Annotated in this window: 53 protein-coding genes, 2 pseudogenes and 1 riboswitch; of the genes and pseudogenes, 44 read left to right on the plus strand and 11 right to left on the minus strand. The window is 32.4% G+C overall.

What is annotated here, in order from left to right:
- On the plus strand, positions 1-200 hold a 200-nt coding region (locus HMPREF1253_RS10500), incomplete at its 5' end, for a hypothetical protein (RefSeq protein ID WP_238318889.1).
- Between the two features lie 728 nt (positions 201-928).
- Here the strand turns inward: HMPREF1253_RS10500 and HMPREF1253_RS05845 are convergent.
- Entirely contained in the window at positions 929-2,878 is a 1,950-nt protein-coding gene (locus HMPREF1253_RS05845; RefSeq protein ID WP_023055855.1) for a YcdB/YcdC domain-containing protein, read from the minus strand.
- 100 nt (positions 2,879-2,978) lie between these two features.
- Here HMPREF1253_RS05845 and HMPREF1253_RS05850 point away from each other — a divergent pair, with 100 nt between their 5' ends.
- Complete coding sequence (locus HMPREF1253_RS05850; protein ID WP_023055875.1) at positions 2,979-4,589, plus strand: ABC-F family ATP-binding cassette domain-containing protein; 1,611 nt, start codon at positions 2,979-2,981, stop codon at positions 4,587-4,589.
- On the opposite strand, the gene HMPREF1253_RS05855 is transcribed toward HMPREF1253_RS05850, so the two are convergent.
- Together HMPREF1253_RS05855 and HMPREF1253_RS05860 are read right to left on the minus strand one after the other, a co-directional pair.
- Positions 4,578-5,168, minus strand: coding sequence for a ComF family protein (locus tag HMPREF1253_RS05855; protein WP_023055867.1), 591 nt, complete (start codon positions 5,166-5,168; stop codon positions 4,578-4,580). The genes HMPREF1253_RS05850 and HMPREF1253_RS05855 overlap by 12 nt on opposite strands.
- On the minus strand, positions 5,155-7,362 hold the full coding sequence (locus HMPREF1253_RS05860) for an ATP-dependent RecD-like DNA helicase (RefSeq protein ID WP_023055877.1): 2,208 nt from the start codon (positions 7,360-7,362) through the stop codon (positions 5,155-5,157). Before HMPREF1253_RS05860 ends, HMPREF1253_RS05855 begins: the two co-directional genes overlap by 14 nt.
- 104 nt (positions 7,363-7,466) lie before the next feature.
- Positions 7,467-7,559: riboswitch (SAM riboswitch) on the plus strand.
- Positions 7,560-7,636: 77 nt separating this feature from the next.
- Between HMPREF1253_RS05860 and metK the strand changes: the two are divergent.
- Positions 7,637-8,803, plus strand: a pseudogene (gene metK, locus HMPREF1253_RS05865) (methionine adenosyltransferase); the annotation flags it as partial.
- A 224-nt stretch (positions 8,804-9,027) separates the two neighbouring features.
- Here metK and HMPREF1253_RS05870 read toward each other — a convergent pair.
- The 5 genes from HMPREF1253_RS05870 to HMPREF1253_RS05890 are packed head-to-tail and all read right to left on the minus strand — an operon-like array spanning position 9,028 to position 12,955.
- Entirely contained in the window at positions 9,028-10,191 is a 1,164-nt protein-coding gene (locus HMPREF1253_RS05870) for a 2-oxoacid:acceptor oxidoreductase family protein (RefSeq protein ID WP_023055882.1), read from the minus strand.
- A 1-nt stretch (position 10,192) separates the two neighbouring features.
- A complete protein-coding gene (locus HMPREF1253_RS05875; RefSeq protein WP_023055869.1) occupies positions 10,193-10,957 on the minus strand; it encodes a thiamine pyrophosphate-dependent enzyme in 765 nt (254 codons plus the stop codon).
- Positions 10,954-12,018 carry a 3-methyl-2-oxobutanoate dehydrogenase subunit VorB gene (locus tag HMPREF1253_RS05880; RefSeq protein WP_023055868.1) on the minus strand — a complete coding sequence of 355 codons (1,065 nt, stop codon included), beginning with the start codon at positions 12,016-12,018 and terminating at the stop codon, positions 10,954-10,956. Before HMPREF1253_RS05880 ends, HMPREF1253_RS05875 begins: the two co-directional genes overlap by 4 nt.
- Before the next feature lie 11 nt (positions 12,019-12,029).
- Positions 12,030-12,248 carry a ferredoxin family protein gene (locus HMPREF1253_RS05885; RefSeq protein ID WP_023055842.1) on the minus strand — a complete coding sequence of 73 codons (219 nt, stop codon included), beginning with the start codon at positions 12,246-12,248 and terminating at the stop codon, positions 12,030-12,032.
- Between the two features lie 11 nt (positions 12,249-12,259).
- Complete coding sequence (locus HMPREF1253_RS05890) at positions 12,260-12,955, minus strand: hypothetical protein (protein WP_023055846.1); 696 nt, start codon at positions 12,953-12,955, stop codon at positions 12,260-12,262.
- Positions 12,956-13,427: 472 nt separating this feature from the next.
- Here HMPREF1253_RS05890 and HMPREF1253_RS05895 point away from each other — a divergent pair, with 472 nt between their 5' ends.
- Positions 13,428-13,940 (plus strand): nitroreductase family protein, encoded by a 513-nt coding sequence (locus HMPREF1253_RS05895; RefSeq protein WP_023055873.1) that lies wholly within the window; start codon positions 13,428-13,430, stop codon positions 13,938-13,940.
- Positions 13,941-14,074: 134 nt separating this feature from the next.
- Here HMPREF1253_RS05895 and HMPREF1253_RS05900 read toward each other — a convergent pair whose 3' ends face one another.
- Both HMPREF1253_RS05900 and HMPREF1253_RS09685 read right to left on the minus strand, forming a co-directional pair.
- On the minus strand, positions 14,075-15,316 hold the full coding sequence (locus tag HMPREF1253_RS05900) for an MFS transporter (RefSeq protein ID WP_023055864.1): 1,242 nt from the start codon (positions 15,314-15,316) through the stop codon (positions 14,075-14,077).
- Positions 15,309-16,103 (minus strand): zinc dependent phospholipase C family protein, encoded by a 795-nt coding sequence (locus HMPREF1253_RS09685; RefSeq protein ID WP_023055881.1) that lies wholly within the window; start codon positions 16,101-16,103, stop codon positions 15,309-15,311. The genes HMPREF1253_RS05900 and HMPREF1253_RS09685 overlap by 8 nt, the downstream gene beginning before the upstream one ends.
- Positions 16,104-16,169: 66 nt before the next feature.
- Here HMPREF1253_RS09685 and HMPREF1253_RS05910 point away from each other — a divergent pair, with 66 nt between their 5' ends.
- From HMPREF1253_RS05910 to HMPREF1253_RS06090, 37 genes and pseudogenes are all read left to right on the plus strand, one after another.
- Positions 16,170-17,513 (plus strand): aminotransferase class I/II-fold pyridoxal phosphate-dependent enzyme, encoded by a 1,344-nt coding sequence (locus HMPREF1253_RS05910; RefSeq protein ID WP_023055866.1) that lies wholly within the window; start codon positions 16,170-16,172, stop codon positions 17,511-17,513.
- Positions 17,510-17,962, plus strand: a complete 453-nt coding sequence (locus HMPREF1253_RS05915) for a metallopeptidase family protein (protein WP_023055876.1) — start codon at positions 17,510-17,512, stop codon at positions 17,960-17,962. The genes HMPREF1253_RS05910 and HMPREF1253_RS05915 overlap by 4 nt, the downstream gene beginning before the upstream one ends.
- Positions 17,959-18,819 carry a DnaJ domain-containing protein gene (locus tag HMPREF1253_RS05920; protein WP_023055853.1) on the plus strand — a complete coding sequence of 287 codons (861 nt, stop codon included), beginning with the start codon at positions 17,959-17,961 and terminating at the stop codon, positions 18,817-18,819. The genes HMPREF1253_RS05915 and HMPREF1253_RS05920 overlap by 4 nt, the downstream gene beginning before the upstream one ends.
- Positions 18,816-19,981 (plus strand): annotated as a pseudogene (locus HMPREF1253_RS05925) (iron-containing alcohol dehydrogenase). Before HMPREF1253_RS05920 ends, HMPREF1253_RS05925 begins: the two are co-directional and overlap by 4 nt.
- A 17-nt stretch (positions 19,982-19,998) precedes the next feature.
- Complete coding sequence (locus HMPREF1253_RS05930) at positions 19,999-20,601, plus strand: hypothetical protein (RefSeq protein ID WP_023055885.1); 603 nt, start codon at positions 19,999-20,001, stop codon at positions 20,599-20,601.
- 126 nt (positions 20,602-20,727) lie between these two features.
- Positions 20,728-21,846: a HipA domain-containing protein gene (locus tag HMPREF1253_RS05935; protein WP_023055883.1), complete on the plus strand. Its 1,119-nt coding sequence runs from the start codon at positions 20,728-20,730 to the stop codon at positions 21,844-21,846.
- A gap of 780 nt (positions 21,847-22,626) precedes the next feature.
- Complete coding sequence (gene rpsJ, locus HMPREF1253_RS05940; RefSeq protein ID WP_023055884.1) at positions 22,627-22,944, plus strand: 30S ribosomal protein S10; 318 nt, start codon at positions 22,627-22,629, stop codon at positions 22,942-22,944.
- A 60-nt stretch (positions 22,945-23,004) separates the two neighbouring features.
- Complete coding sequence (gene rplC / locus HMPREF1253_RS05945) at positions 23,005-23,637, plus strand: 50S ribosomal protein L3 (protein WP_023055878.1); 633 nt, start codon at positions 23,005-23,007, stop codon at positions 23,635-23,637.
- 11 nt (positions 23,638-23,648) lie between these two features.
- Positions 23,649-24,272, plus strand: a complete 624-nt coding sequence (gene rplD / locus HMPREF1253_RS05950) for a 50S ribosomal protein L4 (RefSeq protein WP_023055858.1) — start codon at positions 23,649-23,651, stop codon at positions 24,270-24,272.
- Positions 24,272-24,562, plus strand: a complete 291-nt coding sequence (rplW, locus tag HMPREF1253_RS05955; RefSeq protein ID WP_023055861.1) for a 50S ribosomal protein L23 — start codon at positions 24,272-24,274, stop codon at positions 24,560-24,562. Before rplD ends, rplW begins: the two co-directional genes overlap by 1 nt.
- A 14-nt stretch (positions 24,563-24,576) precedes the next feature.
- Complete coding sequence (gene rplB / locus HMPREF1253_RS05960; protein ID WP_023055850.1) at positions 24,577-25,407, plus strand: 50S ribosomal protein L2; 831 nt, start codon at positions 24,577-24,579, stop codon at positions 25,405-25,407.
- An 11-nt stretch (positions 25,408-25,418) separates the two neighbouring features.
- Positions 25,419-25,703, plus strand: coding sequence for a 30S ribosomal protein S19 (gene rpsS / locus HMPREF1253_RS05965; RefSeq protein WP_023055841.1), 285 nt, complete (start codon positions 25,419-25,421; stop codon positions 25,701-25,703).
- A 15-nt stretch (positions 25,704-25,718) separates the two neighbouring features.
- The gene (gene rplV, locus HMPREF1253_RS05970; RefSeq protein WP_023055843.1) at positions 25,719-26,054 is read left to right on the plus strand and encodes a 50S ribosomal protein L22; all 336 of its coding nucleotides are present in this window, start codon (positions 25,719-25,721) and stop codon (positions 26,052-26,054) included.
- Between the two features lie 11 nt (positions 26,055-26,065).
- Entirely contained in the window at positions 26,066-26,812 is a 747-nt protein-coding gene (gene rpsC / locus HMPREF1253_RS05975) for a 30S ribosomal protein S3 (RefSeq protein ID WP_023055886.1), read from the plus strand.
- 19 nt (positions 26,813-26,831) lie between these two features.
- Complete coding sequence (rplP, locus tag HMPREF1253_RS05980) at positions 26,832-27,263, plus strand: 50S ribosomal protein L16 (protein ID WP_023055840.1); 432 nt, start codon at positions 26,832-26,834, stop codon at positions 27,261-27,263.
- Positions 27,253-27,459, plus strand: coding sequence for a 50S ribosomal protein L29 (gene rpmC, locus HMPREF1253_RS05985; protein WP_036739655.1), 207 nt, complete (start codon positions 27,253-27,255; stop codon positions 27,457-27,459). The genes rplP and rpmC overlap by 11 nt, the downstream gene beginning before the upstream one ends.
- Before the next feature lie 3 nt (positions 27,460-27,462).
- Entirely contained in the window at positions 27,463-27,717 is a 255-nt protein-coding gene (rpsQ, locus tag HMPREF1253_RS05990) for a 30S ribosomal protein S17 (protein WP_023055856.1), read from the plus strand.
- 17 nt (positions 27,718-27,734) lie between these two features.
- Positions 27,735-28,103 (plus strand): 50S ribosomal protein L14, encoded by a 369-nt coding sequence (gene rplN, locus HMPREF1253_RS05995; RefSeq protein ID WP_023055872.1) that lies wholly within the window; start codon positions 27,735-27,737, stop codon positions 28,101-28,103.
- 13 nt (positions 28,104-28,116) lie between these two features.
- The gene (gene rplX / locus HMPREF1253_RS06000) at positions 28,117-28,422 is read left to right on the plus strand and encodes a 50S ribosomal protein L24 (RefSeq protein ID WP_023055848.1); all 306 of its coding nucleotides are present in this window, start codon (positions 28,117-28,119) and stop codon (positions 28,420-28,422) included.
- An 11-nt stretch (positions 28,423-28,433) separates the two neighbouring features.
- A complete protein-coding gene (rplE, locus tag HMPREF1253_RS06005; protein WP_023055839.1) occupies positions 28,434-28,976 on the plus strand; it encodes a 50S ribosomal protein L5 in 543 nt (180 codons plus the stop codon).
- An 11-nt stretch (positions 28,977-28,987) separates the two neighbouring features.
- Positions 28,988-29,173, plus strand: a complete 186-nt coding sequence (locus HMPREF1253_RS06010; RefSeq protein WP_023055847.1) for a type Z 30S ribosomal protein S14 — start codon at positions 28,988-28,990, stop codon at positions 29,171-29,173.
- Positions 29,174-29,198: 25 nt separating this feature from the next.
- Complete coding sequence (gene rpsH / locus HMPREF1253_RS06015; RefSeq protein WP_023055849.1) at positions 29,199-29,594, plus strand: 30S ribosomal protein S8; 396 nt, start codon at positions 29,199-29,201, stop codon at positions 29,592-29,594.
- 13 nt (positions 29,595-29,607) lie between these two features.
- Positions 29,608-30,144 carry a 50S ribosomal protein L6 gene (rplF, locus tag HMPREF1253_RS06020; RefSeq protein ID WP_023055870.1) on the plus strand — a complete coding sequence of 179 codons (537 nt, stop codon included), beginning with the start codon at positions 29,608-29,610 and terminating at the stop codon, positions 30,142-30,144.
- A gap of 21 nt (positions 30,145-30,165) precedes the next feature.
- Positions 30,166-30,528 (plus strand): 50S ribosomal protein L18, encoded by a 363-nt coding sequence (gene rplR / locus HMPREF1253_RS06025; protein WP_023055851.1) that lies wholly within the window; start codon positions 30,166-30,168, stop codon positions 30,526-30,528.
- A gap of 15 nt (positions 30,529-30,543) precedes the next feature.
- Complete coding sequence (rpsE, locus tag HMPREF1253_RS06030; RefSeq protein WP_023055888.1) at positions 30,544-31,050, plus strand: 30S ribosomal protein S5; 507 nt, start codon at positions 30,544-30,546, stop codon at positions 31,048-31,050.
- 10 nt (positions 31,051-31,060) lie between these two features.
- Positions 31,061-31,231 carry a 50S ribosomal protein L30 gene (gene rpmD, locus HMPREF1253_RS06035; protein ID WP_023055860.1) on the plus strand — a complete coding sequence of 57 codons (171 nt, stop codon included), beginning with the start codon at positions 31,061-31,063 and terminating at the stop codon, positions 31,229-31,231.
- Positions 31,232-31,243: 12 nt separating this feature from the next.
- Entirely contained in the window at positions 31,244-31,687 is a 444-nt protein-coding gene (gene rplO / locus HMPREF1253_RS06040; RefSeq protein ID WP_023055880.1) for a 50S ribosomal protein L15, read from the plus strand.
- Positions 31,687-32,967 carry a preprotein translocase subunit SecY gene (gene secY, locus HMPREF1253_RS06045; RefSeq protein WP_023055838.1) on the plus strand — a complete coding sequence of 427 codons (1,281 nt, stop codon included), beginning with the start codon at positions 31,687-31,689 and terminating at the stop codon, positions 32,965-32,967. Before rplO ends, secY begins: the two co-directional genes overlap by 1 nt.
- Positions 32,968-32,975: 8 nt before the next feature.
- On the plus strand, positions 32,976-33,629 hold the full coding sequence (locus tag HMPREF1253_RS06050; RefSeq protein ID WP_023055865.1) for an adenylate kinase: 654 nt from the start codon (positions 32,976-32,978) through the stop codon (positions 33,627-33,629).
- Positions 33,613-33,876 carry a KOW domain-containing RNA-binding protein gene (locus HMPREF1253_RS06055; protein ID WP_023055852.1) on the plus strand — a complete coding sequence of 88 codons (264 nt, stop codon included), beginning with the start codon at positions 33,613-33,615 and terminating at the stop codon, positions 33,874-33,876. Before HMPREF1253_RS06050 ends, HMPREF1253_RS06055 begins: the two co-directional genes overlap by 17 nt.
- 2 nt (positions 33,877-33,878) lie before the next feature.
- Positions 33,879-34,097, plus strand: a complete 219-nt coding sequence (gene infA / locus HMPREF1253_RS06060; protein ID WP_023055845.1) for a translation initiation factor IF-1 — start codon at positions 33,879-33,881, stop codon at positions 34,095-34,097.
- Positions 34,098-34,124: 27 nt separating this feature from the next.
- Positions 34,125-34,238 carry a 50S ribosomal protein L36 gene (gene rpmJ, locus HMPREF1253_RS06065; protein ID WP_004820371.1) on the plus strand — a complete coding sequence of 38 codons (114 nt, stop codon included), beginning with the start codon at positions 34,125-34,127 and terminating at the stop codon, positions 34,236-34,238.
- Between the two features lie 12 nt (positions 34,239-34,250).
- A complete protein-coding gene (gene rpsM / locus HMPREF1253_RS06070) occupies positions 34,251-34,613 on the plus strand; it encodes a 30S ribosomal protein S13 (protein WP_023055871.1) in 363 nt (120 codons plus the stop codon).
- Between the two features lie 11 nt (positions 34,614-34,624).
- The gene (rpsK, locus tag HMPREF1253_RS06075; protein ID WP_023055874.1) at positions 34,625-35,020 is read left to right on the plus strand and encodes a 30S ribosomal protein S11; all 396 of its coding nucleotides are present in this window, start codon (positions 34,625-34,627) and stop codon (positions 35,018-35,020) included.
- A 20-nt stretch (positions 35,021-35,040) separates the two neighbouring features.
- Positions 35,041-35,988 carry a DNA-directed RNA polymerase subunit alpha gene (locus HMPREF1253_RS06080; RefSeq protein WP_023055887.1) on the plus strand — a complete coding sequence of 316 codons (948 nt, stop codon included), beginning with the start codon at positions 35,041-35,043 and terminating at the stop codon, positions 35,986-35,988.
- Positions 35,989-35,998: 10 nt separating this feature from the next.
- Positions 35,999-36,340 (plus strand): 50S ribosomal protein L17, encoded by a 342-nt coding sequence (gene rplQ / locus HMPREF1253_RS06085; RefSeq protein ID WP_023055879.1) that lies wholly within the window; start codon positions 35,999-36,001, stop codon positions 36,338-36,340.
- Between the two features lie 444 nt (positions 36,341-36,784).
- Positions 36,785-42,277 (plus strand): leucine-rich repeat protein, encoded by a 5,493-nt coding sequence (locus HMPREF1253_RS06090; RefSeq protein WP_023055863.1) that lies wholly within the window; start codon positions 36,785-36,787, stop codon positions 42,275-42,277.
- 135 nt (positions 42,278-42,412) lie between these two features.
- Here the strand turns inward: HMPREF1253_RS06090 and HMPREF1253_RS06095 are convergent, their stop codons facing one another.
- Complete coding sequence (locus HMPREF1253_RS06095) at positions 42,413-43,093, minus strand: TraX family protein (RefSeq protein WP_023055854.1); 681 nt, start codon at positions 43,091-43,093, stop codon at positions 42,413-42,415.
- A gap of 197 nt (positions 43,094-43,290) precedes the next feature.
- On the opposite strand from HMPREF1253_RS06095, the gene HMPREF1253_RS06100 reads away from it, so the two are divergent.
- From HMPREF1253_RS06100 to HMPREF1253_RS06110, 3 genes are read left to right on the plus strand one after another with little or no spacing between them, the layout of a single operon-like run.
- Positions 43,291-44,514 (plus strand): pyridoxal phosphate-dependent aminotransferase, encoded by a 1,224-nt coding sequence (locus HMPREF1253_RS06100; protein WP_023055857.1) that lies wholly within the window; start codon positions 43,291-43,293, stop codon positions 44,512-44,514.
- A gap of 14 nt (positions 44,515-44,528) precedes the next feature.
- On the plus strand, positions 44,529-45,959 hold the full coding sequence (locus HMPREF1253_RS06105; RefSeq protein WP_023055859.1) for a Na+/H+ antiporter NhaC family protein: 1,431 nt from the start codon (positions 44,529-44,531) through the stop codon (positions 45,957-45,959).
- The gene (locus tag HMPREF1253_RS06110) at positions 45,956-46,621 is read left to right on the plus strand and encodes a transcriptional regulator (RefSeq protein ID WP_023055837.1); all 666 of its coding nucleotides are present in this window, start codon (positions 45,956-45,958) and stop codon (positions 46,619-46,621) included. The genes HMPREF1253_RS06105 and HMPREF1253_RS06110 overlap by 4 nt, the downstream gene beginning before the upstream one ends.
- Positions 46,622-46,642: the final 21 nt, after the last annotated feature.

Consider the following 46,642-nt stretch of genomic DNA (forward strand, 5'->3'; position numbering starts at 1 on the left):
TAGTTAGTAAAAAATTAAAAATAAAAAAAATAAAAAATAAAAAATGTAAATTTAAAATAAATTTTAAATCAAATATTTATTTTTTTCTCCCACAAAAAACACGCGGACCGGTAAACCGGTCCCTAGGCCCCACAAAATCCCACACACAAATTTATTATAATTTCATCCGAACATGGAATCCACGCCGGAATGTGGGGTAAATTTATGCGAAAGGATTCATAAGATTAGAACCTTTGCAAGGGAATGTAGGGACCAATTTATTGGTCCGGCGGCGTAAGCCGAATAATTTGAAATAAAATAGAAAAATGAAAAAAGGTAAATATATATTCAACCTCCACAGAAACAATAGGAAAGAAAAGCGTAAGCTTTTCCACCTTTAAAAAGCCTTTCGAGGGGTAAGGAGGGGGGAGCCGCGAGGGGGACGTTAGGGACAATCGCAAGTCCATTAGTCCCCATCGCGTTATGTATGTAAAATAAAAAAAGAGAAAGAAAAAATGTAGAAAAAATATAAATTGAAAAAACATAAAATAAAATAAAAATGTAAATTTAAAATAAATTTTAAATCAAATGCAGGTTTTGTTTTCCCACATTATACACGCGGACCGGTAAACCGGTCCCTACAGGATTTTCAAAGGTTGTGGCAATAAGAAGTTTGTTTAAAATGAAAGTATTTCTTAAATAATTTAAAATTAATGTTAATTAAAAATTAGAATATAATTTTAAAAATGCTCTACATAGAGCATAAAAAAATAATTTATAAAAAATATTTATTTTTTTCTCCCACATTATACACGCTGATAAATAAATTAGTCCCTAAATCCAACAAAAGTAAAAAACGGAAACCGTAAAATCCATTACTGCATTAATAATAAAAAAGAGGGCGGTTTTCCGTCCTCTTTTAAAATTATAAACATATAAAATTTAAGTATTATCTTTTAAAATTATTCATTAAATTATAAATAATATGAAGTAAATAATCGAGCTTCAAATCATCAGTGCTTATCTCATCTTTTTCAAAAAGACCTAAAGCATAGGCATTTGCCAAATAAGCAAGGTCCCCATCTTTAAAAGATTTGAATAAATCTTTGTTAAAAGCATCTAAATTTTTAATGTCTTCAAAATATATCATGCCTCTAGCTTTTAAAATATTTTTAGCTGCGACAGAAAGTTTTAAGGGTCTGTCATCTTTAAGGCCTTCAAAACTTCTGTAAAAACCTGAATTACTTACAGAAAAATTTTCGTAGGGAACAGGAATATTTTCTCCTGAAAAATCACATACCATAAGTAAAAAGACTAAATCTTTTTCAGTGGCAGTCCTAGTTACATCAGCATTTTTAATTCCTATATTAAAGTCAGCTAATTTTGCAATTTCATTTTTATATTTTGAGCTTTCAAGGTTTTCATAATTTATTTTTGCATTTTTAACCTCTAAAGTTTTAGGATTCATATAGCTTAAATCTTTAGTAAAACCATAAACCAGTTTTGGCTTATTATTTTCAAGGGTGTATATAAGACCAAAGCCAAGTTTTTCATAATAAGCTTTTAAAGCCTCATCAAGAGGTTTAATATCTTCAGGGATTTTGTCAAAGTTGCCATTAAATAAAGAGATATTATAATCTATAACTTCCTTACTTCCGTTGGCAATTGAAAGGTCAAGACCGGAGTTTAAAATCGGTATATTGTCCTTAACTTGGTAAAAATTAATTCTTGTATCCTTTGGACCGGAAGAATAATCGTAAATATTAAAATCAATAGGGGAAATCTTTGAAGAATACTTATTGTAAAAATTTTTTCCTAAATTTAAGGCAGTTTTCTTGTCGATATTTGCCTTTTTCATATTTTGGCCTTCCTTGTAGTAAGACAAAATATTTAAATTTTTTCCGTCAAGGATAAAAGATCTGTAATCAGACTTATTAGAATAATCCAAATCTATTACATATTCCTTATCCATCTTTGATAATGATGAAGATGTTAATTTAAGATTTTTAGGAACTAAATCTTTAACCACAGCTATGGCATCTTTTATTTCCCTTATTTCCTTTCTTTCCTTTAAGCCCTTTTCTTCTTCTGGACTTAAAGAATTTTTTTCACTTGTATCCATGGCTTTTTCATTTTTAGAACCTTCTTCATAGGGCATATTTCTTATATTTCTTATATTTTTTTCAGGTTTAAGAGTATCTGCATCAAGACAATCAAATTGAGAAATTCCATAGACAGGTTTAGCCTTATTTTCAGTGTAGGGACTGTAGTAAAGTCTTAGAGGATAAAGTTTATTCATTTCTTTTGCAGCGTCTTCTAAAGAATATTTAGGGTTAGGTTCAGGCATCTTAGGATATTCATAATAACCAGAAATGTTAAAAGAAAATAGGGAAAGGTCTGAAAGGTTAATTTCCATATTTATGTCTGAGTATAAAAACTTAATGTCCTTGTAATATCTTGAAAAGAATAAATTTACACGGCCGCTGTTAAGAAAATATTTAGTTGATTCAAGTTTAAAGTCCTTTAAAAGTTGAGGATTTATTTTTTCAAGGTATTCATTTGCCTTTTTTACAATCAAATCCTTATCCACATTTATGGTTTTTTTAGAGTCTTTAGCATTATAGCTAAAATAGTTTATAATATTTCCCTTGCCATCAAGAACTACTGTAATTGAGTTTTTATCTTTAAAAATCCAATTGTAGCGTTTCCTATAATTGTTTCCGTCCTTGTTTTCACTAATATTAAAAGATTCTATATTATCTTTAATATTAAAGACACTTTTAATTTTTTCAATTTCTTCAGTGTCTGACGCTTTAACTTTTTTTTGGCTTGCATAGGGATATGTAACTAGGGATGAAAATAAAAATACAAATGCCAAAAATAAAGATAATTTTTTCATAGTATCACCTCGTAAAATATTTACCCTTTATATAAATAAAATATTCATGATAAAATATTTTTTTATGATATAATTTCTAAGGAATTAAGGATGGTGAAAAATGTTAAGTGTAAATAATTTAAGTGTAATTTTTCCAGATAAAAAACTTTTTGATGATGTAAATTTAAATTTTTCTCCCGGCAACTGCTATGGAGTAATAGGGGCTAATGGAGCAGGAAAATCAACTTTTTTAAAAATTCTTGCAGGAGAAAAAGATCCTACAAGCGGCAATGTTTCCATGGATAAAAATTCCAGAATGAGTAAACTTGCTCAGGACCACTATGCTTTTGATGAATATGATGTTCTTAACACTGTAATTATGGGCAATAAAAAATTATATGATATAAAAACCGAAAAGGATGCCATATATATGAAACCGGATTTTTCAGATGAAGATGGTTTGAGAGCTGCGGCTCTTGAAGGGGAATTTATGGAAATGAACGGTTATGAAGCTGAATCTGAAGCTTCAACAATTTTACAGGGTCTTGGAATAGGAACTGATCTTCATTATAAAAATATGAGCGAACTTTTAGAATCTGAAAAGGTTAAGGTTCTTCTTGCTCAAGCTCTTTTTGGCAAGCCGGATATTTTACTTCTTGACGAGCCTACAAACGGTCTTGATATAAAGGCAGTCATCTGGCTTGAAGATTTTCTTGCGGCTTTTGAAGGCATTGTAATTATTGTAAGCCACGACAGGTATTTTTTAAATGAAGTTTGCACTCACATGGTGGATATAGATTTTGGAAAGATTACTTTATTTGTGGGAAATTACGATTTTTGGTATGATTCTTCTCAACTTGCTCTAAAGATGGCAAAGGATCAAAATAAGAAAAAAGAAGAAAAAATTAAAGAACTTCAAGAATTTATAAGACGTTTTTCTGCAAATAAGTCTAAGAGCAGACAGGCAACCAGCAGGAAAAAACTTCTTGATAAAATAACTCTTGATGATATTAAACCTTCTTCCAGGAGGTATCCTTTTGTAGGTTTTGATCTTTCAAGAGAAGTTGGAAATGAAATTTTAAATATAGAAAATCTTTCTCTAAAAAATGATGAGGGATATTTATTAAAAGATTTTTCCATGAGGGTAAATAAAGATGATAAGATTGCCTTTATAGGGAATGAACTGGCAATTACCAAGTTTTTTGAAACAATAACAAAGGCTGATGAAGATTATCAGGGAGAATTTAAGTGGGGACAAACTATAACTTACTCATATTTTCCAAAAGATAATACAAAATTTTTTGAAGATGTAAAATTAAATTTGGTAGATTTCTTAAGGCAATATTCTGAGGAACAATCGGAAATTTATTTAAGAGGCTTTTTAGGTAAGATGTTATTCTCTGGAGATGAGGTTTTAAAAGAAGCTAATGTTCTTTCTGGAGGAGAAAGGGTAAGGATGATGTTTTCAAAAATGATGCTTAAACCGGCAAATGTATTGATTTTTGATCAACCTACAAATCATCTGGATCTTGAAAGTATTGAAGCTGTAAATAACGGTCTTATAAATTATAAGTCAAATATACTTTTCACCTCTCACGACCATCAATTTATTTCAACAATAGCAAATAGAATTGTGGAAATTTTTGATGATGGAACTTATAGAGATGAGTCCATTACCTTTGAGGATTACATTGACAAGTATTATATGAAAGACCAATATTCAAGAGCATAAAACAAGAGCGTCCACTTTAAGGGCGCCTTTTTTTATTAGTTCTTTTCTTGCTTCTTTTATAGTTGAGCCTGTGGTAAAGATATCATCTATTAAAAGTATTTTTTTATTTTCTATATTTTCTGCAAAAAAGGCACCTTTTAAATTTTTTTCTCTTTGAATTTTATTTAAGCCTACCTGGTCTTTTGTAGCTTTTATTTTTTTCAAAGCTTTTTTATAGGGCATAAGGGTATTTGAACTAATATAATCTCCAATTAATTCAACTTGATTATAGCCTCTTTTAAGCCTATTTTTTTCATACATGGGTATGGGGCAGAAAAAATCATATTTTGAAATTAAATTCATGGATAAAATTTTTTCAGCCATAATATCTCCAAAAACTTTTGATAGAAAGGTTGAGTCCTTAAATTTAAAATTTATAAGGAGATTTTTTAAAAGTCCTTGGTATTTTAAAATTATATAAATTTTATAATTTTCTTCTTCCACTTCTTCATTTATAAAAGTGAGGAGGGAAAAGCAATTTTTACAAAGATAATTTTTGTAAATTTCATCTCTGCAATTTGAACACTTATATAAAACCATAAATTTTTCTCTTTTCCATTGTTTCAATTAATTTTCTGTCTAAAGATGAGTATCTTTTATTTTGATGGTTGTTTTCCACCATAGTTTTTAAATATTTTATTTCTCCTACAAGGACGACCATGCGACTTGCCCTAGTTATACCTGTATAGATTATATTTCTTGTCATAAGCATAAAGGGGGCTGAGTGGAGGGGAATTATTACTGCTGGAAATTCCGAACCTTGAGATTTGTGGACGGTGCTTGCATAAGCCAAAGTAAGCTCCGAAAAATTTTCTCTTTGGTATTCTATTTTTTTTACATCATCAAAAACAATTGTCATGGTGTCAGAGTCTGCATCGACACTTTCTATAAAGCCCAGCTCTCCATTAAAAATTCCCTGACCTTCTTCATGATAATTTTCAGTTTCGATTTTATATTGGAGATTGTAGTTATTTTTTATTTGCATAACCTTATCGCCAGGCCTAAAAATTGTGTCCATAAATTTTATCTCTTCTTTTTTATTTTGAGGATTTAAATTTTCTTGCAAGACCTTATTTAAGTTGTCAACTCCTGTAAGACCTTTTTTAGTTGGAGATAAAACTTGTATATCCTTTAAAGAATCATAGTTTTTAAAGTCGGGAAGCCTTGTTTTAACAAGATCAACTATGGTATTTAAACTTTCATTTACATTGGGGCTTTGAATGAAGAAAAAGTCCTTTGATTTATTGTCTATAAGGGGCATTTTTCCGCTGTTTATCAAGTGGGCATTTTTTACAATAAGAGAGCCTTCCTCTTGTCTAAAAATTTTATTTAAGTAGACAACATTTATTATTTTTGAATTTATTATGTCGGACAAGACATTGCCTGCGCCAACGGAGGGAAGTTGGTCTTTATCTCCCACAAGGACAAGCCTGGAATTATCCTTTACCGCCCTAAGAAGGGTGCTCATTAAAAACAAATCCACCATGGAACATTCATCAACTATAATTAAATCTCCGTCAATTTCTTCAATTTCAAAATAATCGCTATTAGGAGTGATTTCCAATAATTTATGGATAGTTGAAGCCTCTCTTAAAGTTGCTTCTTCCATTCTCTTTGCTGCACGACCGGTTGGAGCTGCAAGAACTGTTTTTAAATTTTCCTTTTCTGCCAAATCTATTATTGTTTTTAAAGTTGTTGTTTTTCCTGTGCCGGGGCCTCCTGTTATAACTGTAAGGCCTCCTGTTAAAGCTTCTTTTACTGCTTCTTTTTGATTTTCTGCAAGTTTTATATTTTTTCTTTCTTCAATTTCTTTAATAGAATTTTCAATATTATTTTTAAGTTCAAATTTTTGCAAGGAAAGTTTTGTAAGTTTTCCGGCAACATAATTTTCTTCCTTGTACATTGAGGCTTTGTAGCAATTTATTTGGTCATTTATTTTTTCAAGATAAAAATATTTACTGAATTGTAAATTTATAATTTGATCTTCAATTAAATCTTCATTAATTTCCAAAAGTTTGGAAGATTTTTTTATAAGGACATCTTTTGGTAGGTAGGTGTGGCCGTCATTAACTGCATAATTTATAGTCCATTTTAAGGCTGATATTATCCTTTCCTTGGAATCTTTTTTATAGCCTAATTTAAGGGCGATGGAGTCTGCTGTTTTAAAACCTATGCCCTTTATTTCGTCTGCAATCCTATAGGGATTTTCCCTTATTACATTTAAAGTTTCATTTGCGTATAAAGTGTAAATTTTAAAGGCAGCCGATGGACTAATTCCATACCTGTAAAGCTCATACATGACCTTAGAGGCATCTTTATTTGCTTTAAGGTATTCTGATATCTTTTCAAATTTTTTAGCGCCTATACCGTGAATCTGAAGAAGTTTTTCTGGCTCCTTATCTAAGATTAAAAGGGTTTCATCTCCAAATTTTTTATAGATGGTTTCAGCCATTCTTCTTCCTATAAAGGGGATTAAGCCTGAGGACAAATATTTTATAATGCCATCTTTTGAAGTAGGAATATGTTCATTTAAATTTTTAAAGGAAAATTGTTCGCCAAATTTTTTGTGGACAAAAAAATCTCCTTCAAAGGTATATTCTTTTCCAATTTCAATTTTTATAGCATTGCCTGTTACTGTAAGGCTTCCATCTTCTGTAGTAACTAAGGCAACAGTCCAAGCATTTTCATCATTTCTATAAATAATTTTTTCTACTAAACCGTCAATTTTTATCATGATTTCACCTATGAATATTGTATCTTATTTTTATTAAAATTTTTACTTTTAATAAATTTTGTTTGTATTAAAAAAAAACTTGTGATATTATACTTGCAGTTAATACCTTATTGAGAGTGGTGGAGTGAATGGGCACGATGAAACCCGGCAACCTGTAAGTGGTGCTAAATCCCACGGATAATTCCGGAAGATAAGGACAGCCTTAAACTTTCGGTTTAAGGTTTTTTTATTTTAGGTATTAATTTTTATAGAATATATCGGAGGAAAAAAATAGAAAAAATGGTTATTTACATCGGAGTCCGTTACAGAAGGACATCCGGACAAGGTTTGCGATCAAATTTCAGATGCAATTCTTGATGCTATAATTAGTGATGACCCGCAGGCAAGGGTTGCTTGTGAAACAATGGCATCAACAGGTATGGTAGTTATTACGGGAGAAATTTCCACAAAAACTTATGTTGATTTTACACAAATTGTAAGAGATACAGTTCGCGAGATAGGATATGACAGAGCAAAATACGGTTTTGATGCTGACACCTGCGCAGTATTATGTGCAGTTAAAGAACAATCTCAAGATATTGCTATGGGAGTTGACAGATTTAAAGAAGGAGCAAAAGATTTTGACGAGCTTGGAGCAGGGGACCAAGGAATTATGTTTGGCTATGCTTGCAAAGAAACAAAGGAACTTATGCCCCTGCCTATAAGTCTTGCGCATAAGCTTGCAAGAAAACTTACTGATGTTAGAAAGAGTGGTAAATTAGATTATTTAAGACCTGATGGAAAAACTCAAGTTACTGTGGAATACCACGACAATGTGCCTGTAAGAATAGAAAACATTGTTATTTCCAGCCAACATTCACCGGAAGTTTCAAATGAAAAAATAAAAGAAGACTTAATAAAATATGTAATTGATGAAATTGTTCCAAAAGATCTTTTAGATGAAAATACAAAGTATTTTGTAAATCCTACAGGAAGATTTGTTGTTGGAGGTCCTATGGGTGATGCGGGACTTACTGGAAGAAAAATAATTGTAGATACTTACGGTGGATACGCTCGTCATGGTGGCGGTGCTTTCAGCGGAAAAGATCCTACAAAAGTTGACAGATCTGCTTGTTATTATGCAAGATATATTGCAAAAAATATTGTTGCAGCAGGACTTGCAGATAGATGTGAAATTGGACTTGCTTACGCTATAGGCCTTGCAAGACCTACTTCAATTTATGTGGAAACTTTCGGAACTGGAAAACTTTCCGACAATGAAATTGAAGAAATTATTAAAAAGCATTTTGATCCAAGACCTGCAGCTATAATTAAAAACTTGGATCTTTTAAGACCTATCTACAAACAAGTTGCTTCTTATGGACATTTTGGTAGAGATGATTTGGATTTAACTTGGGAAAAGACTGATAAGGTTGATGAACTTAAAAAATATTTAAAATAAAAAAAAGAAAAACCGACTTTTTATAGTCGGTTTTTCTTTAAGGAAAGTAAAAAAATAAAAAATAAGAAAAATACAAAAGGATAATTTCTTTTACACATATATAATAACACAAATAAAATTAAATTGAAATAATAAAAAATTAAAAAGGTGATGAGATTATATTTTCTCATCACCTTCTTTGTACAGTGTGTAAATTTATGTTTATTAAAATAAATTACTTAATTTTAATATGGTGCAAAGGATTGATCGCTCCACCATTCACGTTTTAACATTTCATATTGTTCTTTTAATTGACCAAGTTGGAAATTTTCCCAATAAGCAAGTTCTTTGTAAAGTTTTTTTGCATCTTCAATAGCTGATTTTTCGCTTGCTTTTTCATAGAATTCTATGTTGTTTCTCTTAATGGTCATACCCAAATTGAAAATTGAAAGAGCCATTGGAGTTCTTTCTGCTTTGATTTTTGACCATTCTTCTTCTTTTTGAGTTTCAAAAGCTGATTTAATTTTATCAAAAATACCTGCTTCGTGTTTTTCAATTTGATCTTTAAGTCTCATTAAATATTCAACATGTTCATCTGCTTGATGAGCAAGAGATTCAAAAATCTTAGCTGTTTCTTGTCCACTAAATTGTGAAGCACTTACTTTAAAGTAGTTAATACCTTCAATTTCATTTAATAGAGCTTGTTTTACAATATTAAGTTCACTGGAGAATATTTTTTCTTCGTCTTCTTTATCCATTTTTCTGATGTCATTAATGTAACTGATTTCTTGTGGATTTTCTCCGCCTCTTAAGCTGTAGTTTTGTTCAGGAGTTCTGTTTACTTTTCCTTCTAAGTTACTTGCTTGAGGACTGCCAACAGCATTTTGACCTTCGCCTATTGCTTTTTCGTTTATAGGAATTAATTTCTTTTTCTTATCTCCGTAAACTTTAGTGAAAGCTGCTATAATTGAATCTTTTTCAACAAGGCCAGTAACTTTTAAGTATGCACCAAGCATAACCATGTTGGCAACTCTTGGATTACCTATTTGTCCTGCAATATCATTTACAGGAATTTTATAAATGTTTATATCTTTTCTTGTAGGTTCAGATTGAACTAAGGAAGAATTTAATAAAAGATTTCCACCTGGTTTAACATGGGATTCAAAAAGTTCAAGTGATGGTTCGTTCATTACTACTACATCATCTGCAACTGCTATAATAGGGCTTCCAACAGGGTCAGTTGAAACAACAACTGAACAGTTTGCAGCACCCCCACGCATTTCAGGGCCATAAGAAGGATACCATGATACGTGTTTACCTTCAAGCATGCCGGCATAAGAAATAAGTTGTCCCATTGCCATAACACCTTGACCACCAAAACCTGCCATTACAATTTTTCTTGTAGTCATATTATTCACCCCTTCTAAAGTTTCCAAGAGGATAATAAGGAATCATATTATCTCTTAACCATTGAAGTGCATCTACAGCTGGAAGTCCCCAGTTAGTAGGACAAGTTGAAAGAACTTCTACAATACCAAATCCTTTTCCGTCAAGTTGACATTGGAAACATTCCTTAATAGCTTTTTTAGCTTTTCTAATATTTGCAGGTGTATCAACAGATACTCTTTCTACAAATTTTGCACCGTCAATTGTTGCAAGCATTTCTGCCATTCTTATAGGCTTACCTGACCAAGCTTCATCTCTACCATAAGGAGAAGTTGTTGTTACTTGCCCTATTAAAGTTGTAGGAGCCATTTGACCTCCGGTCATACCATAAATAGCATTGTTTACAAATATTGTTGAAATTTTTTCTCCTCTATGAGCAACGTGAACTATTTCTGCAGTACCGATTGATGCTAAGTCTCCATCACCTTGGTAAGTAAATACAAATTTATCTGGATGAACTCTTTTAACACCTGTTGCTACAGCAGGAGCTCTACCGTGAGCTGCTTCATACATATCACAGTTAAAGTACTTGTATGCAAGTACGGAACATCCAACAGGACAAACTCCTATTGCTTTATCAAGTAAGTTCATTTCAACTAAACATTCAGCAACAAGCTTATGGATAATTCCGTGAGTGCAACCGGGGCAATAATGCAATGGTTCATCGGTTAAACCTTCTGAATATGCGTACATACATTTTTCATTTTCATTTAAAACCGGTTTTTTCATTTTCTTTCCTCCAAAATCTTAAGTGCTGCTTCATAAACTTCTTCAGCAGAAGGAATCATTCCTCCAAGTCTGCAGAAGAAATGAATATTTTGTCTTCCTTGAGTTCCAATTTTAACATCGTCTGTCATTTGTCCGTGATTCATTTCTACAACAAGAATGTCTTTACAAGATTCAGGTATTTTTTTGTATGAATCATAGGGGAAAGGCCAGCAAGTAATAGGTCTTATAATACCAACCTTATATCCTTTTTCCTCAAGCATAGTCATAGCAGTTTTGCAAACTCTTGCACTTGTTCCATAAGCGGAGAATAATAGGTCTAAATCTTTATCAAGACCAATTTCTTCAACTCTTACTTCATTTTCTTCAATTTTTTTATATTTTGCCATTAAATCTAAACTATGTTCTTCCATTTCTTCTGGAGAAAGATAGATAGAGTTAATAATATTTCTTTCTTTTCTTGTTCCTTGACCAGTTGCAGCCCAAGGTTTATCAGGAATATTTTCTACTCCAGATTCTTTAAACTCAACAGGTTCCATCATTTGACCTAAAACTCCGTCTCCCATAAGAACAACTGGGTTACGATATTTATCAGCAAGATCAAATCCTAAAATTACAAGGTCAACCATTTCTTGAACAGTTGAAGGAGCAAGGACTATTGTTCTGTAGTCACCGTTTCCGCCACCTCTTGTAGATTGGAAATAATCAGTTTGTGATGGTTGAATAGAACCAAGACCTGGGCCACCTCTCATCATGTTTACAACTAAACATGGAAGCTCAGCACCTGCCATATAAGAAATACCTTCTTGTTTTAAAGAGATTCCTGGAGAAGAAGAAGATGTCATAACTCTTGCTCCTGCACCTGATGCACCATAAAGCATATTAATTGCAGCTACTTCTGATTCTGCTTGTAAAAAGCAACCGTCAATTTTCGGAAGCTCTCTTGATAAATATTCGGGAATTTCTGATTGCGGTGTAATCGGATAACCGAAGAAATATTTACATCCTGCTTTAATTGCAGCTGCACCTACCGCTTCATTTCCCTTCATCAATACTTTTGTCATTTTTACACCCCTTATCCGATTTTAATAACACTAATTACTGAATCCGGACAAGTTATAGCACAATTACAGCATGCTATACAATCTTCCGGACGAGCAGCGGTTGCAGGGCTATAGCCCTTTTGATTAATTTTGTGTGGATTGATTTCAATTACATTTTTAGGACATGCCGTTACGCAAAGACCGCATCCTTTGCATCTGACTTCATTGAATTCCACTCTACCTTTTGCCATTTTTTTCCTCCTCATATCATCCAATTGTCTCTGAAATAGAGTTTTATTGGAAAGATTTCATTTTTTATAGAGCCTTCTTCAGCAAGCTTTTTAGCAACATCACTTAGAGCCACTGTGTAAACAACAGGAAGATTAAGAAGTTTTCCAACTTCCTCAACAATTTCCTGACCGTAATAAATATCATCTACACTGGTGTCTTTAAGCATATGAGTTGTGTTTATAAGACCTGTCACTTTTGTTTGTGAATGGGCCTCAGTGCTTTTAATAAAAGCTACAATGTCCGCAACATCTTTTGTTTCAGGTCTGTTCCTGTTTATAACAAAATAATGATCATAGCCTTTATCAGCGAGCAAATCTCTGTATCTGCCCAAAGAAAGGGAACCTTTAGGATTTCCTCCTATATCAAGAACGGCTTGATAATCGTCATTTTCAAGGGGCATTAATATTTGAGGGTCTATTGCAGGTATATCAAGAGTTTGTGCTTTTTTCATAGAAGAACCTAAAATTGTAATTCCATGGTCTTCAAAAAAATCAATTTTTTCTCTTAACCTGAAATACATGTTTATAGTGTCCAAATCTATGGCTGCAACCTTTGGAAAATATTTTCTTAAGAATAATGCATAGTTAATAGCAAACTCCGTCTTACCGCTTCCAAAGTGACCGGTGATTAACTTTATACGATGTCCCTTAGGCCTTATCTCTTCCATTACAATTCACCTCAAATCTACAAAAATTTTAGTGCGAAATTAAGTACTATTATGAAAAAATAATAAAAATCCATTCATAATAAAATTGTTTATAATTTTATGTTCAAAAAGTGGTATGACAACTTTCTTGTATTTTTAGCCACTTCGCACATATTTATTGTAAGTCAAATTAAAAATTTTAACAAGTATTTTTTAATTTGAAAAAAATTTGATAAGTTTGTTATTATTTAAAAAATATCAATATAAAGAATTCTTCCATTATGAAAAAAACGGATTTTTCTATAATTATCTTTAAGAAAAAAATTTATAAAAAAATTATTTTAAAATAAAAATTTAAAATAAAATAAAAATAAAAAGTTGAAAACGATTTTTATAAAAGAATTTTAAAGGCAAAAGTTTATTTTAGGGTATAAATATAATAAATAGCTTTATGCTTTTAAAATTATAAAATTTTTAAACTTAGGAGGATTTTATGTTAAAAGAATTAATTAATGAAAGACGTTCTATTAGAAAATATGAAGAAAAAAAAGTTGATCATGAAAAAATAGAAGAAATTTTATCCTATGCAGTTTTGGGACCGGTTTATGGCGGAACCAGAAATGTGGAATTTATTTTAGTTGAAGATAAGGAAAAATTAGAAGAATTATCTCAAATGCAAAAATTTGGCACCCTTTATATAAAAGATTTGCCGGCTCTTGTAATTATTTTAAATCAAGATTCTAAGTATTGGATTGAAGAAGCAAGTATAGCAGCTGCATATTTACAACTTTTAGCTCAAGAAGAGGGTTTAAATACTTCTTTTATAGATGTTAGAGATGGAAAAACAAAAGATGGAGAAGATTACCAAGAATATTTTAGAAAGATGTTTAATATACCTAAGGATAAAAATATTTTGGCAATGATTCCTATAGGTTATGGACATGAAAAAGTAAGAAAAAGAGAAGCAGTTGACATAAAATCAAAGCTTCATTATGAAAAATATTAAAATTTGTTGAAAAATTAACTTTAAGGTGTTAATATAAAAGAGGTTTAGGAAACTAAACCTCAATCATCTTTTTTCTTTCCAGCTATACATAAAAGAGACGCATTATGCGTCTCTTTTATTTTTTATCTATTTTTTTAAAATTCTTTTTCTTCTACTTTTTCTTTTTCAACTTTTAAAAACATTATAAAGCCTATGACAAACATAAAGGCAAGACCTAAGATTGCATAGTGCTGATTGTTTGTAATTTGAGTTATTACTGAAACCATAAGGCTGCCTAAAATTGAAGCCCCTTTTCCGAAAACATCATAAATTCCAAAATATTCACTGCTTTTTTCCGGTGGAATAATTTTTGCAAAGTAAGATCTGGAAAGGGCTTGTATTGCACCTTGAAACATTCCTACGCCCAAAGCAAGGATCCAAAACTTAGTAAGACTGTCTAAAGTTACTGCATAAAAAGCAATTATTCCGTAACATATTATGCAAATTTTTATAAGCCCTTCCACTGGTCTTGTTTTTGAAATAACACCAAAAAATATTGCGCAGGGAAAGGCGACTAATTGAGTTACTAAAAGGGCAAGGATAAGGCCTTGGGAAGAAAGACCCAAGCTTTTTCCGTAAGCTGTTGCCATATTTATTATTGTATAAACTCCGTCAATGTAAAATAAAAATGCCAAAAGAAAATAAAAGACTTTTTTATCATTTTTTATTTCTTTAAAAGTATTTAAAAGATGTTTAAATACTTGAGAACTTTTTAATTTTATAGGACTTACATAAATTTGCTCATATCTTTTTAAAAGGGGTAGAGTCCATAAAAGCCACCAAAGAGCATTTATAAAAAATACTAAGTTCATGGAAAGACTTTGTGAAAGCCCAAAACTTGTTCCCTTAAGACCTATAAATATACTTATAACAAAGGGGAGGCAGGAACCTATATAACCCCAGGCGTAACCCTGTGAAGAAACATTGTCCATCCTCTCTTCTTCTGTAACATCTATTAACATGGAATCGTAAAAGACTAAAGAACCATTAAAGGCAACTTTTGCAATTACAACCTGAATTAAAAACATAAACCAATTTATGGCAAAGGGCAGGCCTGCACAGGAAAGGACTCCTATAAAAACAAACAATTTAAAAAGATTTTTCTTTTGTTTGTTGGAATCAGCCAAGGCTCCTAAGATTGGTCCTAAAAAAGCCATTATAAGAGTTGATGCTGTAATAGCGTAGCCCCAATAGGCAAGATAAGTTGTATCTTTTAAAGACTTCCCCGCCAAGTTATTAAAGAATATGGGTACTATTGTTGTAAAAAGCATAATAAAAGCTGAATTTCCAACGTCATAGTAGATCCAAGATTTTTCAAGTTTATTTAATTTATTCAAGGTTTACTCCTTCATAATTTTTATAAAATATGGGATTAATTTCTCCGCCATCATAAATATAGTCTAAGGCTGAATTAAAAATATCCTTAAAGTTTTCAAGGGCAAGGTCATAAGCTTTAAGCAAAACTTTGTTACTTTTTTCAGCTTGGGGGTGCTCCTCTTGCTTTATAAGTTGACCACCATATTCATTTAGTTTTAAAATTTTAAGAACACTTAAAATAAAAGTTTCTTTAAGTTTACCTGCTGGATTAAATAATTTTTTATATTTGTTAAAACCTAAGATAGAATTATAAATATCTTTAAGTTTAAGACCATAGGGCTCATAAATTGGTAAAATTTTAGGAGCCTTTCCAGGACTTGGAATAAGAGATTGCATTTTAAACTTAAAAGGATTAAGTCCGTCTTTAAGCATGAGAAATCTATCAAATTCAGATTCAATTTCCATGTGAGAATAGCTTATATTTATAAGTTCATCTACATAGGGATGAATTGTAACATCCAAAATAAAGTGAGCTATTGTTCCTAAATAGTAAAAAAATTCAGGACCTTTTTGATCTATAGCTTTAATTCTTTCTTTTGTAGTGTCAAGATATTCAATAAAGGGTCTTGAATGAATGTAAGATCCAGGATTATTCCCTTTAATTTTTAAATTTAAATTAAAAAAGAAAAGATCAGGTCCCTGAGAACCAAATAAAAACATCTGTCTTTCTTCAGCGCTGGAAACTTTAAAGTCTATAGAATTAATAACAGTTTTAGCAAATTTGTTATGTGCATAAATTGAAGCCATAAAATCCTCCTTATATAAATTTTATCACAAGGGAGATTTATTAGATATAATATAGATGAGGTAATAATGAAAAAATATATTAATGAAGCTGTAAAAAAAGTGTCAAGAAATATTTCTTTTTCAACTCCAGGTCATAAGGGAATTTTCTCTTTGCCCAGCCAAGTTGAATTTGATGTAACAGAGACTATAGGAACTGACAATCTTCTTCACCCTCAAGATGTAATTTTAAAATCTATGGAAAACTTAAAAAGAATATATGGAAGCAAAAAAAGCTACTATTTAACAGGAGGCTCTACAATTTCAAACCATATAGCTTTAAAAAGTATTACAAAAGAGGGAGATAGGGTATTAATAGAAAGAAATGCCCATAGGTCAATTTTAAATGGATGTATTTTAAATAAACTTAAAACGGAATTTATGTATCCTTCCTATGATAAAAAAACAAAACTTTTTTTGCCTTTAAGTCCACAAATAATAGAAAGTTATTTAAAAAAATATAAGGATATAAAACTTGTGATCTTAACCAGTCCAACTTATTATGGGATGGTTTTAAACATAAGAGAAATTGCGGAAGTTGTTCATAAATATGGAGCATATCTTTTTGTTGATGAGGCCCACGGATCACACCTTAACTTTTTAGATAAAAATTTAAGTGCCTTATCAGGGGGAGCAGATATAATAGTTCAATCTCCCCACAAAACCCTACCCTGTTTAACGGGTTCATCCTTTATTCATGTGGGAAGCTCTAAAGTTAACATAGAAAGACTTGAAAAAGTGATTTCCATGATAAGTTCCACTTCGCCATCATATTTAATGTTGCTTTCTATGGAAAGAGCTCTTGAATATATGGAAGAAGAAGGAAGAGAAAACTTAAAAAATGTTTTAAACTTAATAAAAGAACTTAAAAATGATTTAAAAGATAAATATTTTTTCTATGAAAGTGATTTTCACGACCCTACAAAACTTTTATTTGCCAAGGAAAATGTCAGTGGAAGCCAAATTTTAAGAGAACTTTTTAAAAAGAACATAAGACTTGAAATGGCAGATATAAATTACGCTCTTGCTTTAGTGGGACCGGTAGATAGTGAAAAAACTCTTGTACCTTTAAAAAAAGCTATGAGAGAAATTAATTTAAAAGAAGAAAATTTTAAAGATCTTTATAGACAAGTTTTGCCGGAAAAAATTATGGAGATGTATGAGACCTTTGAAAGAGAAAGCCAATTTATAAATTATACAGAGGCGGCTGGAAGGATAAGTGCAGATACTATTTGCCCCTATCCACCGGGAAGCCCCATAATAGTTCCAGGAGAACTTATTGATCAAGATGTTATAGATACTATAGGAACTTATTTAAAAGCCGAAATAGAAGTAACAGGTATAAATAAAAATCTTATTGAGGTGATAAAATGACATTTGAAGAAAATATTTCCAAAGAAAATGAAAACTTAGAAAATTTCAATGAAGAAAGAAAAAATGAAAGTGGGGTTGATCTTTCTAGAATTGATGAAGTTATGGAAATTTTAGAAGAACTTTTAGATGAAATACCAGACCAATATTTAAATAATTTAAACGGTGGGGTAATATTAGAAGAAGAGGTCAATTATCACCCGGAAGGAAATGATTTAATTGTCCTTGGTTCTTATAAGATAGATAATTTAGGAAGGCAAATAGTAATTTATTACGGTTCTTTTATGAAACTGTATTTTTATTTAGATAGAGAAAGTTTAAAAGAAAGACTGAGAGAAACTTTAAGACATGAGCTTAGACATCATCTTGAGTTTTTAGCGGGAAACAATGATCTTGTTATAGAAGATGAAAATTTTATAGAAAATTATAAAAAGGGAAGAGATGTTGAATGAAAAAAATAGCCGGATTATTTTTTAAAGGTCTGGGAAAAATTATAGATTATATATTCAGATTTTTTATAGGGATAGTGGAACTTTTAATAGATTTTTTTACAACTGCAAAAAGGGCAATTGGAGCTCTTTTCGCCTTTAGTGGATGTTTTATATTTTTCCTTATATTAAATCCTTTTTTTGCCTATGCTTTTTTTAATAAGTATAGGGGCCTTACTAGTTTTATAATATTGGCTTTCGTCTTTCCTTTTATAGGAACTATAAGTGTAAGCTATTTAAAGTATATTCACTATGTTTTAACTGAGTATTTTTTTGATTTAAGTGACTACTATCTTTTAGGAAGAAAGAAAAGCTATTCAAACCTTGGAGGCTACGGTGAAAAATATAGGGAAGAGCAAGAAAAAATAAGAGAGGAAAAAGAAAGACAAAGGCGGGAAGAAGAAAAGAAAAGATTTGAAGAGTCTTTCGGAAGAGGCTTCGGAGGAACTTATTGGACTTTTGGAGATGATATAAACTTTGAAGATCTATTTGGAGATCAAGGCTACTTCGGAGGCTTTAATCAAGGTCAATATCAAAGTGGCTCTTACAATCAGGACTATAATCAAAATTACAGGGGTCCATACACAAATTATGGGACAAGTTTTAAAAATCAATATGAAGAAGCTTGCAGGACCTTGGGAATAGAACCAACCTATGATAAATATGAAATAAAACTTGCCTTTAGAAAGGCTGCAAAAAAATACCATCCCGACATAAATAAGGAAGCGGGAGCAAAGGAAATGTTTCAAAAAGTTAATAATGCTTATGAATTTTTAAATGAAGAAAATATTGAAAGGTATAGGAGGTTAAAAGAACAATGAAAGATTTTGTATTTAATGTAGACACAAAAATTATTTTTGGAGAAAACCAACTAAGTGAACTTGGAAAGGAAATTAAAAAATACGGAAAAAAGTTTTACTATGCTACGGAGGCGGAAGCATTAAGAAAAACGGAATCTATGATGACATAACAGGAGAACTTAAAAAAGACGGGATAGAATATGTAGAACTTAGCGGCATAGAACCTAATCCAAGAGTTGACTCTGCAAGAGAAGGACTTAAAATAGCAAGGGAAAATAAGGTTGACTTCATCCTTGCCGTAGGAGGAGGATCAGTAGTAGACTTGGCAAAATTAATAAGTGGAGCCTATTATTTAGACGTGGATCCTTGGCAAGTAGTCCTTGACTCATCAAAAATAGAAAAAGCTCTTCCTATAGGAGTTGTTCTTACTATAGCTGCAACGGGAACGGAAATGGATCCATTCTCAGTAATAACAAATTTGGAAACAAAGGAAAAATTATCTTTTGCCAGTGATTTAGTTTTACCGGTATTTTCTTTCATGAATCCTAAATATACCTTTACAGTTCCTGAAAAACATACAGTAGCAGGAGTTTGTGACATAATGAGCCACACTATGGAAAATTATTTCAGTTTAGGAGATGGCTGCTATTTCCAAAACAAATTATCTGAAGGACTTTTGAAAACCTGTATAAAATATGGTCCTATATTAAAAAAAGATCCTAAAAATTACGAAGCCAGAGCAAATATTATGTGGGCATCAACTTGGGCAATAAATGGACTTCTTGACAGTGGAAAGTCAACAAGTTGGTCAGTTCATCCTATGGAACATGAATTAAGCGCATTTTTTGATATAACTCACGGAACAGGACTTGCAATTCTTACACCCAGATGGTTGGAACATTGCTTAGATGAAGAAAGACAAGAAACAATAGGAAACTTTGCAAGAAATGTCTTTGATGTAAAAGAAGAAGATGATCTTAAAGCCGCTAAAGAAGGAATAAAAAAACTTTATGAATTTTTTGAGAACTTGGGAGTTCCTATGAGCCTTAGACAAGTGGGAATAGAAGAAGATAAATTAAAAGAAATGGCGGACCTTGCTGTAGAACATGCAGGAGGAAAAATAAAAGGCTTTAAAACCCTTTATGGTGAGGACGTTTATCAAATTTATAAGGCTTCATTTTAATAATAAAGGAGTTAACTATGGCTAATGATTGCTATTTTGAAGGAAAAATTTTAGGAAAAAAAGAAGAAGTAGAGGAAGTATTTAAGTATTTCACAGAAGCTTATAATTACAATTTCTTAAATGATAAAGAAAAAGCCCCTGATTTTATAGAACCTAAGGGACCTCATTTTTGGAGAATACATGACTTTAAAACCGTGAGCCAAGGGGAAAATGAAAGGGGAGAATTTTTTATTACTTTTTGTGGAATCTGTGCTTGGTCTTTATTTGCCAGCCTTTTACATGAAGGCTATAAAAAATCTTGGGATGAATACAAAGATAAAGTTTGGTTTAAAGGAACCTGTCTTGAAGAAGTTCATGAAAAATTTCCTCATTTAAAAATGGAATTTTTCTCAGAAGAGCCGGGAATGAATATATCAGAGCATATTTTAATTGAGGGAGATTCTTTTATAAAAGAATCTGAAGATTTTAAAATTGTCAATTATGAAAGCGTAGAAGAAGCAAAAGAAGATGGAATGGAAATAAGTGAAGACATGGTAGAAGAAGACATTTATGTAAGGCTTCCATCCTGGTATAAATCTGAAGATAATGGGCTTTCATACTCCCATTCGTGGAACATATAAAAAATAATATGCTTTAAAAGCCCTATAAAAAGGGCTTTTATTAATATTGAAATCTTTTAGCAAATGTGATAAATACTATAAAACTTACTAAGAGAGCCAAAAAATATTTTAAAAGGGAGGACGTACATGGATTATATATTTATGAATAAAAATGTGCCTGTTTTGGAGTTTTCAATGATAGAAGGTCATGTTTTAAAAATCAATAAGCTTTTAAACCCGGAATACCTTCCTTTTTCTTTAGCTATTAACAAGAAAAGAGAAAAAATAGCAAAATCAGATCTTGAAAAATTTTTCAGGTGGAGAGCCATTCCAGACACCAGGCAAAATTTGGATGAAATCTTAAGGGCAAGTAAGGTAAAAACTCCATATGACTTAAACTTTAAATATTACGGTCTTTCCCTATCAGACCAATATTGGATTAAAGAAAAGAAAGAAGAAGTATTTTGGAAGGATATTAATTTTTTTACAAATGATTTTTCCGATGATTTGGGACAATTAATGGTTGGCAAAGAAGTTAAAAACATATCCTTAAAAACCCCAGACAACACAACGGACGGCTGGTTGAAAAAATCATGGACAAATATAGAAGGTAAAAGAGTCCTTATAAAGGGCGGATCCAAACCATATATGCAGGAACCCTTTAATGAAAAAATAGCTTATGAAATAGGAAAGAGTCTTGGTCTTAACCATATAAGATATGATCTGAAAAAAATAGGAAAAGAATATTTTTCCCTATGTGAAAATTTTATAGATGAAAACACAGAACTTATTACAGCAAACTCCTTCTTAGCTCCCTTTAAAAAGCCCAACCATATATCCTACTATGAATTTATCATAGAAAAGATGGAAGAAGTGGGGGTAAAAGAAGCAAGACGAAAAATGGATGAACTTATGTATTTAGACTATGTGATTTACAACGAAGACAGGCACTATAATAATTTTGGATTAATAAGGGATGTAAACACTCTAAGAATTATAGATCTTGCCCCTATATATGACTCGGGAACAAGTCTTTTTTATGATACTTCTACTAAACTTATAAAATATGCAAACCCAAAAACAAAACCATTTTTTGAAGATAGGATAAAACAGAGAAAGTTAATAAGAGAAGAAAACATTCCTAAAACAAATAGGGATGAGATTTATAAAATAATAATAGATGTTTTTTCAGAAAATGAAGAAGTAGAAGAATTTTTTAAAGATAGAAAAGAAGAAATAGCAAAAAGAATAAGCGAAAGACTTTAAGTCGGGTAAAGCCCGGCTTTTTAATTATAAGAATTTGTATTTAATATTTAGTCTATATATTTTTATTTTTGAATTAAAATTTATTTTAAAAATTTTTACAAATATTTTTTTACGCTTTACGTAGAGCATTTTAAAATTTATTTTTTATGCTTTACGTGAAGCATTTTTATTTTTATTTTATTTTAAAATTTTTTCAACATATCTTTTTTCCATATTTTTTCTTTTTCATTTTTTTATTTTATTTCCAATTATTCATTTGCGGGGGTTTACTTTTGCGAAACATATTTACCATAAATTTATTCGTGGGCTTTTGTGGGCTGTAGGGATCGGTTTACCGGTCCGCGTGTATAATGTGAGAGAAAAAAATAAATATTTGATTTAAATTTTTTATAAAAATTTTTTATGCTCTAGGTAAAGCATTTTTATTTATTTTTTATTTTTATGAAAAAAATTTTATTTTTCTCTTGCTTTTTTATGAGAGATTTTATATAATTTCAAAGCTAAATAAAAACACTGGCTATTTTTAAGGCTTTTTTAAAGTTTTTTCTTATTAATCCTTGATTTTAGCTTATTTTTTGTGTATAATATTTAAGCGTTTGAAATAAAACTTAATGCGATGAAGTCGTAGGTTGCTTGAATTCTTGCGGGAAAAAGAGAATTATAAGGTAATTACGACGGAGAAGTCCAAAATAATTTGGGCAGGGTTATTTTTTCCAAACACTTCGGACACACCGGGGTGCGTTTATCTATAACCCCACTCGCGAATACGAGGAGGTAAAAATGTCAAGTAATAGCAAACAAAAAATCAGAATCAGACTTAAGGCTTATGATCATGAACTTCTTGATAATTCTGCAAAGAGAATTGTTGAAGCTTCTAAAGCTACAGGTGCTGTTGTTTCAGGACCTATTCCACTTCCAACTGAAAAGGAAGTTGTTACAATTTTAAGAGCTGTTCATAAGTATAAGGATTCCAGAGAACAATTTGAGCAAAGAACTCATAAAAGACTTATCGACATTATTGGTCCTAACCAAAAGACTGTTGATGCTCTTATGAAGTTAAATTTGCCTGCCGGTGTTGATATTGAAATTAAGCTGTAATAATTGTTCTTTATATGATTACATTTGTAATCCGCTGTAAATTTTAGGAGGTGTAGAAATTTGAAATTTCTAATTGGCCGTAAAATCGGCATGACTCAACTTTTTGACGAAGATGGTACAGTTACTCCTGTAACGGTTATTGAAGCTGAACCCAATAAAGTCGTTCAAAAGAAAACTGTTGAAACTGATGGTTATAACGGTGTTCAAATTGCTGCAGGCAAGGTGAAAGAAAAGAATGTTAACAAACCTTTAAAGGGTCACTTTGATAAGGCGAATGTTGAGTATAAAAGATATTTAAATGAATTTAGAACTGATGATGTAGATTCTTACAATGTCGGTGATGAAATGAAGGTTGACTTGTTCGCTAAGGGCGAATTTGTTGATATTACCGGAACTTCAAAGGGTAAGGGAACTCAAGGGGTTGTTACTCGTCACGGCTTCGGACGTGGACGTGAAACTCACGGTTCAAAATTCCACAGAATGCCCGGTGGTATGGGTGCTGCATCTTACCCAGGAAAGGTTTTTAAAAACCATAGAATGGCAGGAAAGACTGGTAATGAACGTGTTACTGTTCAACACCTTTTAGTTGTAAGAGTTGATGTAGATAAAAACTTAATTTTTGTTAAGGGTGCTGTTCCAGGACCTAAGAAGGGCAAAGTTATAGTTAAGTCTACGGTTAAGTCCGGTAAGTAAGGAGGATTGTCATGACAAAAATTAATGTTGTTAATATGGAAGGAAATCCTGTTGAAGAAATCGAACTTAATAGTAATATTTTTGATGTTGAAATAAATGAGCATGTTGTCTATCTTGTTGTTAAAAATATTTTAGCTAACAAAAGACAAGGAACTCATTCTGCTAAAACTCGTGCTGAAGTACGTGGAGGTGGAAGAAAGCCTTGGAGACAAAAGGGAACAGGTCGTGCTCGTCAAGGTAGTATAAGATCTCCTCAATGGAGAGGCGGCGGTATTGTTTTTGCAAAGAAACCGAGAGATTATTCTTACACTACTCCGAAAAAAGTTAGAAGACTTGCTCTTAAATCCGTGCTTACTTCAAAGGTTCAAGATGGTGAACTTATTGTCGTTGACGATATTAAGATGGATTCTATTAAGACTAAGGACTTCGCTAATTTCCTTAAAAATGTGAAAGCAAACAAAAAAACTTATCTTGTTACTGATGAACATAATAAGAATGTTTACCTTTCAGCAAGAAATGTTGAGGGTGTTAATGTAGCTGAAGCAAGATTTATAAATGTTTATGATATTTTAAATTCTGATTCACTTATTATTTCTAAGGCTGCACTTAACACAATTAGTGAGGTGTTTAACTGATGAATAAATTTGATGTTATTATAAAGCCGCTTGTTACTGAAAAGAGTATGGCGGAAATGGAAAACAACAAGTACACTTTTCAGGTTGCTAAAAATGCTACTAAGCCTGAAATTAAAAGTGCTGTTGAAGAAATTTTCAACGTAAAGGTTGAAAAAGTTACTACTATGAATGTTCGTGGCAAAAAGAAAAGACAAGGTGCTACTTTCGGATTTACACCTTCTTGGAAAAAAGCCATTGTTAAATTAAAAGAAGGTTCAAATACTATTGAATTCTTCGATAGCATTCAATGAGAAGGAGGTAAATAATGGCAATTAGAGGATACAAACCGACCTCTCCGGCACGCAGACAAATGACTGTTGCCACTTTTGAAGAGGTTACTAAAAAGACTCCTGAAAAGTCACTTACTGTAAATCTCAAAACTACTGCAGGAAGAAACGCCCGTGGAAAGATTACTTCAAGACATAGAGGCGGCGGAGTAAAAAGAAGATACAGAATTATAGATTTTAAAAGAAATAAGGATAATATTCCTGCTAAGGTTGCAGCTATTGAATATGATCCTTACAGAACAAGTTATATAGCTCTACTACATTATGTTGACGGTGAAAAAAGATATATCTTGGCACCTAACGGCTTAAAGGTAGGAGATATTGTTGAAAGTGGAAGCGAAGCTGATATTAAAATCGGAAACGCTTTAAGACTTAAAGACATTCCTGTTGGTACAACAGTTCACAATGTTGAATTGTTACCAGGTAAAGGCGGTCAAATTGCAAGAAGTGCAGGTTCTGAAGTTCAACTTATGGCTAAGGAAGGCAAATATGCAACTTTAAGACTTCCTTCAACTGAAATGAGACTTGTACCAATTGATTGTAAGGCTACAATAGGACAAGTTGGAAATATTTCACACGAACTTATAACTTTAGGTAAGGCTGGAAAAAGCAGATATCTTGGAAAAAGACCTCATGTAAGAGGTTCTGCAATGAACCCTGTTGATCACCCTCATGGTGGTGGTGAAGGTAGAGCTCCTGTAGGTAGACCTTCTCCTATGACTCCTTGGGGCAAGAAAGCTATGGGTCTTAAGACAAGAAAGAAAAATAAAAAGTCTAACCAGTTAATTATAAGAAGAAGAACTAAGTAAGGGGGATTAAAATGAGTAGATCAGTAAAAAAAGGACCTTTCGCTGATGAACATCTTCTTAAAAAAGTTGATGCTCTTAACGAAAAAAATGAAAAGCAAGTTATAAAGACATGGTCACGTCGCTCAACAATTTTCCCTGAGATGGTATCACACACTATTGCTGTGCACGACGGAAGAAAACATGTTCCGATTTATATTACGGAAGATATGGTTGGTCACAAACTTGGAGAGTTTGTTCCGACGAGAACTTTTAGAGGACACGCCGGTAAAAGTGAAAAAACTACCGGTGTTAAATAATAAGGAGGGGTTCAAATGGAAGCAAGAGCAATTGCTAAATATATAAGAATTTCACCTCTCAAAATACATTTTATATGTGATGAGATTCGTGGAAAGTCAGTAAAAGAAGCCCTTTCTATTCTTGAATTTACACCTAAGCGTGGTGCTAAAGAATTATTAAAGGTGCTAAAATCTGCCATAGCCAATGCAGAAAACAATCTTAGTTTAGATGCTGATAATCTTTATGTTAAAGAAGCTTACGCCAATGATGGACCTACAATGAAAAGATTCCATCCTAAGGCTAAAGGTATGGCTTATCCAATTTTAAAAAGATCAAGTCATATTGGCGTAGTTGTAGCAGAAAGAGAATAAGGGGGTATACAATGGGTCAAAAAGTTAACCCGCATGGTCTTCGTGTTGGCATCATTAAGGACTGGGATTCTAAATGGTATGCTAATAAGAAAGATTTTGCCGAATTATTAGTTGAAGATAATAAAATTCGTAAGTTTATTAAAAATAAATTGTATGCAGCCGGTATTTCAAAAATCGAAATTGAAAGAGCGGCAAATAAAGTTAAAGTTTCAGTTTATACTTCAAAACCCGGTATGGTAATAGGCCGTGGCGGTGTAGGAGTTGAAGAACTTAGAAATGAACTGGAAAAGAAAACAGGAAAAAGCATTGTAGTTAATATTGAAGAAATTAAAAATCAAGATATGGATGCGCAACTTGTTGCAGAATCTATAGCTGAATCTCTTGAAAGACGTATTTCATTCAGACGTGCTATGAAGCAAGCTATTCAAAGAACAATGAGAGCAGGCGCTAAGGGAATTAAAACTGCAGTTGCAGGAAGACTTGGCGGAGCTGATATGGCAAGAACTGAAGGTTATTCAGAAGGAACAATTCCTCTTCAAACTTTAAGAGCAGATATTGATTACGGCTTTGCTGAAGCTGACACAACTTACGGTAAACTTGGTGTAAAAGTATGGCTTTACAAGGGAGAAGTTCTTCCTAATGCACAAGGTCATTCAAACAGAGAAAGAGACAACAAAAAGAGAAAAAGAAATGACCAACAAGGTAAAAATAACCGTAAGAGAAATAATCAAAAAAGAGACAGACGTACAAACGATTAAGTAGGAGGGAGGAAATATTATGTTAATGCCTAAAAGAGTTAAATTCCGTAGAGTTCACAGAGGCAGAATGAAGGGCAAGGCACAAAGAGGTAACACACTTACCTATGGTGAATATGGCCTTCAAGCACTTGAACCTGCATGGATTACTTCAAATCAAATAGAAGCTGCTCGTCGTGCGATGACAAGATACATTCGCCGTGGCGGTAATATTTGGATTAAAATCTTCCCGGACAAACCTGTTACGGAAAAACCTGCTGAAACTCGTATGGGTTCTGGTAAAGGTGCACCTGCTTATTGGGTTAGCGTTGTTAAACCGGGTAGAATTATGTTTGAAATGAATGGTGTTTCAGAAGAAATTGCAAGAGAAGCTATTAGACTTGCAGCTATGAAACTTCCAATCAAATGTAAATTTGTTATGAAAGAAAAGGATGGTGAATCAATTGAAGACTAAAGAAATTCGAAACTTGTCAAGTGAACAACTTACAAGCAAAATTGATGAACTTAAAAATGAATTGTTTAATCTAAGATTTAGATTAGCAACAGGTCAACTTGATAATCCATCAAGTATTAAAATGGTGAAAAAAGACATTGCTCGCGCAAAGACCATTTTAAGAGAAAGAGAACTTGAAATGGGAAGGGAGGCTTAATCCATGGAAAGAAATCACAGAAAAACCATTATAGGTACAGTTGTAAGTGACAAAATGGATAAGACTATTGTTGTTGCTGTTGAGACTTTTGTTGATCATCCCATTTATAAAAAAAGAGTTAGAAAGACCACAAAGTTCAAAGCTCATGATGAAAATAATGAATGTGGCATAGGAGATCGTGTAAAACTTATGGAAACCAGACCTCTCTCTAAAGACAAGAGATGGAGATTGGTTCAAATTGTGGAAAAGGCACAATAAAGAAGGGAGGTTTCTTTATGATACAACAAGAGTCAAGGATGCGTGTCGCTGACAACAGCGGTGCAAAAGAACTTTCAGTAATAAAAGTGTTAGGTGGAACTAACAGAAGAATAGCTAACATTGGAGATATTGTTGTTTGTAGCGTTAAATCTGCAACACCGGGTGGCGTTGTTAAGAAAGGTAGCGTTGTTAAAGCTGTTATTGTAAGAACTTCTAAAGGAATCAGTCGTCCAGACGGTTCATATATAAGATTTGATGACAATGCCGCAGTTATAATAAAAGACGACAAGAGTCCTGTTGGAACTCGTATATTCGGACCAGTAACAAGAGAACTTAGAAGCGGAGACTTCATGAAGATTATATCTCTTGCACCGGAAGTGCTTTAATTAGGAGGAAACTATGCGTATAAAAAAAGGTGACACAGTTAAAGTAATAGCCGGTAAAGATAAAGGAAAAACCGGTAAAGTTTTAAAAACTTTCCCGAAAGAAGATAAAGTAGTAGTTGAAAAAATTAACATTGTAACAAAGCATCAAAAACCAAAGGGACCTCAAAATCCTGGTGGAATTACAAAAGTTGAAGCTCCTATACACGTTTCAAATGTTATGTATTTTGACGAAAAATCGGGAAAAGGAACAAAACTTGGATATAAAATAGAAAACGGTAAGAAAGTCAGATTTAAAAAATCAGACAATCAAACCATTTAAGGAGGTAGAAGATGACTTCCAGATTAAAGGAAAAATATTCAAATGAAGTTGTTGGCCATTTAGTAGATAAATTCGGCTACAAAAATATAATGGAAGTTCCTAAGCTTGAAAAGGTTGTAATTAACATAGGCCTTGGAGAAGCTAAGGATAATCCTAAAGCTTTAGAAAGCGCAATTAATGATTTAACAGTTATCTCAGGTCAAAGACCTGTTGTAACTAAAGCAAAAAAATCTATTGCAAACTTTAAACTTCGTGAAGGACACAACATTGGTTGTAAAGTCACTCTTCGTGGAGATAGAATGTATGATTTCTTAGATAAATTAATGAACGTTGCTCTACCAAGAGTAAGAGACTTTAGAGGAATCAAACCTTCAGCTTTTGACGGCAGAGGTAATTATGCTTTAGGGCTTAAGGAACAACTTATATTCCCTGAAATAGAATATGACAAAGTAGATGCTATTAGGGGAATGGATATTGTTATAGTAACTACAGCAAATACTGATGAAGAAGCCAAAGCTTTCCTTGAAATGATGGGAATGCCCTTTGCCAGATAAGGAGGTAAACAATGGCAAAAAAATCAATGATTGCTAAACAAAAGAGAAAACAAAAATTTTCCACTCGTGAATACACAAGATGTACAATTTGTGGAAGACCGCATTCAGTATTAAAAAAATATGGAATTTGCAGAATTTGTTTTAGAGAATTAGCTTACAAGGGACAAATCCCGGGTGTTAAAAAAGCTAGCTGGTAAAGTTTAGCGAAAGGAGGATACCTATATGATGACAGATCCTATTGCAGATATGCTTACAAGAATTAGAAATAGCAATAATGCAAAACATAAATCGGTAGACGTTCCGGCATCAAACATTAAAAAAGAGATTGCCGAAATACTTCTAAACGAAGGTTATATAAAGAGTTATGACGTTATTGATGACAATAAACAAGGTGTCATTAGAATAGACTTAAAATATACTAAAGATGGAGAAAGAGTAATTTCCGGACTTAAAAGAATTTCAAAGCCGGGACTAAGAGTGTATGTAAATAGCGAAGATGTTCCAAAAGTTCTTGGTGGACTTGGAATCGCAATAATATCAACATCAAAAGGAATTGTTACTGACAAAGTTGCAAGAACTGAAAATGTTGGTGGCGAGGTTATTTGCTACGTTTGGTAATAGGAGGTGAAAAATGTCCAGAATCGGAAAAAAACCAATTGAAATCCCCGCTGGAGTAACAGTTAACATTGACGGAACTAACGTTAAAGTTAAAGGCCCAAAAGGAGAATTGGTTAACACATTTAACAATAACTTAGATATAAAGATGGAAAACAACGAAATTGTTGTTCAAAGACCTAATGAAGAAAAAAAGATTAGAGCGCTTCACGGACTTACAAGAACTCTTATATACAATATGATCATCGGCGTTACTGAAGGATATCAAAAAGAACTTGAGATAGTAGGAACAGGTTACAGAGCTCAAAAAGCAGGTAAAAAATTAAGCTTAACTCTTGGACTTTCACATCCACTTGATCTTGAAGATCCTGAGGGAATAGAAGTTGAAGTACCGGCTCCAAATAAGATGATTGTAAAAGGCATTGACAAACAAAAAGTTGGAGAATATGCTGCATATATTAGAGGATTTAGACAACCTGAACCCTATAAAGGTAAGGGAATCAAGTATGTTGATGAAGTTATAAGACGTAAAGTCGGAAAGACCGGTAAGTAATAGTAGGAAGGAGAATAAATAGTGTTTAAAAAAGTAGATAAAAAAGAAACACGTGTTAAAAGACAACACAGAATCAGAAATAAAATCTCCGGAACTTCTTCTTGCCCAAGACTTAGTGTGTTCAGATCAGGAAAGCACATCTATGCTCAATTAATAGATGATGAAAATGGAGCAACTCTTGTAAGTGCTTCAACACTTGATAAAGCACTTGGTCTTGAACAAACTCACAACATTGAAGCGGCAAAGAAAATAGGAGAAAGCATTGCAAAACGTGCTTTGGATAATGGAATAGAAGAAGTAGTATTTGACAGATCCGGTTATCTATATCACGGACGTATAAAGGCACTTGCTGAAGCGGCAAGAGAAGCCGGACTTAAATTTTAATTAAGGAGGGGAAATATGGAATATTCACTAATAAACCCTGATGAATTACAACTTGAAGAAAGAGTTGTAGCAATCAACAGAGTAGCAAAAGTAGTAAAAGGTGGTAGAAACTTCAGATTTTCCGCTCTTGTAGTTGTAGGAGATAAAAACGGATACGTTGGAGTTGGAACAGGAAAAGCTCTTGAAGTACCAGAAGCAATTAGAAAAGCAGTTCAAGATGCAAGAAAACATATAGTTAAAGTAAACCTATTAGGCACAAGTATTCCTCACCAAGTAGTTGGAATATTTGGAGCAGGAAGAGTTTTCTTAAAACCTGCCCGCGAAGGTACAGGAGTTATAGCCGGAGGAGCTGTTCGTGCAGTATTAGAACTTGCAGGAATTTCAGACATTCGTACTAAAAACTTGGGCACAAACAATCCGAGAAATATCGTAAATGCAACAATGGATGCGCTTAGACAACTAAAGACAGCACAAAGTGTAGCAAAACTTAGAAACAAGTCTGTTGATGAAATTTTAGGTTAAGGGGGTAAACATGCTTAAGATAAAATTAGTAAAAAGCCCTATCGGTAAAATGGAGTCTCACAAAAGAACAGTAAAAGCATTGGGACTTAGAAAAATCGGACAGGTTGTTGAACATGAAGATAATCCTCAAATAAGAGGTATGATCAAGAAAATAGATTATATGTTAGAGGTTACTGAATAAGGAGGTGCGACCATGAAATTACACAACTTAAGACCTGCAGAAGGCGGCGGAGTAAAAGCTAAAAAAAGATTAGGTAGAGGTATCGGAAGCGGTACAGGAAAAACCTCCGGACGTGGACACAAAGGTCAAAACGCAAGAAGCGGCGGTGGAGTAAGACCTGGATTTGAAGGTGGTCAAATGCCTCTATTCAGAAGACTTCCAAAAAGAGGTTTTACAAACATCTTTGCAAAAAAATTTGCAGTTGTAAATGTTAAGGATTTAAATAACTTTGAAGAAGGAACTGAAGTAACACCTGAATTATTATTAGAAAAAGGATGCATCAGTAAATTAGAAGACGGTGTTAGAATTCTTGGCCAAGGAGAAATAAGTGTAAAACTAACAGTTAAAGCTAGCCATTTCTCAAAATCTGCAGCTGAAAAAATAGAAGCAGCTGGAGGAAGGATTGAGGTGATCTAATGCTGTCCACATTTAAAAATGCTTGGAAAATACCGGAATTAAGAAAAAAGATGCTATTTACGCTTTTCATGCTTTTGGTATACAGATTAGGATCACACATAACAGTACCGTTTATGAATAAAGAAGCAATAGCACAATTATTTAGCGGTAACAATGCCGGAGTATTAACATTTCTTGATATGATGGCAGGAGGAAACTTCTCCAACTTTACAATTTTTGCAGCAAATATAACACCATATATTACTGCATCAATTGTATTACAACTTCTTACAATAGCCATTCCTTCACTGGAATCATTGGCTAAAGAAGGAGATACAGGTAGAAAGAAAATTGCAAAATATACAAGATATCTTTCTATAGCAATAGCATTAGTACAAGCAATAGGATTTACATTTGTATTATTTAAAGATGCAGTCCTTGCTCATACACTATTGCAAAAGTTGGTTGTTATTCTATCTATAGTAGCAGGAACAGCATTGCTAATTTGGATAGGAGAACAAATTACAGAAAAAGGAATAGGAAATGGTATATCAATAATCATCTTTGCAGGTATAATAGTTAGAATGCCAAGAGATTTATACCAATCATTTCTATTAGTAAAAATGGGAAGAGTACACTGGGCTTTTCTAGCACTATACATTGTGCTTGCAATAGCAATAGTATTCTTCGTAGTAATACTCAACGAAGGTGAAAGAAGAATACCGGTTCAATATGCAAAAAGAGTAGTCGGAAGAAAAATGTATGGAGGACAATCAACTCACATACCTATTAAAGTTCTTATGACAGGAGTTATGCCAATAATTTTTGCAAACTCACTACTTGCAATTCCATCAACCCTTATAATGTTTACAGGTCCAGGAAAATTCCAAGACTTTGTAATAAAATGGCTTACACCACAAGGGGGACCGGGAATAGTAATATATGTATTGTTATCAATAGTATTGATAATATTCTTCACATTTTTCTATACAACTATTCAGTTCAACACAGTTGAATATTCAAAGAACTTGCAACAAAACGGTGGATTTATCCCTGGAATAAGACCAGGAAAACCAACAAGTGACTATCTTGGAAGAAGTGTTAACAGATTAGTATTGCCAGGAGCAATAGCCCTTGCAATTTTAACTGTACTTCCAACAATTTTAACAAGAGTTGCACACTTAAGATTCAACTATGGCGGAACATCAATACTAATTGTTGTCGGCGTTATTTTGGAAACTGCAAGAGTTCTTGAACAACAAATGTTAATGAGACATTACAAAGGATTCTTAAAGAAATAGGAGGAATAATGAGACTCGTAATTTTAGGACCTCCAGGAGCAGGTAAAGGAACACAAGCAGATTTTATAATCGACAAATATAAAGTTCCTCACATCTCAACCGGAGACATATTCAGAGAAAACATAAAAAATGGAACAGATCTTGGCAAAAAAGCAAAATCATATATGGACAAAGGACTTTTAGTTCCTGACCAAGTAGTAATTGATATTGTAAAAGACCGTTTAACATGGGATGACACAAAAAAAGGATTCTTATTAGACGGATTTCCAAGAACAGTAGCTCAAGCAGTGGCTCTTGATGCATTTCTTGATTCACAAAATAAAAAATTGGATTCAGTAATAAACATCAATGTAGACACAGGAATTTTAGTAGAAAGAGCAGTTGGAAGAAGAGTATGTAAAAGCTGCGGAGCAACCTATCACGTAAAAAATAAAGCACCAAAAGAAGAAGGCAAATGTGATAAATGTGGAGGACCGCTTTTCCAAAGAGACGACGATACAGAGGACACAGTAAAGACCAGAATACAAGTTTACTTTGATCAAACATCACCTCTAATAGACTACTATAAGGCACAAAATTTACTCCTTGATGTAGATGGCAAAGGAGACATGAAAGAAACCTTTAAAAGAATAGAGAAGAGTTTAGATGCAAAAGACGCTTAGACTGAAAACAGGTCAAGTGGTAAAGTCATTAGCAGGAAGAGATGAGGGAAAAATCTTTGCGATACTTGAAATAGTTGATGAGAAATATGTAAAAATAGTAGATGGGAAACTTAGAAAATTAGAAAGACCTAAACTAAAAAAAGTAATGCACTTAAAACCATATAATGCATTAATAGACTTACATGTTGAAAATTTAAACGACAGCTATATAAGAAAATCGCTAAAGGTTATAAATAAGGAGGCCTGACTGTGGCAAAAGAAGATGTAATAGAAGTAGAAGGCAAAGTTATAGATGCTTTACCTAACACAAATTTTAAAGTAGAACTTGAGAATGGGCACGTAATACTTGCACACATCTCAGGAAAGTTAAGAATGAACTATATAAGGATTTTGCCAGGAGACAAGGTAACAGTAGAGCTGTCACCCTATGACTTAACTCGCGGCAGAATAACTTGGAGAAATAAATAAACCCTATTGTGACTTAGGAGGGATAAGATGAAAGTAAGACCATCTGTAAAAAAGATGTGCGAAAAATGCAAAATCATTAAGCGTAAAGGTAGAGTAATGGTTATTTGCGAAAACCCGAAGCACAAACAAAGACAAGGCTAATGGAGGTATGAAATGGCAAGAATTGCTGGTATAGACTTACCTAGGGAAAAACGTGTTGAAATCGGATTAACATATATCTTCGGCATTGGTAAAAACAGATCAAGAGAAATACTAAAAAATGCAGAAGTCGATTTGGACACAAGAGTAAAAGACCTCACAGAAGGTGAATTAGCTCGCATAAGAGATGAAATAGATAAATATCACGTAGAAGGAGACTTACGTAGAGATATAGCATTAAATATAAAAAGACTTAGAGAAATTAACTGCTATAGAGGAATACGTCATAAAAAAGGATTACCTGTACGTGGACAAAAAACAAAAACTAATGCAAGAACCAGAAAAGGTCCTAAAAAATTAGTTTCAAAGAATAAATAAAGGAGGTAGACATGGCTAAAAAACAAAAAGTAACAAGAGTTAGAAGACGTGAGCGTAAAAATATAGAAAAAGGTCAAGCTCATATAGCATCAACTTTTAACAACACAATGGTTACTCTAACAGATATGAGCGGAAATGTAATCTCCTGGGCAAGCGCAGGACAACTTGGATTTAGAGGATCAAGAAAGTCAACACCGTTTGCAGCACAAGAAGCAGCAGAATCAGCAGCAGCAAAAGCAAAAGAACATGGACTAAAAACAGTAGAAGTTTATGTAAAAGGACCGGGTTCAGGAAGAGAAGCAGCCATAAGATCACTTCAAGCATCAGGCTTAGAAGTTACAATGATAAAAGATGTAACACCTATTCCACATAACGGATGCAGACCGCCTAAACGTAGAAGAGTTTAATACCCAAGAGGAGGGAACCCATGATAGAAATAGAAAAGCCTAGCATAAAAATTGAAGAATTAAGCGAAGATGGCAAATTTGGAAAATTTGTAGTGGAACCCCTTGAAAGTGGATACGGCATTACAATAGGAAACTCACTACGTAGAGTTTTATTATCATCACTACCGGGTTCAGCAGTAACCTTCTTAAACATAAGGGGAGTAGAGCATGAATTTGCAACAATTCCTGGAGTTTTAGAAGACGTTCCGGAAATAATCCTGAACATAAAAAGTGTGGTATTAAAACTAACAGAAGATGAACCTGTAAATGTTGTTATAGAAAAAAAAGGACCAGGAGAACTATCGGCAAAAGACATACAATGTCCGCCAGAACTTCAAATAATAAACCCTGATCAACATATAGCAACATTAAACGAAGATGCTGATGTCTATATCGAGATGACAGTGGAAAGAGGACGTGGATACGAGCCTTCTGAACTCAAACAAGAAGAAGTGAATACAATAGGAGTAATACCTATAGATTCAAATTACACGCCAATAAAAAAAGTAAACTGGAAAGTAGAAAACACAAGAGTTGGAAACAGAACAGATTACGACAAACTAATATTAGAAGTAACAACAGACGGTTCAATGAAAGCCGATGAAGCAACATCCCTTGCAGCAAAAATTCTAACAGAACACTTGAAACTATTTATAGGCCTAACAGACCATGTAAGTGAAGTAAACATCATGGTAGAAAAAGAAGAAGATCAAAAAGGAAAAGTTTTAGAAATGACAGTAGAAGAACTTGACCTTTCAGTAAGAAGCTTCAACTGCTTGAAGAGAGCAAACATAAACACGGTAGAAGAACTTACAAACAAATCAGAACAAGACATGATGAAAGTTAGAAACTTAGGGAAAAAATCACTTGACGAAGTGAGAAATAAATTAGCAGAACTTGGACTAGGTCTAAGAGAAGAAGAAGAGTAAGGAGGTAAAGATGGCAAAACTCAGAAAATTGGGAAGACCAACAGACCACAGACTTGCCATGCTTCGTAATCTTGTAACAAGCTTTTTAAGAGAAGGACAAATAGAAACAACATTAACAAGAGCAAAAGAAACAAGAAGAATGGCAGAAAAAATGATAAGCCTTGGAAAAAGAGGCGATCTTCACGCAAGAAGACAAGCCCTTGCATATATATATGATGAAGATGTAGTGACAAAATTATTCACAGAAATAGCACCCAAATATCAAGAAAGAAACGGTGGCTATACAAGAATATTAAAAAAAGGTCCACGTCGTGGAGATGCAGCGGAAGTTGCAATACTACAATTAGTATAAATAAAATTTAAAAATATTTTTAAATAGTATCTCGAAAATGTCGAGATACTTTTTTTATGCCATATAATATCTACTTAAAAAATGAGTCTCTAAAAAATTCTTAATATAAAAATATTTTTTAGACCATAAATATTTCTAACATTAAAAAAAAGAAAGCAGGATAATAATTTTCTATAAAAAAGTATGAACTTTTCCTTTTAATGGCCGCAAATTATTTCTTAAAACATGTCTTTATATCTTTCAGTTTTTTCATTTTTCTTCAATTTCTGATTTTTCTTTATTAATCATTATCTTAATTTTATAGAGTCTTAAAATAAAAATTAGATAATTAAAAAACAAATTAATATTTTTTTAATTGGATGCAACTAATTTATTGACAAAGAAAAAAGAACATGATGTAATATAGCTAAAGATAATTATTATCAATACCAAAAGGGGGATTTTATGAAAAAAGTAAGAAAGTTGCTGAGTTTACTTTTGGCTTTTGTAGTATTATTTTCTTGTCTTCCAGGACAGATAATATATGCAGAAGAAGATTCTACAAAAGTAGGCTCTAAAAGAGAAAGTATCAGTACAAAAGAGTGGAATGAGGAGGATTTCTTTTTTCAAGGAGTATCCTTTTCAAGACTCTCTGAAAGAGGAAAGGATAAACTAAAGGCAAACAATGGAGTCTTATATTTTCCAAGCTTAAAGACTAACCATGGCAATCCTATTTATATGATTAGCCAATCTGGATTTGAAAATTTGGGAATAAAGTCTATAATTTTTTCCGATCAAATAACAGAAATAGGCAGTCAAGCTTTTTATGGAAATAATATAGAAGAGCTAAATTTGCCTAATACTATTAAAAAAATAGGATATAGTGCATTTAGGAAAAATCAAATTAAGCACTTGACCTTGCCGAATTCTTTGACGGAGATTTCTGCTTTTTCTTTTGCAGAAAATAATATTTCTGATGTAGAAGTGCCAGATTCAGTAACAAAAATTTTTAAAGATGCCTTTGATAAAAGCACAAATTTACATATTTCGAAAATAGACAAAATAGAATTTTCAAATTGTAAAAAAGAAGATTTCACCATAACAGCTAAGGCATCTAATGAATATACAGAAGAAGATTTTACTGTAAGAGAAAGAGCCAGGGAAGAAGAAGGTCTTGTAATAACTGGGCTTAGTAGCAAAGGCCAAGAAAAGAGAAAGACTAACCATATTCTAAATATTCCATCAGTTATAGATGGTAAAAAGGTAAAAAGCATATATAAGTTAGCATTTATTAATAGGTCAATAGATGATGCTTCACTTGCCTTTGAAGAAGTCATTTTGCCATCACATTTAGAAAAAATAGAAGATAGCGCCTTTTCAGGAAATTCAATATCTAAAATTGATTTTCCAGATAGTCTTAAAGTAATTGAACAAAATGCTTTCTGTTACAACAAGCTGGAAAGCCTTAGGATTCCAAACTCAGTAGAGAAAATAGGCTTAAATTCTTTTGCTTATAATAGACTTAAAAATGTTGAAATAGATAACACAAAGGGTAAAGTTAGCATACACAGCATGGCTTTTGATAACCAAGAGGGCGGTGGACTAGTTAAATTTATCTATTTGAGAGATGTAAAGAAAAATGTAGATAAATACAAAATAAATTTCAATTTAGACAAAGGAGTCACACTATCTACAAACCCAGCTAATGAAGCAAAAGCAGGAGAAAAAGTAAGTCTGTCCTATAAGATTACTGACGATACAAAAGAAATATTGAAAGTAAGTGTAAAAAAAGGACAATATTCAAACTTGCAGGTCAAAGATAATAGCTTTATTATGCCCTCGGCAGATGTGACTATTGAGATAAAATTAAAGGACAAATATTCACTTGATAAATGGTGTGCAGAGGATTTCACCTACTACACTTATGATCCAGAGCCAGACAATGAGGATGCTCAAGCATACTATTGTTTGACAGGTCTATCTGAAAAAGGAATAAAAAAACTTGAAAGCAATAAAAACCTTGTTTTACCTGAGAAAGATCCAAATGGATATAAGCCGGTATGGGTAGAAGACGATGCCTTCAAGGACAAAAAGATTGAAAGTGTAGATATACCTGGAAATTACACCCATATCCAAAGCAGGGCCTTTAAAAATTGTGGCATAAAAAATCTTAAATTACACGATGGACTTCTTTATGTTCAAGATAGTGCCTTTGAAAATAATGAACTGACAAATTTAACATTGCCAGAAACATTCAAATATCCATCTAAAGCAGCCTTTAAGGGAAATAAACTGACAAGTCTTGTACTTCCTAATTCTTGTACATCCATAGGACCAAGCTCTTTTATGGACAATCAGATAGCAAGCCTTACCCTAGGAAACAAAACGGATCGTATTTGGGCAGAGGCATTTAAAAACAACAAAATAAAGGAAGTAAATATACCTTTAAGCTTAAAGAAGGGCTGTATAGAAAGAGATGTTTTTGATGGAAACATTGGCAAGGAAAATCCACTTAAAAAAGGCGAAAATAAGGTAATCCTTTGGACACCTCAAAAGAATAATCCAAACAATATAAAAGCTGGAAATAACTATATAGTAGATCCTAAGCAAGCTGAGAAGCAAACAGTTGAGTTTGTAGCCAGTGATTTTTCTTATGAAAAAGATAAAGTTTCAGATTTTTCCAGAGAAGGTTTACAGAAATACAAGAAACTGGGAGAAGATGTTACTTTAAAATTGCCGGAAGTAGACACTAAGGGAAAGAAAGTCACAGGAGTAGCTGATTATGCTTTTAGTGACGTAGATCCTCAAATAAAGAAAATTGTAATACCAAAGGGCTATGAAACAATAGGAGAACAAGCATTTTCAAGCTCTGGTTTAACAGAAATCGAACTACCAGACTCTATGCTTTATATAGAGGGAAATGCGTTTTTAAATTATGAAAATATAACGGTAAAATGCTATGTTTCCTCTGATAAAATCAAAGAAACAATTGGAGATAGTGGTAATTTCTGGGAAGTTATTGTAAGGAATACAAGCTCTGAACCTTCAAAACCGGATAAGCACGAATCAGAATGGACAGCCGAAGACTTCAAATATAAAGAAATGCCCATTAAATATGAAGAAAACAATGTAGAGACCACAGTAAACTTAAATGCAGTTGCGGGATTTTCTGAAGCTGGATTAAAAAAATCCAAGACTCTAAAAAAACTTGTGCTTCCAAGTAAGGATACCAAGGGAAAAAAAGTTGAAGCTGTCACTGATGTGGCCTTCATGGGTAAATATGGCGAAAAGGGAATCACTGGTGATCTGTCAATACCTGAAGGCTACAAATATATCGGTCAAATGGCCTTTGCTTTTAATAATATAAGCGGAGAGATAAAGCTACCTGATAGTTTATTGGGTCTTGGTGAAGCTGTATTTTTTAGAAATGAAATTACAAGCTTGATTGTGCCTAAGGGAATAACTGAGATACCAGCAGTCCTTATGAGGGGCAATAAACTCAACAAGGTTGAATTTAAGGGCGATATAGAAGCTATATCAGATTTAGCTTTTGCTGAAAATAATCTTGAAGAAATTATAGTACCTGATAGCTTAAAAACAATAGGCAAGCAAGCCTTTGAAACAAATACAGGTTCTGATGCCTACAATGGAAAATTAGTTATAAGGACAAAATCTGGCAAAAATCCTAACAAATTAAAAGACAAAGAAAATTATATAGTAGATCCTAAAAATCCAGGACAAGGACCAACTATTGATTACACTAAATGGACTCAAGAAGACTTTACCTACAAGAAGGATAAGCTTGAAGGCTTTTCAGATCAAGGTCTATTAAAAATTAGAAAGAATAAAAATCTAGTCATACCTGCAAAAACACCTGATGGAAAAGACTTAAAAGTAATAGGCATGGATGCATTTAGAAATCTAAACCAAGGGTTTGATATAAAATCTGTCCAAATTCCAGATACTGTTGTCGAAATTGAGGACTATGCTTTGCAATTTAACGAAATAAGCAAGGTGAAACTTCCGAGAGATTTAAAGACATTAGGAATGGGCGTTTTCATGAGCAATTTTGACTTGAAAGTGGAATTTAACGATAAGCTAGAATACATTGATCAGGCCTGCTTCTATGAAACTGACCTAGGCTCCATAGAACTTCCAGCAAGCGTAAATACTATAATGGATGCAGCGTTTAGAAAAAGTAATTTGAATGAAGTTAAATTTAAAGAAGGATCTAAATTAAAGGAAATAAAATATCTTGGATTTGCAGATAATAATTTGAAAGATATTAAATTGCCTGAAGGACTTGAAGTAATTGGAAATCAAGCTTTTGGAAACAACAAATTTACAGAGCTTAATATGCCTTCTACGCTTAAAGTTTTAGGTTTCCAAGCATTTGCTAACAACCCAAGCGAAGCAAATCCAAAAGCTGTTGTCATAAATATTGACAACAATAACATTCATGATGACGAAGGAAAGACATTTATAGTAAATCCTAAAGTTTTAGCAACAGACACTGACAAGGCTGAGCTTAAAAATCAAATTGATTTGGCAGAAAAAGTAGACAAGAATAAGCTGACAAAAGAATTTAAGGCATATTTTGAAAATGCATTAAAGGAAGCAAAAAGTATAAATCAAGACTCTAAAGCATCAAAAGCAAGTGTAGTTGGTGCTACAAAAGAAATGAAATTTGCAAACAAGAGATCAGAAATAAACACTTTAATGTTTGAAAAGGAACTTTTAGATGCCAATTCACAAAAATTTGACAAAGAAAAATGGCAACAAGTTGAAATATCTTACAAAAGAGCAAAAGAAAAATTAATGGTTATAAATATTTCTGACCAAGCAGTTGAACAACTAATAAGCGATTTAGACTTAGCATTAAAGAGCCTAACAGGAGTTGAAAATCCTTTAGAGGGAGCCATAGAGCTTGAAGGAGAAGCTGACGTAAAAAGAACTCACTATATAGAACCTTACACTATAAAGGTAAAAGTTTGGGTAAAGGAAGGAAAAATAATTCATGTAATAGATAATAAAACTGTTCATGACGATCCAAATGAAGACGAAGAACACAATGGAGGATATTTTAAAAAAGCCCTACCAATTATGAGATCTTATATAGGCAAGAGCGTGGATGAAGTATTAGGAAATCAATTAGGTAAAAAATTAGGAATAGACTCTATTTCTGGAGCTACAGTAAGCTCACGCATAATCCACAAGGCAATTCAAAATGCCCTTTCTAAGTATGAAAAACATGAAGTCCCAGGAAAAGAAAATCCAGGAAAAGAAAATCCTGAAATAACTCCGACTCCTAAAGTTGAAGAAAGACATGACAGATATCAAGGACATTTTAGCATAGTATTGAGCTCACAAAATGAAAAACCAAAAGAAATAGAAAAGAAAGAAGAAACACAAAAAATACAAAAAGACTACGAAAATCATTGGGCAAAAAAAGCAATAGACCTATGTATAGAAAAAGGATACTTTAAAGACATAGCAGATGATTCAAACTTCAATCCAGAAAAACCAGTAACAAGAGCAGAATTTATAACAGTTCTTGCAAGATACGCAGGAATAAGTAATAAAGCAAATAAAGCTGGCTTTGTAGACGTAAGTTCAGACAAGTATTATTCTCCATTTATTTCGTGGGCAAAAGAAAATAAAATTATCCTAGGAAGAGGAAATGGGAAATTTGATCCAGATTCCACAATAAGCAGGGCTGAAATGGCAACAATTATCCACAGAATGGCAAAAATATTAAAATTAGATAAACCTACTAAAAAGGAAACTATAAAATTTAAAGACGCTAAGGCTATTCCAGAATGGGCAAGAGATGCAGTAACAGACCTTGTAAATTTAGGCATTATACATGGAACTAATGAAAACACATTCAATCCAAAGGGTAATTTCAAAAGAGCTGAATTAGCACAAATAATTTATAATTTCAGCGAAAAAAAATAATCACAAGAAAATAATCAAAAAAATAGACATTTTGGTTACACCATAAAGTTAAATCAAATACCAGAGAGAATTTATATTTTCTCTGGTATTTTTTATTTTTATAACATTTAAATTTACAACCTGTGATTATTAAAATTAAAAAATAAAATCACGCAAAATAAGACCTAAAATAATGTGAAAAGGATAAAAACCATAAGTAATAAGCTTAGGAATTTTACGACCCATAGAATGATCATCTAAAACAATAAAAGGCATAGAAAAAGCCGCAAGAGGAGTATGTAAAAAAATTAAAAGGCCCGGAATAAAATATAAATCTTTGCGAAAATAAACTTGGCCGAATAAAAAAATTAAAGCAACCCCAAAAGCACCATAATCACTTTTTAAAAAATGACTGACAAAAAGACAAGCAATAAAAGGAATAAAAGATAGAAGATTTCTCAAAAAAATATCTTTATCAGAAAAATAAGAAAGAACCCAATCATAGGACATAAGAGAAAACAAACCAAGAGATAAAGTCCAAAAAACATTATTATAAGACAAATCAAAAAAATTATTGAAAACAAGAAGGTCAAAGGGCACTTCACTAATAAATCCCACAAGAAAAAGCCTAAATAAATACTTTTTTCTGTTTTTAGTTTTGTAAAAACCCTGAGCAATTAAATAAGCAAAAATAGGAAAAGAAATCCTTCCAATGCCCCTACCTAAAAAATAAATTTTATCAGACAAAAAAGAAGATAGAGCAAGAGTCATATGATCAATTACCATAGTAACAATAGCCAGTATTTTTAAAAAGAAAGCATTAGTTTTAAATTTCATTTTCCACCTCTTTTCAATTATATAAAAAATAATTTAATTTTAAAAATGAATTTATTTTAAGGGTATATAAAAAGTTATTAATTAAATGAAAAATATTAACGAGAATGAAAAATAGACTATTGAATAAAAAATATTTTAGTGTTATAATTCTCCTTAAAGAAAGATTAAATCAGACAATATTTTAATAGGAGGGAATTATGAATATAAGAGAAAAAATGTCACCTGCCTTTAGAGGAATAAAAGGTGGACTATTTGAAAAAGTAACAAAAGCTGATGTTGGAACTGCTTTAGACGAATTAGCTGCAAAGGGAGCGGCACTTATGTGTTGGGCAGATCCATTTGCACCAGACCCATGTATACCTGAACACGTTAAGGAAGCAACCATTGCTGAAATAAAAAAAGGAACAGGAGCTCACTATACAAAACCAATAGGAAATGATGAATTAAAAGAGCTTATTAGTCAAAAACTTAAAAAATTTAACAAATTAGATGTAGATCCAGCAAGGAATATTTTAATTACACCGGGTTCCGATTCAGGTTTATTTTTTGCCATGATGCCTTTTGTTGAACCAGGAGACGAAGTTATAGTTTTAGATCCAAGTTATCCAAACAATTTTTTAGATCCCGAATTATTAGGCGGAAAGACAGTTACAGTAGAATTAGATGAAAGTAAAAATTATCAAGTTTCAAAAGAAGCTCTTGAAGAAAAGATTTCAGATAAAACTAAACTAATTATTTTGACAAACCCTATAAATCCAACTACAACAGTTTTGAGAAGAAAAAGCTTGGAAATTATAGCTGAAGTTGCAATAAAGCATGATTTGATTGTTGTTTGTGACCAAGCTTTTGAAGATAGTGTCTATGATGGAATTGAATTTGTGACCATTGCAAGTTTACCAGGAATGTGGGAAAGAACAGTATCAGTTTTTTCAATTTCAAAGGGCATGGCTTTAAGTGGATATAGAGTAGGTTATATTGTTGCAGATGACAAAATAATGGATGTTTACTTCGGATGTGCAGTAAATGTTATAGGTGCTACAAACACTGCAGCTCAAGCGGGAGCCATAGCAGCTTTAAAAGACAATAGTTTTGTTGCTGAATACAATAAAATTTTTGAAAGTAGAAGAAAAAAAGTTTATGAAATAATGAACAGTATTCCGGGAGTTACAATGGCAATGCCTGAAAGTAGTTTTATGTCATGGGTTAATATTTCAAAACTTGGAAGCTCTGCAGAAGTAAATCAATATCTTATAGAAAATGCAAATGTTGTTGTAAATGAAGGTACTCCTTACGGAAAAATGGGAGAAGGACATTTAAGAATAATTCACGGAGCTTACAAAGATGAAAATAAATTATTAGAAGCTTTAGAGAGAATGAAAACAGCTTTGACTAAATTAGCTGAAGAAAAAGGAATTAAATAAAATAAGAGGTAATTATGAAAGAAAAAAATAAAATTACATTTCATTTTGGCTGGGCAATGTCTTTATTGCCAATGGCAATATTCCTTATAACTTGTATACTTTTTTTTATAGTTTTCAAAAGTTTTGACATGAATGCTTTGGCAGTTGGAGGTTTTTTAGGGCTTTTAGTTGGAGCTTTATTTACAAAAACTTACAGTCAATACTGGAATTCTGTAGTAGAAGGTATAGGGAAATCATCTTCAATTTCAATAATAGTTGTCCTTTTATTAATAGGTATGTTTACAAAACTTATGGCAGTAAGTGGAGTATCTCAAGGATTTTTATGGTTAGCTGATAAAGTTGGATTGTATGGTGGTTTATTTACAGCTTTTACTTTTCTTACAACATGTTTAATTACAGCAGCAACTGGTTCATCAATAGGAACTTTATTTACAGCATATCCAATTTTATATCCTGCAGGAATTGCTTTAGGATCAAACCCAGGAGTTTTAGCAGGGGCAATTCTATCAGGAGCAGTTTTTGGAGATAACCTTGCACCAATTTCTGATGTTACCATTGCATCAACGGGAACACAAACTTATAAATATAAAGAAGAAACAGCTGATATTGGAGGAACTGTAGCTTACAGATTAAAATATGCCTTAATATCAGGAGCTATAGCTCTTGTATTGTTTGCAATTTTTGGAGGAAGCAAAACAGAAATAAATAGTATAGGTCATGATATGATGGCTTCTATGAATGCAAAAGGTTTGTGGATGCTTATACCAGTTGTTGTTCTATTAATAATATCCATAAAAACAAGCGATATATTTAAAGCAATAACTGGAGGACTGATAAGCGGTATATTAATAGGACTTTTGACAGGAGCATTTACAGCAAATGAAATATTTTCAATTTCAGAAGGCCAACCAGTAGGATTTTTATATAATGGTTTTAACGGAATGGTTGGAATATGCCTTTTCTGTATTTCTCTCTTTGGAATTATGGGAGTTATGGAAGATAGCGGTGCCTTAGATAAAATAATAGGCTTTTTCTTAAATAGCAATATGGCAAAAACACCAAGAGGAACTGAAATATTAATAGCCCTAGGTTCTATGATAACAACCTTATTCTTAGGAGGAGTTACCAGTGCATCAGTGCTTACCTTTGGACCTGTTGCCGATGCTATTGGCAAAAAGCATGATTTGCATCCTTACAGAAGAGCAAATATATTATCATGCTTTGCAAATTCCTTTCCTGCAATAACTCCATTTATAAGTGCCTTTATATTTATTTCCATATCTGTAATTATGCCTTTACAAAGTGAATATTCTTTTATTCCATCAATTTCAGCAAGTCAAATATTTTTAGGATGTTTTTATCCAATGGTCATGTTTTTAGTATTAATGGCATCAATATTGACAGGCTGGGATAGAAAATTTGAAACAAAAGAAGAAATAAAATGATTGAATTTACAAAAAGAATTAAACTTAACGCAAAAGACAAGGAAATATTAGATTCCTATAAAACCGTATTAGAAGGCTTATCAGACTACTTGGGGAACGGATTTGAATTTGTTCTTCATAGTTTAGATGACTTGGATAATTCTGTAATAAAAATAATAAATGGATTTTATACAAACAGAGAAGTAGGATCTCCAATAACAAATTTAGCCTTATCAATGTTGACAAAATTTGAAACGGATAAAAGTTTAAATTATATTTCTTATTTCAATAAAGATAAAAGTGGAAGAAGGCTTAAATCAACAACAATAGCAATTAAAGGATCTGAAAATAAATTAATAGGTCTTTTGTGTATAAACTTTTATATGGACACATCTGTAATGGAATTTTTAAATCCATATTTTTATAATCAAGATGATGGGCCAGGACATACGGAGAGTTTTGTTTCAGAGATAGATGATGTAATAATAAGTGCAATAAATGATGCAAAATTGGAAGTAGAAAAAAATCCTCAAATAAGCAGTACAAATGTAAATAAGGAAATAATATTGAGATTAAATGAAAAAGGAATTTTCAATCTTAAAGATTCTGTAATAAAAGTCTCGAAAATTCTTCACATTTCAAAAAATACAGTTTACTTGCATTTAAGAAGTATAAAAAAATAAAAAAAGACTCTATTAAATTAA

The sequence above is a fragment of the Peptoniphilus sp. BV3C26 genome (assembly GCF_000478985.1).
GTDB classification, from domain to species: domain Bacteria; phylum Bacillota; class Clostridia; order Tissierellales; family Peptoniphilaceae; genus Peptoniphilus_B; species Peptoniphilus_B koenoeneniae.

Bases quoted from the DNA above. Each gene is read 5' to 3' on its own strand.
- HMPREF1253_RS05845 (WP_023055855.1), bottom strand. From the start codon at position 2,878: ATGAAAAAATTATCTTTATTTTTGGCATTTGTATTTTTATTTTCATCC.
- HMPREF1253_RS05850 (WP_023055875.1), top strand. From the start codon at position 2,979: ATGTTAAGTGTAAATAATTTAAGTGTAATTTTTCCAGATAAAAAACTT.
- HMPREF1253_RS05855 (WP_023055867.1), bottom strand. From the start codon at position 5,168: ATGGTTTTATATAAGTGTTCAAATTGCAGAGATGAAATTTACAAAAAT.
- HMPREF1253_RS05860 (WP_023055877.1), bottom strand. From the start codon at position 7,362: ATGATAAAAATTGACGGTTTAGTAGAAAAAATTATTTATAGAAATGAT.
- HMPREF1253_RS05870 (WP_023055882.1), bottom strand. From the start codon at position 10,191: ATGACTACAAGAAAAATTGTAATGGCAGGTTTTGGTGGTCAAGGTGTT.
- HMPREF1253_RS05875 (WP_023055869.1), bottom strand. From the start codon at position 10,957: ATGAAAAAACCGGTTTTAAATGAAAATGAAAAATGTATGTACGCATAT.
- HMPREF1253_RS05880 (WP_023055868.1), bottom strand. From the start codon at position 12,018: ATGACAAAAGTATTGATGAAGGGAAATGAAGCGGTAGGTGCAGCTGCA.
- HMPREF1253_RS05885 (WP_023055842.1), bottom strand. From the start codon at position 12,248: ATGGCAAAAGGTAGAGTGGAATTCAATGAAGTCAGATGCAAAGGATGC.
- HMPREF1253_RS05890 (WP_023055846.1), bottom strand. From the start codon at position 12,955: ATGGAAGAGATAAGGCCTAAGGGACATCGTATAAAGTTAATCACCGGT.
- HMPREF1253_RS05895 (WP_023055873.1), top strand. From the start codon at position 13,428: ATGTTAAAAGAATTAATTAATGAAAGACGTTCTATTAGAAAATATGAA.
- HMPREF1253_RS09685 (WP_023055881.1), bottom strand. From the start codon at position 16,103: ATGGCTTCAATTTATGCACATAACAAATTTGCTAAAACTGTTATTAAT.
- HMPREF1253_RS05910 (WP_023055866.1), top strand. From the start codon at position 16,170: ATGAAAAAATATATTAATGAAGCTGTAAAAAAAGTGTCAAGAAATATT.
- HMPREF1253_RS05915 (WP_023055876.1), top strand. From the start codon at position 17,510: ATGACATTTGAAGAAAATATTTCCAAAGAAAATGAAAACTTAGAAAAT.
- HMPREF1253_RS05920 (WP_023055853.1), top strand. From the start codon at position 17,959: ATGAAAAAAATAGCCGGATTATTTTTTAAAGGTCTGGGAAAAATTATA.
- HMPREF1253_RS05930 (WP_023055885.1), top strand. From the start codon at position 19,999: ATGGCTAATGATTGCTATTTTGAAGGAAAAATTTTAGGAAAAAAAGAA.
- HMPREF1253_RS05935 (WP_023055883.1), top strand. From the start codon at position 20,728: ATGGATTATATATTTATGAATAAAAATGTGCCTGTTTTGGAGTTTTCA.
- rpsJ (WP_023055884.1), top strand. From the start codon at position 22,627: ATGTCAAGTAATAGCAAACAAAAAATCAGAATCAGACTTAAGGCTTAT.
- rplD (WP_023055858.1), top strand. From the start codon at position 23,649: ATGACAAAAATTAATGTTGTTAATATGGAAGGAAATCCTGTTGAAGAA.
- rplW (WP_023055861.1), top strand. From the start codon at position 24,272: ATGAATAAATTTGATGTTATTATAAAGCCGCTTGTTACTGAAAAGAGT.
- rplB (WP_023055850.1), top strand. From the start codon at position 24,577: ATGGCAATTAGAGGATACAAACCGACCTCTCCGGCACGCAGACAAATG.
- rpsS (WP_023055841.1), top strand. From the start codon at position 25,419: ATGAGTAGATCAGTAAAAAAAGGACCTTTCGCTGATGAACATCTTCTT.
- rplV (WP_023055843.1), top strand. From the start codon at position 25,719: ATGGAAGCAAGAGCAATTGCTAAATATATAAGAATTTCACCTCTCAAA.
- rpsC (WP_023055886.1), top strand. From the start codon at position 26,066: ATGGGTCAAAAAGTTAACCCGCATGGTCTTCGTGTTGGCATCATTAAG.
- rplP (WP_023055840.1), top strand. From the start codon at position 26,832: ATGTTAATGCCTAAAAGAGTTAAATTCCGTAGAGTTCACAGAGGCAGA.
- rpsQ (WP_023055856.1), top strand. From the start codon at position 27,463: ATGGAAAGAAATCACAGAAAAACCATTATAGGTACAGTTGTAAGTGAC.
- rplN (WP_023055872.1), top strand. From the start codon at position 27,735: ATGATACAACAAGAGTCAAGGATGCGTGTCGCTGACAACAGCGGTGCA.
- rplX (WP_023055848.1), top strand. From the start codon at position 28,117: ATGCGTATAAAAAAAGGTGACACAGTTAAAGTAATAGCCGGTAAAGAT.
- rplE (WP_023055839.1), top strand. From the start codon at position 28,434: ATGACTTCCAGATTAAAGGAAAAATATTCAAATGAAGTTGTTGGCCAT.
- HMPREF1253_RS06010 (WP_023055847.1), top strand. From the start codon at position 28,988: ATGGCAAAAAAATCAATGATTGCTAAACAAAAGAGAAAACAAAAATTT.
- rpsH (WP_023055849.1), top strand. From the start codon at position 29,199: ATGATGACAGATCCTATTGCAGATATGCTTACAAGAATTAGAAATAGC.
- rplF (WP_023055870.1), top strand. From the start codon at position 29,608: ATGTCCAGAATCGGAAAAAAACCAATTGAAATCCCCGCTGGAGTAACA.
- rpsE (WP_023055888.1), top strand. From the start codon at position 30,544: ATGGAATATTCACTAATAAACCCTGATGAATTACAACTTGAAGAAAGA.
- rpmD (WP_023055860.1), top strand. From the start codon at position 31,061: ATGCTTAAGATAAAATTAGTAAAAAGCCCTATCGGTAAAATGGAGTCT.
- rplO (WP_023055880.1), top strand. From the start codon at position 31,244: ATGAAATTACACAACTTAAGACCTGCAGAAGGCGGCGGAGTAAAAGCT.
- secY (WP_023055838.1), top strand. From the start codon at position 31,687: ATGCTGTCCACATTTAAAAATGCTTGGAAAATACCGGAATTAAGAAAA.
- HMPREF1253_RS06050 (WP_023055865.1), top strand. From the start codon at position 32,976: ATGAGACTCGTAATTTTAGGACCTCCAGGAGCAGGTAAAGGAACACAA.
- HMPREF1253_RS06055 (WP_023055852.1), top strand. From the start codon at position 33,613: ATGCAAAAGACGCTTAGACTGAAAACAGGTCAAGTGGTAAAGTCATTA.
- rpmJ (WP_004820371.1), top strand. From the start codon at position 34,125: ATGAAAGTAAGACCATCTGTAAAAAAGATGTGCGAAAAATGCAAAATC.
- rpsM (WP_023055871.1), top strand. From the start codon at position 34,251: ATGGCAAGAATTGCTGGTATAGACTTACCTAGGGAAAAACGTGTTGAA.
- rpsK (WP_023055874.1), top strand. From the start codon at position 34,625: ATGGCTAAAAAACAAAAAGTAACAAGAGTTAGAAGACGTGAGCGTAAA.
- HMPREF1253_RS06080 (WP_023055887.1), top strand. From the start codon at position 35,041: ATGATAGAAATAGAAAAGCCTAGCATAAAAATTGAAGAATTAAGCGAA.
- rplQ (WP_023055879.1), top strand. From the start codon at position 35,999: ATGGCAAAACTCAGAAAATTGGGAAGACCAACAGACCACAGACTTGCC.
- HMPREF1253_RS06090 (WP_023055863.1), top strand. From the start codon at position 36,785: ATGAAAAAAGTAAGAAAGTTGCTGAGTTTACTTTTGGCTTTTGTAGTA.
- HMPREF1253_RS06095 (WP_023055854.1), bottom strand. From the start codon at position 43,093: ATGAAATTTAAAACTAATGCTTTCTTTTTAAAAATACTGGCTATTGTT.
- HMPREF1253_RS06100 (WP_023055857.1), top strand. From the start codon at position 43,291: ATGAATATAAGAGAAAAAATGTCACCTGCCTTTAGAGGAATAAAAGGT.
- HMPREF1253_RS06105 (WP_023055859.1), top strand. From the start codon at position 44,529: ATGAAAGAAAAAAATAAAATTACATTTCATTTTGGCTGGGCAATGTCT.
- HMPREF1253_RS06110 (WP_023055837.1), top strand. From the start codon at position 45,956: ATGATTGAATTTACAAAAAGAATTAAACTTAACGCAAAAGACAAGGAA.